46 protein-coding genes, 1 tRNA gene, 5 rRNA genes, 1 other RNA gene, 1 pseudogene and 1 other annotated feature (2 of these 55 cut by a window edge) are annotated in these 57671 nt (G+C 50.6%); of the genes and pseudogenes, 6 read left to right on the top strand and 48 right to left on the bottom strand.

Annotated features, from left to right (window positions below; all coding sequences use genetic code 11):
* Positions 1 to 2618 (top strand): annotated as a pseudogene (locus CW734_RS01480) (carbamoyl phosphate synthase large subunit); it begins 480 nt to the left of the window's first position.
* On the top strand, positions 2615 to 3565 hold the full coding sequence (argF, locus tag CW734_RS01475; protein WP_101189161.1) for an ornithine carbamoyltransferase: 951 nt from the start codon (positions 2615 to 2617) through the stop codon (positions 3563 to 3565). The pseudogene CW734_RS01480 and the gene argF overlap by 4 nt, the downstream one beginning before the upstream one ends.
* Positions 3566 to 4424: 859 nt before the next feature.
* On the opposite strand, the gene CW734_RS01470 is transcribed toward argF, so the two are convergent.
* The 19 genes from CW734_RS01470 to metG all read right to left on the bottom strand — a co-directional run bounded on the left by CW734_RS01470 (position 4425) and on the right by metG (position 24553).
* Entirely contained in the window at positions 4425 to 4715 is a 291-nt protein-coding gene (locus CW734_RS01470; RefSeq protein WP_058382220.1) for an RNA-binding S4 domain-containing protein, read from the bottom strand.
* Entirely contained in the window at positions 4702 to 6180 is a 1479-nt protein-coding gene (gene mazG / locus CW734_RS01465) for a bifunctional methyltransferase/pyrophosphohydrolase YabN (RefSeq protein ID WP_101189160.1), read from the bottom strand. Before mazG ends, CW734_RS01470 begins: the two co-directional genes overlap by 14 nt.
* A 3-nt stretch (positions 6181 to 6183) precedes the next feature.
* Complete coding sequence (locus tag CW734_RS19540) at positions 6184 to 6684, bottom strand: polysaccharide biosynthesis C-terminal domain-containing protein (RefSeq protein ID WP_332871011.1); 501 nt, start codon at positions 6682 to 6684, stop codon at positions 6184 to 6186.
* Positions 6663 to 7763, bottom strand: a complete 1101-nt coding sequence (locus CW734_RS01460) for an oligosaccharide flippase family protein (RefSeq protein ID WP_332871010.1) — start codon at positions 7761 to 7763, stop codon at positions 6663 to 6665. Before CW734_RS01460 ends, CW734_RS19540 begins: the two co-directional genes overlap by 22 nt.
* A gap of 16 nt (positions 7764 to 7779) precedes the next feature.
* Entirely contained in the window at positions 7780 to 11313 is a 3534-nt protein-coding gene (gene mfd / locus CW734_RS01455) for a transcription-repair coupling factor (protein ID WP_101189159.1), read from the bottom strand.
* A gap of 109 nt (positions 11314 to 11422) precedes the next feature.
* A complete protein-coding gene (gene pth / locus CW734_RS01450) occupies positions 11423 to 11983 on the bottom strand; it encodes an aminoacyl-tRNA hydrolase (RefSeq protein WP_101189158.1) in 561 nt (186 codons plus the stop codon).
* Positions 11984 to 12091: 108 nt separating this feature from the next.
* Complete coding sequence (locus CW734_RS01445) at positions 12092 to 12742, bottom strand: 50S ribosomal protein L25/general stress protein Ctc (RefSeq protein ID WP_101189157.1); 651 nt, start codon at positions 12740 to 12742, stop codon at positions 12092 to 12094.
* Positions 12743 to 12843: 101 nt separating this feature from the next.
* The gene (locus CW734_RS01440; RefSeq protein WP_058382226.1) at positions 12844 to 13806 is read right to left on the bottom strand and encodes a ribose-phosphate diphosphokinase; all 963 of its coding nucleotides are present in this window, start codon (positions 13804 to 13806) and stop codon (positions 12844 to 12846) included.
* Positions 13807 to 13823: 17 nt separating this feature from the next.
* A complete protein-coding gene (gene glmU / locus CW734_RS01435; RefSeq protein WP_101189156.1) occupies positions 13824 to 15194 on the bottom strand; it encodes a bifunctional UDP-N-acetylglucosamine diphosphorylase/glucosamine-1-phosphate N-acetyltransferase GlmU in 1371 nt (456 codons plus the stop codon).
* A gap of 300 nt (positions 15195 to 15494) precedes the next feature.
* Positions 15495 to 15779: a septation regulator SpoVG gene (gene spoVG, locus CW734_RS01430; RefSeq protein WP_101189155.1), complete on the bottom strand. Its 285-nt coding sequence runs from the start codon at positions 15777 to 15779 to the stop codon at positions 15495 to 15497.
* 148 nt (positions 15780 to 15927) lie between these two features.
* A complete protein-coding gene (locus CW734_RS01425) occupies positions 15928 to 16305 on the bottom strand; it encodes a RidA family protein (RefSeq protein ID WP_101189154.1) in 378 nt (125 codons plus the stop codon).
* Between the two features lies 1 nt (position 16306).
* Entirely contained in the window at positions 16307 to 17131 is an 825-nt protein-coding gene (gene purR / locus CW734_RS01420; RefSeq protein ID WP_101189153.1) for a pur operon repressor, read from the bottom strand.
* A gap of 57 nt (positions 17132 to 17188) precedes the next feature.
* Positions 17189 to 18052: a 4-(cytidine 5'-diphospho)-2-C-methyl-D-erythritol kinase gene (gene ispE, locus CW734_RS01415; protein WP_101189152.1), complete on the bottom strand. Its 864-nt coding sequence runs from the start codon at positions 18050 to 18052 to the stop codon at positions 17189 to 17191.
* 140 nt (positions 18053 to 18192) lie between these two features.
* Positions 18193 to 18456, bottom strand: a complete 264-nt coding sequence (gene veg / locus CW734_RS01410) for a biofilm formation stimulator Veg (RefSeq protein ID WP_058382232.1) — start codon at positions 18454 to 18456, stop codon at positions 18193 to 18195.
* Between the two features lie 161 nt (positions 18457 to 18617).
* A complete protein-coding gene (gene rsmA, locus CW734_RS01405; RefSeq protein ID WP_101189151.1) occupies positions 18618 to 19496 on the bottom strand; it encodes a 16S rRNA (adenine(1518)-N(6)/adenine(1519)-N(6))-dimethyltransferase RsmA in 879 nt (292 codons plus the stop codon).
* The gene (rnmV, locus tag CW734_RS01400) at positions 19493 to 20053 is read right to left on the bottom strand and encodes a ribonuclease M5 (protein WP_058382234.1); all 561 of its coding nucleotides are present in this window, start codon (positions 20051 to 20053) and stop codon (positions 19493 to 19495) included. Before rnmV ends, rsmA begins: the two co-directional genes overlap by 4 nt.
* A 115-nt stretch (positions 20054 to 20168) precedes the next feature.
* Positions 20169 to 21548 (bottom strand): resuscitation-promoting factor, encoded by a 1380-nt coding sequence (locus tag CW734_RS01395; protein WP_101189150.1) that lies wholly within the window; start codon positions 21546 to 21548, stop codon positions 20169 to 20171.
* Between the two features lie 86 nt (positions 21549 to 21634).
* Positions 21635 to 22402: a TatD family hydrolase gene (locus CW734_RS01390; protein WP_101189149.1), complete on the bottom strand. Its 768-nt coding sequence runs from the start codon at positions 22400 to 22402 to the stop codon at positions 21635 to 21637.
* A 189-nt stretch (positions 22403 to 22591) separates the two neighbouring features.
* Positions 22592 to 24553 (bottom strand): methionine--tRNA ligase, encoded by a 1962-nt coding sequence (gene metG / locus CW734_RS01385; protein WP_101189148.1) that lies wholly within the window; start codon positions 24551 to 24553, stop codon positions 22592 to 22594.
* Positions 24554 to 24862: 309 nt separating this feature from the next.
* Here metG and CW734_RS01380 point away from each other — a divergent pair, with 309 nt between their 5' ends.
* On the top strand, positions 24863 to 25141 hold the full coding sequence (locus CW734_RS01380) for a transition state genes transcriptional regulator AbrB (RefSeq protein ID WP_058382238.1): 279 nt from the start codon (positions 24863 to 24865) through the stop codon (positions 25139 to 25141).
* Positions 25142 to 25188: 47 nt separating this feature from the next.
* Here the strand turns inward: CW734_RS01380 and rsmI are convergent, their stop codons facing one another.
* The 18 genes from rsmI to ffs all read right to left on the bottom strand — a co-directional run bounded on the left by rsmI (position 25189) and on the right by ffs (position 44610).
* Positions 25189 to 26061: a 16S rRNA (cytidine(1402)-2'-O)-methyltransferase gene (gene rsmI, locus CW734_RS01375; protein ID WP_101189147.1), complete on the bottom strand. Its 873-nt coding sequence runs from the start codon at positions 26059 to 26061 to the stop codon at positions 25189 to 25191.
* On the bottom strand, positions 26058 to 26330 hold the full coding sequence (locus tag CW734_RS01370) for a GIY-YIG nuclease family protein (RefSeq protein ID WP_101189146.1): 273 nt from the start codon (positions 26328 to 26330) through the stop codon (positions 26058 to 26060). The genes rsmI and CW734_RS01370 overlap by 4 nt, the downstream gene beginning before the upstream one ends.
* Complete coding sequence (locus CW734_RS01365; protein ID WP_101189145.1) at positions 26314 to 27054, bottom strand: tRNA1(Val) (adenine(37)-N6)-methyltransferase; 741 nt, start codon at positions 27052 to 27054, stop codon at positions 26314 to 26316. The genes CW734_RS01370 and CW734_RS01365 overlap by 17 nt, the downstream gene beginning before the upstream one ends.
* Positions 27055 to 27417: 363 nt before the next feature.
* Positions 27418 to 27777 (bottom strand): DNA replication initiation control protein YabA, encoded by a 360-nt coding sequence (gene yabA, locus CW734_RS01360; RefSeq protein ID WP_058382242.1) that lies wholly within the window; start codon positions 27775 to 27777, stop codon positions 27418 to 27420.
* Between the two features lie 13 nt (positions 27778 to 27790).
* The gene (locus CW734_RS01355) at positions 27791 to 28603 is read right to left on the bottom strand and encodes a PSP1 domain-containing protein (protein ID WP_058382243.1); all 813 of its coding nucleotides are present in this window, start codon (positions 28601 to 28603) and stop codon (positions 27791 to 27793) included.
* Positions 28604 to 28607: 4 nt separating this feature from the next.
* Positions 28608 to 29600: a DNA polymerase III subunit delta' gene (gene holB / locus CW734_RS01350; RefSeq protein WP_101189144.1), complete on the bottom strand. Its 993-nt coding sequence runs from the start codon at positions 29598 to 29600 to the stop codon at positions 28608 to 28610.
* A gap of 79 nt (positions 29601 to 29679) precedes the next feature.
* The gene (locus CW734_RS01345; protein WP_058382245.1) at positions 29680 to 30009 is read right to left on the bottom strand and encodes a cyclic-di-AMP receptor; all 330 of its coding nucleotides are present in this window, start codon (positions 30007 to 30009) and stop codon (positions 29680 to 29682) included.
* Between the two features lie 173 nt (positions 30010 to 30182).
* Positions 30183 to 30815, bottom strand: a complete 633-nt coding sequence (gene tmk / locus CW734_RS01340; protein WP_101189143.1) for a dTMP kinase — start codon at positions 30813 to 30815, stop codon at positions 30183 to 30185.
* Between the two features lie 84 nt (positions 30816 to 30899).
* Positions 30900 to 33017 (bottom strand): RNA degradosome polyphosphate kinase, encoded by a 2118-nt coding sequence (locus tag CW734_RS01335; RefSeq protein ID WP_101189142.1) that lies wholly within the window; start codon positions 33015 to 33017, stop codon positions 30900 to 30902.
* A gap of 25 nt (positions 33018 to 33042) precedes the next feature.
* A complete protein-coding gene (gene ppx / locus CW734_RS01330) occupies positions 33043 to 34569 on the bottom strand; it encodes an exopolyphosphatase (protein WP_101189141.1) in 1527 nt (508 codons plus the stop codon).
* A gap of 62 nt (positions 34570 to 34631) precedes the next feature.
* A complete protein-coding gene (locus CW734_RS01325) occupies positions 34632 to 36050 on the bottom strand; it encodes an aminotransferase class I/II-fold pyridoxal phosphate-dependent enzyme (protein WP_101189140.1) in 1419 nt (472 codons plus the stop codon).
* A 143-nt stretch (positions 36051 to 36193) separates the two neighbouring features.
* A 5S ribosomal RNA gene (gene rrf / locus CW734_RS01320) occupies positions 36194 to 36306 on the bottom strand.
* 64 nt (positions 36307 to 36370) lie between these two features.
* Positions 36371 to 39295: ribosomal RNA gene (locus CW734_RS01315) — 23S ribosomal RNA — on the bottom strand.
* A gap of 184 nt (positions 39296 to 39479) precedes the next feature.
* Positions 39480 to 41021, bottom strand: a 16S ribosomal RNA gene (locus tag CW734_RS01310).
* Together the 16S, 23S and 5S rRNA genes form the textbook arrangement of a ribosomal RNA operon.
* 471 nt (positions 41022 to 41492) lie before the next feature.
* Positions 41493 to 42092, bottom strand: a complete 600-nt coding sequence (gene recR, locus CW734_RS01305) for a recombination mediator RecR (protein WP_058382249.1) — start codon at positions 42090 to 42092, stop codon at positions 41493 to 41495.
* A gap of 13 nt (positions 42093 to 42105) precedes the next feature.
* Positions 42106 to 42426 carry a YbaB/EbfC family nucleoid-associated protein gene (locus tag CW734_RS01300; RefSeq protein ID WP_058382250.1) on the bottom strand — a complete coding sequence of 107 codons (321 nt, stop codon included), beginning with the start codon at positions 42424 to 42426 and terminating at the stop codon, positions 42106 to 42108.
* Positions 42427 to 42455: 29 nt separating this feature from the next.
* A complete protein-coding gene (gene dnaX / locus CW734_RS01295; protein ID WP_101189139.1) occupies positions 42456 to 44192 on the bottom strand; it encodes a DNA polymerase III subunit gamma/tau in 1737 nt (578 codons plus the stop codon).
* Between the two features lie 152 nt (positions 44193 to 44344).
* An RNA gene (gene ffs, locus CW734_RS01290) (signal recognition particle sRNA large type) lies at positions 44345 to 44610 on the bottom strand.
* Positions 44611 to 44792: 182 nt separating this feature from the next.
* Between ffs and CW734_RS01285 the strand changes: the two genes are divergently transcribed.
* Positions 44793 to 44885, top strand: a tRNA-Ser gene (locus CW734_RS01285).
* Positions 44886 to 45063: 178 nt separating this feature from the next.
* Here the strand turns inward: CW734_RS01285 and CW734_RS01280 are convergent.
* Positions 45064 to 45738 carry a deoxynucleoside kinase gene (locus CW734_RS01280; protein WP_101189138.1) on the bottom strand — a complete coding sequence of 225 codons (675 nt, stop codon included), beginning with the start codon at positions 45736 to 45738 and terminating at the stop codon, positions 45064 to 45066.
* Entirely contained in the window at positions 45735 to 46373 is a 639-nt protein-coding gene (locus CW734_RS01275) for a deoxynucleoside kinase (RefSeq protein WP_058382253.1), read from the bottom strand. The genes CW734_RS01280 and CW734_RS01275 overlap by 4 nt, the downstream gene beginning before the upstream one ends.
* Before the next feature lie 163 nt (positions 46374 to 46536).
* Here CW734_RS01275 and tadA point away from each other — a divergent pair, with 163 nt between their 5' ends.
* Positions 46537 to 47028 (top strand): tRNA adenosine(34) deaminase TadA, encoded by a 492-nt coding sequence (tadA, locus tag CW734_RS01270; protein ID WP_101189137.1) that lies wholly within the window; start codon positions 46537 to 46539, stop codon positions 47026 to 47028.
* A gap of 14 nt (positions 47029 to 47042) precedes the next feature.
* On the opposite strand, the gene CW734_RS01265 is transcribed toward tadA, so the two are convergent.
* The 4 genes from CW734_RS01265 to pdxS all read right to left on the bottom strand — a co-directional run bounded on the left by CW734_RS01265 (position 47043) and on the right by pdxS (position 51034).
* Positions 47043 to 47900 (bottom strand): alpha/beta fold hydrolase, encoded by an 858-nt coding sequence (locus CW734_RS01265; protein WP_101189136.1) that lies wholly within the window; start codon positions 47898 to 47900, stop codon positions 47043 to 47045.
* Positions 47901 to 47983: 83 nt separating this feature from the next.
* Positions 47984 to 49258, bottom strand: a complete 1275-nt coding sequence (serS, locus tag CW734_RS01260; RefSeq protein WP_101189135.1) for a serine--tRNA ligase — start codon at positions 49256 to 49258, stop codon at positions 47984 to 47986.
* Between the two features lie 66 nt (positions 49259 to 49324).
* Positions 49325 to 49530: a binding site (T-box leader), on the bottom strand.
* Positions 49531 to 49541: 11 nt separating this feature from the next.
* Positions 49542 to 50147, bottom strand: coding sequence for a pyridoxal 5'-phosphate synthase glutaminase subunit PdxT (gene pdxT / locus CW734_RS01255; RefSeq protein ID WP_101189134.1), 606 nt, complete (start codon positions 50145 to 50147; stop codon positions 49542 to 49544).
* A gap of 2 nt (positions 50148 to 50149) precedes the next feature.
* Entirely contained in the window at positions 50150 to 51034 is an 885-nt protein-coding gene (gene pdxS / locus CW734_RS01250; RefSeq protein WP_058382257.1) for a pyridoxal 5'-phosphate synthase lyase subunit PdxS, read from the bottom strand.
* Between the two features lie 101 nt (positions 51035 to 51135).
* Between pdxS and pdxR the strand changes: the two genes are divergently transcribed.
* Positions 51136 to 52554, top strand: coding sequence for a MocR-like pyridoxine biosynthesis transcription factor PdxR (gene pdxR, locus CW734_RS01245; RefSeq protein ID WP_101189133.1), 1419 nt, complete (start codon positions 51136 to 51138; stop codon positions 52552 to 52554).
* A gap of 18 nt (positions 52555 to 52572) precedes the next feature.
* Here the strand turns inward: pdxR and CW734_RS01240 are convergent, their stop codons facing one another.
* The 5 genes from CW734_RS01240 to CW734_RS01220 all read right to left on the bottom strand — a co-directional run.
* The gene (locus CW734_RS01240; RefSeq protein WP_232787132.1) at positions 52573 to 53862 is read right to left on the bottom strand and encodes a D-alanyl-D-alanine carboxypeptidase family protein; all 1290 of its coding nucleotides are present in this window, start codon (positions 53860 to 53862) and stop codon (positions 52573 to 52575) included.
* A gap of 103 nt (positions 53863 to 53965) precedes the next feature.
* Positions 53966 to 55429, bottom strand: a complete 1464-nt coding sequence (gene guaB, locus CW734_RS01235; RefSeq protein WP_101189131.1) for an IMP dehydrogenase — start codon at positions 55427 to 55429, stop codon at positions 53966 to 53968.
* Positions 55430 to 55533: 104 nt separating this feature from the next.
* A complete protein-coding gene (locus CW734_RS01230; RefSeq protein ID WP_101189130.1) occupies positions 55534 to 56010 on the bottom strand; it encodes a glutathione peroxidase in 477 nt (158 codons plus the stop codon).
* Between the two features lie 122 nt (positions 56011 to 56132).
* Positions 56133 to 56246, bottom strand: a 5S ribosomal RNA gene (rrf, locus tag CW734_RS01225).
* A 65-nt stretch (positions 56247 to 56311) separates the two neighbouring features.
* A 23S ribosomal RNA gene (locus CW734_RS01220) occupies positions 56312 to 57671 on the bottom strand; it runs 1557 nt beyond the window's last position.

The raw sequence follows: 57671 nt of genomic DNA, 5'->3' as shown, positions 1-57671 counted from the left end.
GCACGGGCTATCCCGTAATCGTCCGCCCCGCCTATACGCTCGGCGGTTTCGGCGGCGGCATCGCAAGCGACGAAGCAACTTATATCAAGCTGGTCACGCAAGGCTTGTCGGCGAGCCCGATCAAGCAATGCCTCGTCGAGACGAGCATCGCCGGCTATAAGGAAATCGAGTATGAAGTGATGCGCGATGCAGCGGGCACATGCATCACGGTCTGCAATATGGAGAACTTGGATCCGGTCGGTGTGCATACCGGAGATTCGATCGTTGTCGCGCCGAGCCAAACTTTGAACGATCCGGATTTTCACATGTTGCGCACGTCTTGCATCAACATCATCGAAGCGCTCGGCATCATCGGCGCCTGCAATGTGCAGTTCGCCCTCCATCCGGAAACCTCCGATTATTTTTTAATTGAAGTCAACCCGCGCGTCAGCCGCTCATCCGCGCTCGCTTCCAAAGCGACCGGCTACCCGATCGCGAAGATCGCCGCCAAGCTCGCAATCGGCTATACGCTCGATGAATTGAAGAACCCGGTGACCGGCACGACCTACGCCAGCTTCGAGCCGGCACTCGATTACGTCGCCTTGAAAATCCCGCGCTGGCCGTTCGACCAATTCCCTTTAGCGGACCGCACGCTCGGCACGCAGATGAAGGCGACCGGCGAAGTGATGGCGATCGAACGCCGCATGGAAGCCGCTATGCAAAAAGCGCTGCGCTCGCTTGAACTTCCGATAGACGGGTTCCGCCTTCCCGCCATCTCCTCATTGCCGACGGGCGATTTACTGGAACTCGCAATGAAGCCGGACGACCGCCGTTTGTTCGTGCTGTTCGAATTGCTCATCCGCGGAAAAACCACTGATGAACTGCATGCCATCACCGGCATCACGCCTTATTTCTTATACGTTTTATCGAATATTGTTACAGAGTGGCAAGACCTCAAATCGATCAGCTGGAACAACGTAACCGCCGATCGCTTATTGCAGGCGAAAAAGCTCGGCTTTAGCGACCAGCAAATGGCCGATATTTGGAATGTGCCGGCAGCTGAAATTTGGGGACAACGCAGAAGCTATAAAATTGCGCCAGCTTACCGGATGATCGACACATGCGCCGCTGAGTTCCGTTCGAATACAAATTATTTCTATTCCACATGGGACAATGCCGCAGACGTCGACCGTTCAAAAGGCGCGAAAAAAGTCGCAGTCGTCGGATCCGGCCCAATCCGCATCGGGCAAGGCATCGAATTTGATTATTGCTGCGTGCACAGTGTTATGGCCGCACAGAAGCTTGGCTATGAAGCCGTCATGATCAACAACAACCCAGAAACCGTCAGCACCGATTACGAAGTGGCAGATGCACTTTATTTCGAACCGATCACGGCGGAAGATGTCTTGAACGTCCTGGAATTTGAGGGCATACACCAAGTCATCCTCCAGTTCGGCGGACAGACTTCGCTTAATTTGGCGAAAGCATTGGAAGAAGCGGGCATTACCGTGCTCGGCTCATCGGTCGATTTGCTGGACCAAATGGAAGACCGCGACCGCTTTTATGCCTTTCTCGAGTCGATCGGCTTGCCGACCATCCCCGGGACGACGGCGAATGCGCCGGAAGAAGTACTGCCGGCAGCAGAAAAGCTCGGCTTCCCGGTCTTGCTTCGCCCTTCTTATGTCATCGGTGGACGCGGCATGATCGTGCTTCACAACCAAGCGGAGCTTGATGCTTGGCTCGCGGGCGCGGACAAAGCGTTTCCAGTATTGGTCGACCATTTCGTCACCGGCAAAGAAGCCGAAGCCGATATTTTAACGGATGGCGACAATGTTTGGGTGTCGGCGATTTTCGAGCACATTGAAGGAACCGGCGTCCATTCCGGCGACAGCATCGCGAGCACACCGCCCGTAACGCTCACCGAAGGCCAGCAGCAAAAACTGGTGGATACCGCCCAGCATATTGCGAGACAACTTGACTACACCGGGCTTTTCAATATCCAATTCGTCTACGAAGAAGATCAATTATTCGTCATGGAAATTAATCCGCGGGCATCGCGCACGGCGCCAATCAGCTCGAAAGTGACGGATGTGCCGCTCGTTCAGCACGCTACCGCTTTATTGCTCGGTGTGCCGTACGATGAGCTCGGCATTGAAGACATGTATAACGGACAACCGGACTTTACCGTCAAAGCGCCGGTGTTCTCCCATATTAAATTGCCTGGCTTGTCCCCGGTCCTATCGCCCGAGATGATGTCGACCGGTGAAGTGATCGGTACAGCCAAGCTGTTTGAAGAAGCGCTCGAGAAAGCATTGACTGGCGCTTCCGTCCAGTTGGCGAAACTTGCAACAGGCTCAACGCTATTCGCCGCCCGGGACAGCGCCGATTATGAGCAACTCAATTCTTGGCGCGCACAAGGCTTCACGATCGTGACCGAAGACCAACTGTCTTTTAACGAGTGGTTATTATCGAAAGAGGCTGCCGCCTATATCGACTTTTCCGAAACACCTGACGCTGGCCGCATGGCGCAAGCGGCCATCCACCGCCTCCATGCCTGGTCACGCCCGGAAACTGCGGCCGCTTACGCCGCAAGCCAAAAAACCCAATCTGAACGCTTGAAAGGAGTGCTTGCCCAATGACGATGATCATGCCGCTTGCCCCAACTGTTGCCCAGGAAGATTTTCTCTCATTGAAAGACTATAGCACCGAGGAGATCATCGATTTGCTTAATTTAGCGATTGAATTAAAGAAACCGGAAAATAAACATCTGCCGCTCTTGAAAGGAAAAGTGCTCGGCATGATCTTCGAGAAATCGTCAACCCGCACGCGTGTTTCGTTTGAAGCCGGCATGCTGCAGCTTGGCGGGCACGCGATGTTCTTGAGTTCTCAGGATACTCAGCTCGGCCGCGGTGAAACGATTGCCGATACGGCCCGTGTGTTGTCGGGTTATTTGGACGGCTTGATGATCCGCACATTCCATCAGTCCGCTGTGGAAGAGCTCGCGCAGTTCAGCTCAATTCCCGTCATCAATGGCTTGACCGATGATTACCACCCATGCCAAGTGCTGGCCGATCTCATGACGCTGATCGAACATTTCGGCGAGTTGAAAGGCCGCAAGCTGGCGTATATCGGAGATGGCAATAATATGGCCAACTCCTTGATGATCGGCGCAGCAAAAGTCGGGCTCGACATCGCGATCGCCGCTCCGAAAGGCTATGAGCCGCAAGCGGAAATGGTTGAACTCGCACAAGCCATCGCAAAAGATACCGGTTCTGTGGTAACGGTGACCCATGATCCCATCGAAGCCGTGAAAAATAGCGACGCCATCTATACGGATGTTTGGGCGAGCATGGGCCAGGAAGCGGAAGCCATCAAGCGCCTGAATGATTTTGAAGGATTCCAAGTGAACGCAGACCTGGTTCAGCATGCGAAAGCTGATTACATTTTTATGCACTGCCTCCCTGCGCACCGCGAGGAAGAAGTGACGACCGATATTTTGGAAGGCCCCCATTCGGTCATTTTCCAGGAAGCCGAAAACCGCCTGCATGCCCAAAAAGCGGTGCTCGTGACGTTGATGGGCGATTGAATTTATTGATACGAATGAAGAGCCTTGCCTGTAACTGGCGAGGCTCTTTTTTGAGGTGGTCGAATTTTTAACGGAGTGGCGTTTTCATGTAAATAGGAGACAGCTGTGTTTTGTCATCACCTTGGTAGCCGCCGCCTCGCTTGGGGTTGAGCTCCCGCCATGAGCCAGGAAGAACGCCTGTCTCTTGGCTACGCTTCACCCTTAAGCGCGAGGGGCTTAGACATTTAGTTGAATCGAATGAGTCAGATAGATTCCGTTCTGGATGGTTCGTCCGCTTTTGGGTGAGTAGCTTAATTGGTCAAAAGAGTTGGGCCATGAAGCTTGTATGAGACGTGTTTCGCTCATTATTTTTTGCATCCCCTTGCCGTCGCCGCCTCGCTTGGGGTTGAGCTCCCGCCATGAGCCAGGAAGAACGCCTGTCTCTTGGCTTCCCTTCACCCTTAAGCGCGAGGGGCTTAGACATTTCGTTGAATCGAATGAGTCGGATGGATTCAGTTCTGGATGGTTCGTCCGCTTTTGAATACCTCACTTAGTTGGAAATGCATGTACTGAACAAATCCAGTGAACGAACCGTTTAAAATAAATCTGTAATTATTTCACTTATCGATTTGAGCGGATGACTCAATTAAATCCCCTTCTAAACTTAGAGATGGAGTGGAAGGGGCCGACGCCTGGGGGATTACGCGGGACTGGCGAAACCGATGCGGCTTGCCGCAAGGGTTCGACGCCCGCCCCCCGGCAAGCGTGCCCCTGTAACGCAATCTCCTCCTCACTATTTCATGCCGTATGTGGCCACACCCAGCTTCTCGCCTACATAAAAAGAACCCAACCGCTAACCGGCTGGGTTCTTTTTCATTCTTTATGCTTCGTCGTCCACAAAGCTCGGGTCCACTTTATCAAGCTTTTCTTCGTTCAGGATCGTGTACATTTCCGCAGTCTGTTCTTTGCGGACGTTTTCGCGCAATTGGTCGATGCGGGCAGTGACCACTTTTTGCCCGAAGCGGATCTGCAGTTCGTCGCCTTCTTTAACGACGCTGCTCGCTTTCGCTTTATTGCCATTGACCAAAATGCGCCCTTGATCGGCTACTTCTTTCGCCAAAGTGCGGCGCTTGATCAAACGGGATACTTTCAGGAATTTATCGAGTCTCATGATTTTCGTCCTCTCCGTGTCCAGCTTTCGCTGCGTGCGAGCGGCTGTCTAGCTGGTCTAGTGTGTAATCTGAAAACGTACGGCCGCCTTCTTTCGCGCGCTGCTCCACGTGCGAAAAGCGCGTGCGGAATTTGCGGTTCGCCTGGACCATCGCCTGTTCGGGCGACAAGCCGTAAAAACGCGCGATGTTGACGAGCGTGAACAACAAGTCGCCGAATTCATCGAGCTGCTGGTCTTTTGAACCATTCGCCACTTCGATCTTGAACTCCTGCAATTCCTCTTCGAACTTCGCCCACGCGCCGTCCGCGTCTTTCCAGGTAAAGCCCACTTTCGCTGCTTTCTTCTGGTAATTATACGAGGTCAAGAGAGACGAGCTGTAGCGGTCCTGGCCATCGAGCAGCGATTCGCCCGCTGGCTTTTCCTGGCGCTTGATCGCTTGCCAATTATCCACCACCTCATCCGCTGACGCTACATTCACGTCACCGAACACATGCGGATGGCGGCGGATCATTTTATCGCTGATGGCTTCTAGCACATCTTCGAGTTGGAAATAGCCGTTGTCCTGGCCGATTTGCGCGTGCAAGAACACTTGCAATAGCACATCGCCGAGTTCTTCCGCGATGGCTTCATCATCTTCCTCTTCGATCGCCTGCAGCAATTCGTGCGCTTCTTCGAGTAAATACGGGCGCAGCGATTCATGGGTCTGCTCACGGTCCCACGGGCAGCCTTCCGGACTGCGCAGTTTCGCGATGATGTCGCGGAAGGTCTGCCATTCTTTCAAACGCTGTGTCTGCTCCGTTGCAGGAGGCACGTAAACCGTCGTCAAATTATCGATTTCTGCCGCGTGGTCGAGTTCGTGAAGCGGCACCGTGCGCAAGCGCTCAGAAGCTGCACCTGCGGCTGTGACGATCGTTATCAGATAATCGTCCGGGTATTTCTCCATCAACGACAGTTTCACTTCGGATGCGCTGAACTGGTCATACACTTGCGCAATCAAAATGTGTTCGGTCATATTCAACCGGTCGCTGTCGAGGCCGATGCCGTCGACCAGCTGGAAGCCTTCGATCGGATCGATGCGCAACGCGCCGAATATGGCGTCCAAAAAGCTTTGCCCCCCGGCAATCGATAAAGTGCAGCGCCCTTGTTTTTCTGCTTCGATCAAAAATTGCACCGTCTGTTCCGCAACAAGCGGATGTCCCGGCACTGCGTAATAAACGGATGCGTTTTCCGCAAGTGCGATAAGCGTCTCGGCGATTTCCTTATAAACCGGCGCAAAATCGTCATGCTTTTCGTAAATTGCATCAAAGCTCTCGTAACGTAAGCCTTCTGTCTCCAGCTCTGTAACGACCGGATGATCCGCTGTCCGCAAGTAAAGCGGGTCCGCCTCTTTCAAAGTACGGTATACGCCGAGCGGCAATTGCAGAAGATCCCCGGCGCCAAGGCCGAGTATATGAATGGTATGCATTGTCTAACTCCTTTTCTTTCGTGGATTGAGCGCCAATTGCAACGCAGCGAGCCGGCGTCCGAATGGGATAATATACCATTCCCTTTCGGTGATGATCCGTGATTTTGACACCACCAGTAAAAACACGGCAGCGCCGAGCGGCACGGCGGTCAGTGTGATGAATACGGCTTCCCACCGGCCGGACCATGGCAATAGCGGCACGAGCACTACTACAAAGGCGTACACCGCGATCGTCATCGCCACGGACGCTGCTGTGAGCCAGCCGTAAAAACGGGCGTGAGCAAATTGCAGCGGCCAAAATTTCTTAAAATAACAGATGAGCGCTGCCGCAATAAAGGCCAAGCCAATATTGCCGGCAAGCGCTGCCCCGGTGATGCCGTACAATGGCACGAGCAATAAATTACCTGCCAGTTTCAGCATCAAGCCGATAAACAATAACAGCGCCGGCACGCGGATTTTTCCGAAGCCGTACAGAATCGCCGTCAGCACCAGCACAAGCGACATCGAAACGATTTGCCAATTAAAACGATGAGTGCAACAGATCCGTCCGGCGTCTTAAATAAAGCTTCATTGACATAAGGCATAACCAGCGTCAACCCGGCGGATGCGGCGACCGCAAACAACACGGACACGCGAAATGCGAGGCTTGCGTAAAGTGCCGGGCTGCGGCCGCTTTTTTCCTGCATCGTACGGGCAATAAGCGGCACGAGCGACAGCGTCAAAGAAGTCGCCAGCAAAATGCCGAACTGCACAAGCGGTTGCGCACGGTCGTAGATGCCTTTTTGCTCCATGGCGGCCTCTGCCCCGAGCGGCTGTTCGAGCAGACGATAGACAGTAAACGAATCGACCAGCTGAAACAGCACCAATAACAGCGAACTCATGCTGACGCTGAGGCTCGTAACGAGCAATTTCTTCGTCGTTCCACCGCGGAAAGTACCAATGGAGCGCTCTCTTTGACTCCGGTAAGAGCGCCATAATAACAGCACAGCCGCGAATGCGCCGGCACCGGCAGCGGCGATCGCCACTTGCCCTGCCGCATACAGCGACAAACCGGAGCTGACGGCAGCAAATGCACCGATCAGAATGACCGAGACGCGCACTGCCTGTTCTGCGACTTGGGCCGTGGCGACCGGCGCCATATTGCCAGTTGCCTGAAGTCGACCTTTCATAATGGCAAGCGGCGCCATGAAGACGACCGCAAACGCTCCTGCCCGCAGCAATCCCGAAAGCGCCGGATCGCCCATCCAGCCGGCGAGCACACCCGCGCCCAGGTAAAGTACGGCAAACGCTGAAGCTGAAATGATGGCGATGAGCCAAAACGCAGCGCGCAAAATGCCTGCGTGCTCTATGTCCTGATGCTCCGCCAATAATTTCGACACGGCGACTGCAAAGCCATAGGACGTCCAAATGCCGAAAATCGCCACGAATGGATACACTTGCTGATAAATATAAAAGCCCTCGTCGCCGACCAGGTTCTGAAATGGCACCCGGTAAACAGCGCTCAGCAGTTTGACGACAAACCCTGCGAGCGTAAGTAACGCAGCGCCTTTCAAGAAACTGGCCATCGAATGTTGCGCCGTCATCTGCCTGTCCCCCACATCAACCGACCGACGCCTCTTCCCTAACAGAGTCGGCTAAAATCTCCATCATGCCTTCAAGCACATCAAATGGATGGTGTTTGCCGGTCTTCTTGCCGTCTATATTCAAAACGAGTGCCTGGCCGTTCATCGTGAAGCCGACTGCACGCCCGTAGTTGCCGGATGCTTCGACGACTTTTCCGCCGTCCATCGCTTCCGTTCCGGCATCGCTCAATTTGATGGTGACGCGATCTCCTTGCTGTTTGATTGATTCGACACCGGCAGCACGCGCCCAGACTTTCATGCGGGCGATGCGCAGCAATTGCTCGGCTTCGATCGGCAAATCGCCGAAGCGGTCGATCAATTCATCCTGCAAGTCGATCATTTCTTCCGCAGTTTCCATGTTTTTGACACGCTTATACATTTGGATCTTCTGGTAACCGTCGGCAATATAACTGTCTGGAATATACGCGTCTTCCGTCAGCGAGATTTCCACTTCCGGCACGACTTCTTTCTTCATGCCGGTGCGGCGTTCTTCGATCGCTTCTTCGAGCATTTGCGAATACAAATCGAAACCGACCGAGTCGATAAAGCCGTGCTGCTGGGAGCCAAGCAAATTGCCCGCCCCGCGGATCGACAAATCGCGCATGGCAATTTTAAAGCCCGAGCCGAGTTCGGTGAATTCCTTGATGGCCATCAAGCGCTTTTCTGCGACATCGGTCAGCACTTTATCGCGCTGATACATGAAATAGGCATACGCCACACGGCTCGAGCGCCCGACGCGCCCGCGCAATTGATAGAGCTGCGACAAGCCCATGCGGTCGGCGTCATAGACGATGAGCGTATTGACGTTCGGGATGTCGATGCCGGTTTCGATGATCGTCGTCGTCACGAGGACATCGTATTCGCCATCGAGGAAGCCGAGAATGATCGATTCGAGTTCGGTCTCGGACATCTGCCCATGGGCATAGCCGACGCGCGCTTCCGGAACGAGCTGCTGGATCTCGTCCACTTTGCGGGTCATGTCGCTCACCCGGTTGTATAAATAAAACACTTGGCCGCCGCGCGCCATCTCGCGTTCAATCGCTTCGCGCACGAGCCCGCCATTATGTTCCATGACATAGCTCTGCACCGGGAACCGGTTGGCAGGAGGCGTCTCGATGACGGACAGGTCGCGCACGCCGATCATCGACATGTGCAAAGTACGCGGAATCGGCGTAGCCGTCAAGGTCAATACATCCACCGTCGATTTCAACTGCTTGATTTTCTCTTTATGGGTCACCCCGAAACGCTGCTCTTCATCGATGATCAACAAACCGAGATCTTTATACACGACATCTTTCGATAAGATGCGGTGCGTGCCGACGACGACATCGACCGAACCGTTCTTCAAGCCTTTAACCGTTTCGGTTTGCTGTTTTTTCGAACGGAAGCGGCTCATGAGGCCGACTTCGATCGGGTAATCCTTGAAACGCTCGCTCATCGTTTCAAAATGCTGCTGGGCGAGAATGGTGGTCGGCACGAGGAACGCCACTTGCTTGCCGTCTAACACCGCTTTGAACGCCGCGCGAATGGCGACTTCCGTTTTGCCGTAGCCGACATCGCCGCAGATCAAGCGGTCCATCGGGCGTTTTCTTTCCATGTCTTTTTTCACTTCGTCGATGGAGCGCAATTGGTCAGGCGTTTCCTCGTAAGGGAATTCCGTTTCGAATTGGCGCTGCATGTCCTGGTCTTCGCTGAACGTAAAACCTTCGAGCGCTTCGCGTTCGGCATATAGCTTGATCAAGTCATCGGCGATATCCTGTACGGCCGCCGATACTTTCGTGCGTGTCTTCTTCCATTCGACGCCGCCCATCTTATGGAGCTTCGGCTCTTTTTCTTCCGAGGCGATGTATTTTTGGACGAGGTCAATTTTGTCGACCGGCACGAATAATTTATCATCGCCTTTATAGACGATGTGGAGATAATCTTTATGGACGCCGCCGCTTTCCAATGTCTCAATGCCGACAAAGCGGCCGATGCCGTGGTGGATGTGGACGATGTAATCGCCCGGCTTGATCTCCGAATAGCTCTTGATGCGCTCGGCATTGGTCAATTTTTGTGCGCGGGTTTTTTTCCTCGGCTGCTTTTTGAACAATTCCGCATCCGTAATGACCGCCATGCGTTGCAGCGGCATTTCAAAGCCGCCGGACAATTCGCCGTCGACGAGATAGGTTTTGCCGTCTTGGACGATGGTTTTTTCGGTAATGATTTCCGCTTCCATCTCGTAATCGTCCAGCACGGAGCGCACTTTTTGCAGCCGTTCTTCACCGCTTGCCACGACGAAGACGCGGAACTTGCCGAGCGTCCAGCGTTCCATTTCAGCTTGCAATAAATTCATCTGCCCGTGGAACGATTGCATCGGCTTGCAGGAATAGGCGAGCGATTTCTTGATCGTGACGAGCGGGAAAGTCCGCGTAAAGAGCGACAGGAAATTGGCCGGCTGCTTGAGTTTCGACAATACCTCACGGAACGGGTACGCCAGCGCCACGTCATGGAGGAACTTTCCTTCTTCGAGGAGCGACACCGTCCACTCCGCTTCTTCACGCTCCAGCGTTTCGGTCATTTCTTGTATGCGTCCGAGCTCATCAAAAAACACGACGCCGTCTTCAGGGAAATAATCCCCGAGAAAAGCGGATTGCGAGTCGACCAAAGCTGCGTACTTCGCCAGCTGTTCCGGTTCGTCGCCGCTCCGCAATGTGTCGATATCATGCTGTACGTATTGCAGCATCAACTCTTTCGTATCGTCATCCTTGAGCTTCTTCAAGCTCGCGGTCAATTGGTCTTCGATCCGGTCTGCCAATACACGCTTCTGCCCTGCCGACAACACCAATTCAACAGCCGGCAAAATGCACAGCGACTCGATTTTCTCAAGCGAGCGCTGGTCTTCAGCAGAAAACATGCGGATGGAATCGACTTCCGTATCGAATAATTCAATGCGCACCGGATGCTCGAAATGCAGCGGATAGACATCGAGGATGCCGCCACGCAAAGCGAATTCGCCGGGTGAAGTGACCATCGTCGTGCGGGAATAGCCCATTGCAACAAGCTTCAATAGCCAGTTCTCCGTATCGAGCTCATCTCCGTCCGCAACGCGCAAAGTCGCCCCGTCCCATTGTGCAGGGGATGGCAATAATTTGCGCAAACCGGAAACCGGCGTGACGTAAATGCCTTTGCCGGTCGATTTCATATGGTCGAGCGTATCGATGCGGTGGGCCCGCAGTTCCGGACCGGAAAATGCGATATCGGCAGCGATCGTTTCTTCCGCCGGGTACAAACGCACGCGCTGCTCCCCCATCAGCCTGACCAAATCATCATAGACCCTTTGGGCATGCAGCAAATTCGGCGTCACGACGAGCAGTGGCTTGTCGAGTTCTTCATGGACCGTCTGGTAAAAAATCGGCCGCGCGCTGCCGGATAAGCCCGAGATCAGCTGGTGGTCCTGGCCTTTTTTCAGTTCTTTGATAAACGATTGAGTATGGGAATCCCCTAAAAATGTCTGCAAAATGTGCTTCATGAAGATTCCTCCTTCCTGTCCAAAATAAAGCCGTTTGATGGCTATATTACCCTTTTAAAAACGATAGGAAACGGGAAAAAGCCTTGGACGCACGCATGCGCCAAAGCGATTAACCGTTGTATTCGTTCATGACTTCGATGAATGGTTTCGACAGCCAGTAATTGCACGCATCCGCACTTTTTTTGACCGCCTCTTGCATCAATGGCTTTTCTTCAGCACTGAACTTAGCGAGTACATAATCCGGCACTTTCATCCCTGCAGGCGGGCGGCTGATGCCGATGCGCATGCGGTTGAACTGCTGGGTGCCGAGATGCTGGATCAGTGATTTGATACCGTTATGGCCACCCGCGCTGCCTTTTTGGCGCAAGCGGAGCTGGCCTGTCGGCAAATCCAGATCATCGTAGATGACAACGATGTCTTCCATATCGACATTGTAATAATCCATCAAGGGGCCGATGCATTCGCCGGATAAATTCATATAGGTCAGCGGCTTGACGAGCATCACTTTGCCTTCTGGACGGTGGACGACGGAATACATTCCCTTGAACTTGGACTGCGTGAGCGGGGCGTTCCACTCGCTCGCCAACCGGTCGATCACATGAAAGCCGATATTGTGGCGAGTTTCTTCATATGCTTTTCCTGGATTCCCCAGGCCGATGATCATTTTCATAGCAAACTCCTTTTATCTCTTCACTGCCTTTTATTTTACCATAATCCGCGCGCGTACAATAAAAACAGGGACTGCCTATCGGCAGTCCCTGTTTGGGCATTACAGGAATTATTCTTTTTCTTCGCCGGCTGCTTCTTCTTCGTTGTCGCCGATCACTTCAGGCTCTTCGCCTTCGTCTGTTGTTTCAAGCTCTTCTAGCTCTTCTTCTGTACGTGGTGCTGTAACAGAGATCAACAGGAAGTCATCGTCGTTCAAGATTTCAAAGCTGAACTTGTCGCGGATGTCGCTGACCGACACAGAGTCGCCGATTGCGAGCTCGCTGATGTCGATATCGACAGAATCCGGAATATCGCTCGGCTTGACGCGAATATGAACTTCGCGGTTCGGCTGCGTGACGACGCCGCCTTCTTTTTCGCCTGGTGATTCGCCGATCACGTGAACAGTTGCATCAACATCGATTTCTTCAGACATATTGATCGCCAAGAAGTCGACGTGCTTAAAGCTGCCTTTCAATGAATCCATTTGGTAATCGCTCAATACGACGTTCGTGCTCTTGCCACCGATTTCCAAGCTGATGACGCCGTTACGCCCAGATTCACGCAAAGTTTTGATCAAGTCGATTTCGGATACGGCAATCGGTGTCGTTTCCATTTTGTAGCCGTATACGACGCCCGGCACGTGGCCTTCGCCGCGCAAATCGGTCAATGCCGAATGCGGTTTTCCTGTTTCTCGTTTCGCTGCTGTCATTTTGATAGCCATATAATTTCAACCTCCAGTTATATTAAACACATAGTTTATAACTACCCTGTTCATATCAAGCTGAAACCTGGAAGACTCTGGCATATGCCAGCCCAGCGCCATCAATCAAATAAAGTGCTGACTGATTTCTGTTCGTGTACACGGATGATGGTTTCAGCAAGAAGCGGTGCAACCGTCAATTGTTTGATCTTGTCGATTTTTTTCTCATCTGCAAGAGCGATCGAGTTGGTTACGACCAATTCCTTGATGACGGAATCCTGAATGCGCTGGACGGCCGGGCCGGAAAGTACCGGATGCGTACAGCAAGCGTAAACTTCTTTCGCTCCGCTTTCGATCAATGCGCTCGCCGCAATCGAAATCGTTCCGGCTGTGTCGATGATGTCGTCGATGATGATCGCTGTTTTGCCTTCGACGTTCCCGACGATGTTCATCACTTCGGCAACGTTCGGGCGCGGGCGGCGCTTATCGATGATCGCAATCGGCGCTTTCAGGCGGTCCGCCATTTTACGGGCACGCGTTACGCCGCCGTGGTCAGGCGACACGATGATCGCGTTCTCGAGATCGATGTTCGGATCGTTCAGGAAATGATCGGATAGGAGTGGCACAGCTACCAGATGGTCAATCAAAATATCAAAGAACCCTTGGATTTGCGGAGCGTGAAGATCCAAGACGACAACACGGGTCGCGCCGGCTGTCTCAAGCAGGTTAGCGACGAGTTTTGCCGTGATCGGCTCGCGTGAACGTGCTTTACGGTCCTGGCGTGCATAGCCGTAGTATGGGATGACTACGTTTACGGTACGCGCAGATGCACGCTTGACGGCATCGATCATGATCAATAGCTCCATCAAGTTTTCGTTGACCGGCTGTGAAGTCGATTGGACGATGAACACATCGCAGCCACGGATGCTTTCTTCGATGTTAATCTGGATTTCTCCGTCGCTAAAATGTGTTACCGAGCTTTTGCCAAGCGGCAAGCCCACTTGCTCAGCAATTTGCTCAGCCAGTTCTTTGTTCGAGTTCAACGAAAAGATTTTCAACTTCGAGTTAGTATTTTGAATGCCCATTGGGGGGAACCCTCCTATTATTTGCGGTTTAGTTTGCTTGCGTAGCCTTCTTTATTTTCCTGGCGCGCCCGGCCGATCGCCAAGGCATCACTAGGCACATCTTTCGAGATGGTCGACCCTGCCGCTACATAAGAGCCTTTGCCGATGGTTACCGGTGCAATCAAATTCGAGTTGCAGCCGATGAACGAATCATCTTCAATGGTCGTGAGGTGCTTGTTCTTGCCATCGTAATTGACGGTGATCGTGCCACAGCCGATATTGACGCCGCTGCCGACAAGCGCATCTCCGATATAGCTCAAATGGGACACTTTGCTGCCTGTGCCAAGCTCGGCTTTTTTCACTTCCACGAAATTGCCGATCTTCACTTCATTTCCGAGCGCGGATTGCGGGCGGATATGAGCGAATGGCCCGACAGCCGTATCGTTGCCGATCGTGCTGTCATATACTTCGGAGCTGCGGATTTCCGTGCGGTCGCCGATGGTGCTGCTGACGATGCGCGTATTCGACGTGATGACGCAATCTTCCCCGATGACCGTGTCTCCTTCGATGGTGACATTCGGATGGATGATGGTATCGGCCCCGATTTTCGCCTGTGCACTGATATACGCGGTCGCTGGGTCGATAATCGATACGCCAGCGCGCATATGCTGTTCAGCGATTCGGCGGCGTAGGAACGTCTCCGCTTGGCTCAGCGCGACGCGATCATTGACACCGAGCGTCTCTTCAAAGCTGTCAGTTGCGTAGGCCGCAACGATTTCGCCTTGTTTCTGCAAGATCTCGATGACGTCCGGCAAATAATATTCGCCTTGTACATTATCATTCGAAACGTTTTTCAACGCGTCGAACAAAGCTTCGTTATCAAAACAATAGGTTCCGGTGTTGATTTCTTTCACGGCTTGCTCATCAGCCGATGCGTCTTTTTGCTCGACGATCTTCTCGACGCTTTCAGAAGCGTCCCGGATGATGCGGCCGTAGCCTGTCGGGTCTTCAGCGATAGCCGTCAGGATGGTCGCTTTAGCGCCGGTTTCTTTATGATGGTCGATGAGTGACTGCATCGTTTCCGCACGGATCAAGGGCGTATCGCCGCACACGACGATCGTCGTCCCGGCTTTCCCTTCGATCAGCGGCGCTGCTTGCTGCACGGCGTGGGCTGTGCCGAGCTGCTCTTCCTGGAGTGCATATTCGCTCATGTCCCCCAGCTGATCTTTTACTTTTTCCGCTCCGTGCCCGACGATCGTGACAATTTTCTCGACGCCAAGGCGGTGGATATTCCCCGTTACATGCTCTACCATCGGCATGCCGCACACCGGGTGAAGTACTTTATACAATTTCGATTTCATGCGCGTGCCTTGCCCGGCCGCCAAAATTACCGCATATGTATGGTCCATCGGTCGAATCCCTCCGTTTCCTGTATTTAAATTGATTAACTGAAAAATGATTGTCTGGCGAAAGGGCTACCTGGTCTAGACAAAAAAATGCCACTTTCACGTTTCCTTATTGACTATAGCTGAAAAACCCTTGATTTTCAAGGTTACAGGACATGACAATCCCATGACAAAGCCCGAAGCGAGCGCAATTGCGCGCTTTTTTCGCCTTCTGAACAAAACTGGTGCGAGAGGGATTTCTTGCCGATGGGATTTTGCCCATAAAAAAGAACCTTCTCTAGAAGTGGAAGGTTCTTCGGCGTATCAGATGCCGGCATTCTCAAGAACTGCCTGCTCTTCACTTTGTGCATATGCTTCGAGCACGGCTTCTTGCAATTTATTGCGCGTGCCGGAATTGATCGGATGTGCAATGTCGCGGAACTCCCCGTCCGGCGTCCGCTTGCTTGGCATCGCGACAAATAATCCGTCGTTGCCGTCGATGACGCGGATGTCATGCACTACGAATTCATTGTCGAGCGTGATTGAAGCGATTGCCCGCATGCGTCCGTCAGTCTGGACTCGGCGCAACCTTACATCAGTTACTTCCATTCTCAAATCTCCCCTTCTCTTGCTGTAATTTTTTGGCGCTTTTGTTTGTATTCGGGAACGAGGACTAAATTCCTTCAAAAATTACAGAATTTATTAGAAAATTTACTTAATAAATGAAAATAAAACAAAAACCACCCAAAAGGTGGTTTTATTGTGCAACTTTCGAAATGACTTCAATTTCCACTTTCACATCTTTTGGCAGGCGTGCCACTTCGACTGTGGAGCGTGCCGGCTTGTGATCGCCGAAATAAGACGCATAAATAGAGTTAAGTTCCGCAAAATCATTCATGTCTTTAATGAAGACCGTCGTCTTGATGACGTGCTGAAGCGACGATCCTGCTTCCTCTAAAACGGCCTGAAGATTGGCGAACACTTGATGCGTTTGTTCCGCAATGCCGCCTTGTGCGAGCTCTCCGTCCGCTTTCAACGGGATCTGCCCCGAGCTATAGAACATATCACCTGAAATGACGCCTTGGGAATACGGCCCGATTGCCGCTGCTGCTTTGTCTGTCGCTACGTATTTCATGTTAATCCGCTCCTTCAAAATAATTTCCGGCTCTTAATGTAATGGTCCGGTCTTTTTCACTGACTTCGTCCAATTTGACGAGGGAGAGATATTTTTCCACGAGGCGCTCATCTGCGTGCTCCGCTTCCACGAGCACTGCAACGCCTGCTAATGTGCAATCGAATTCTTCGAGCAAGTTCTTCATGCCGTTCATCGTGCCGCCGACTTTCATGAAGTCGTCGGTGATGAGCACGCGTTGTCCGCTCTTCATGCTGCGCTTCGACAACACCATCGTCTGGATGCGCCGCGTGGAGCCCGAGACGTAATTGATGCTGACCGTGGAGCCCTCCGTCACTTTGCTGTCGCGGCGTACGATGACGACTGGCACATTCAAGTGGCGCGCGATCGCCTGGGCAATCGGGATGCCTTTTGTCGCGACTGTCATGATGGCATCGATTTTCTCGCCTGCAAATGCACTGGCGAACACTTTGCCGACGCGGTTCATCATTTGGGGGTTGCCGAGCACATCGGTCATGTACAAATAACCGCCCGGCAGCAGCCGGTCCGATTGGCTCAAGTCGGTAATCAGTTCATCCATGACCTGGCGAATCTCGGCATCTTTCATCTTCGGCACGTATTTGACGCCACCGGAAGCCCCCGGCACGGTCATCAATAGGCCGATGCCTTTTTCCTCAAAAGTTTCCTTGACGATGCCTAAGTCCTCGCTGATCGACGATTTCGCTGACTGATACAGATCCGAGAAATATGTCAACGGAATCAATTGATGCGGATGTTCCAATAGATAATGCGTCATGTCGACCAAGCGTTCACTGCGCTTCCATTTCACTACTACCCTCTCCTAAACACGAATATTCTAATGAAAACTTACCATAAATATACGTATTTAAGCAAGAGGCTCCCGGTCACCGAGCAAGCGCACCGCGTAAACTTCGGAACAAAAGCCGCGCAAGCCGTTATAGATACGCGGGATCCGCGCTTCCTGGTTGACCAAGCCGAAAACGGTCGGGCCGCTGCCGCTCATGAGCACCGCGTCGGCACCGAATTTGATCATTTGTTCTTTGATCTGCCCGACTTCGGGATGCATATTCATCGTCACGCTCTCGAGCGCATTGCCGAGATTATCGCACATCGCTTCGTAATCGCCTTCACGCAGTGCCGCGATCATCGCTCGCGTATCTGGATGATCCGCTTTGTCCGGATCGAAGGCCCCGTAGACATCCGCTGTCGAGACGCCGAGCGATGGTTTGGCGAGAATGACCCAGCAATGCGGAGGCGCCGGCAGTTCTTCGATGACCTCGCCGCGCCCTGTCGCAAGCGCTGTGCCGCCGTATACGCAAAACGACACGTCAGAGCCGATTTTCGCGCCCAACTCCGCCAGTTCATCGAGCGACAGATTCAATTGCCATAGCTGGTTGAGCCCTTTCAATGTGGCCGCTGCATCGCTGCTGCCGCCAGCAAGTCCCGCAGCCACCGGAATCTGCTTATCGAGCGAGATGATGACGCCTGTCTTGATATTGAATGTATCTTTGATCAATTGCGCAGCCTGGTACGCCAGATTGCGCGAGTCATTCGGCACAAAACGGTCCGCTGACTGGATATGTATGCCTTTCGCTGTCCCTTGCAGGCCGATCCGGTCCGCCAAGTCGACGGTGGTCATGATCATTTCGATTTCGTGGTAATTGTCCGGACGCTTGTACAAGACATCCAGTGTCAAATTAATTTTGGCAGGCGCTTTTATATAGAGCATTCCACTGCCTCCTTTTCTGTTCTGATGAAAACTATTTTAACACAGACGCATGGCTTCCGAAGAACCGGAACAATAGAAAAAACCCGCTTCCGGCGAAATCACCGAAGCGGGTTGTAAAGTAAGTATGAAATAGAGTTCAATTATTTAACGACAAGTGCGTCTTCTGTTCCTTCAAAGACAGTGATTTCCACTGCTTCAGTTAAGATGTCCGCGTAGCTATAAGATACACGTTCAAATGCATGTTCATCTTGATCTAGTTCAATCACGAACACGGAGTGATAGGTTTCACGCAGAATTCCGGCACGTTCTACCGTCTTTTTGCGACCTCCGTTTGCTTTTAACAGCAACCTTTTCCCTAAATGCAGGTCTAATGACTTTTTAATCTCCGCCAAAGTTTTGGGCATTTTGTCTACACCTCACTATAGTCTAAAGTCTAGCACAAAATGACCGCGGAGTCAAATAAATTTTTAATTTTACCAATGCTTTTCAGGAATTGCAATAGTTATTTATCCGAAATATTCTACTTCCGAAAAAAACTGTGCCAAAACTGTTACAGTTTCACGGTTTAATGAAAATGCGGATATAATTTATCGGAAAGCAGCCCAAATTCCTTGATGCTGAGCGTTTCTCCACGCCGCGTCGGGTCGATGCCGGCTTCTTCAAGCGCCTGCAAAATGAAGTCTTTTTTCGCTTTCCCGTTTGGCATGGCGCTTTGCAGGTTGTTGAGAATCGTTTTGCGGCGCTGGACGAATGACCCGCGTGTCACCGAGAAGAAAAAGTCTTCATCGATGACGTTGACGATCGGTTCCGGCCGTTTGATCATGCGGATGACCGCGGAGTCGACATTCGGCTGGGGCATGAACACCGACTTCGGCACCGTCATGGCGTAGTCGGCTTCCGTATAATACTGGATGGCGATCGACAAGGAGCCGTATGCTTTCGTGCCGGGTTTCGCCGTGATGCGTTCCGCCACTTCTTTTTGCAGCATAACGACCATGCCGCGGATCGGCAACTTCTCGAGCAGTAATTTAAGGATAATCGGCGTCGTCACGTAATAAGGCAAGTTGGCGACGACCATGATATCGTCAAAACCGGCCAGTTCTTCTTGTATCGCTCTTTCAACGTCCGCTTTCAAAATATCGGAATGGATCACTTTGACATTATCATAAGGCGACAAGGTGTCTGCGAGCACCGGCAATAGCCGCTGGTCGATTTCAAACGCCAAGACTTTTCCTGCGTCTCTCGCCAAATGCTCGGTTAATGCACCGATACCGGGGCCGATTTCAATGGCGGCCGAGTCTTTTGTGAGGCCCGCCTGCGAGACGATTTTGCGTAAAATATTCGGGTCGATCAAAAAGTTCTGGCCGAGGCTTTTCTTGAACGTTAGGCCGTGTTTGGCCATGATCTCTTGCGTACGGATCGGTGTTGCTATATCTTTGGTCATGTTCTGTCCTCCTGGGTTAACGCTTGCACTGCGTCGATAAACTGCTGTTTGGTGATGCCGAACACATGCAGGCGCTTGTGCAGCTGCTTGCCGTTCGTATAGCCGATGTTGAGCGCTTCCCCAAGCTCGGTCCTGCGGGCTTTCGCGGACGGATGGGCGATGAGCCGTGCGTCGATCAAATCCTCTAAGGTGATCTCCACCGGCCGCTCTGCCGTCAGCGGCGTATAGACCGCTTCGAGCGCTTGACGGATGTCTTCATCACTGGCATGTTCAATGCCAAGCCCTTTGCCATTTTTGGCGATGGTCTTTTCTTTCGCCAAAAAGGCGTGCTTGGCATGCGGCACGTGTTCTTCAATAATAGCACGAATCCGCCTGCCCGGATAATCGGGATCGGTGAAAACGATGACGCCCCGCTTCTCCTGGGCATGCATAATCCGTCGCAAAGTCTCGTTTGAGATGGCGGAACCGTTCGTTTCGATCGTATCGGCGCCCACAGCCCGCTTAATCGCCACTGTATCATCTTTTCCTTCGACTACAATCACTTCTTGTATCTTCATAGTCTATCCCTCGTTTCTGCAGATCTCATCCATTTTACCGCGCTTCCGGCAAACATGTAAAAAGCTTTCCCGACATTCCGGGAAAGCTTTTCCTTCTATATAATACTGTATTCGATTAGTTGAGGATTTTAACTTTCACTTGCTTGCGCCCGAATGCGATGGCATCGGAACGGTTCGGCATGAACAAATCGATCTTGTTGCCTTTGATCGCTCCGCCTGTATCGCCTGCGATCGCATTGCCGTAGCCTTCTACCCAGACTTTTGAACCGAGTGGAATGACGCTTGGGTCAACTGCGATCACTTTAAGGCCCGGGTTCGCTTTCAAGTTGATGCCCGTTGCCGTGATGCCGGAGCAGCCTGTGCAGCTAGCCGTGTAAGCTGTTGCAGAGACATAGAATTCCTTGCCGCCTGCAGGTTCAGAAGCGGCTTCTTTTTTCGCTGGCTGTGGTGCAGCTTTCGCTTTTTCAGGAGCCTTTTCAGGAGCTTTCGCTACCGCTTTTGGAGCTGCAGCTTTCTTCGCCGGTGCCGAAGCTTTTTTCACTGGCGCAGCTTCTTTTTTCGCTGATGCCTGTTTAGGCGCAACTGTTTCTTTTTTCGCTGTGCCGCGCGAAACGCTCGCTACGACTGTTTTCGTGCCGACAGCCAAGATCTGCTGTTTCGGTTCTTTGACGACTTTTTCTTTTTTCAATTCACGTTTTACTTCTTTGCCGTTTTCTTTCACGACTTCGTAAGTTTTCTTAACCAATCCGTTCTGCCCTTTTTGGACAAGTTTTTCGCTGCCTTTCAAAAGGGAAGAATCTTTTCTCGTTTCCACTGCATACTTCACAGCGTCTTCCACTACATCGGTGACTTTTTCTACACGCACGACCTCGACTTTCGAGTTTGGAAGAACGAGTTCGTCCATATCCTGTTCTACGCGGTCAAGTTTGCTTAGCTCAATACTATGCTGTTTTAAAAAGTCAGCGACCGTAGTCGAAGTGGACCAGACTTTTTTGTCTTTTCCGCCATCCACGATGGTTACTTCATACGCTTTTTCTACATCGATCATTGTATCTTCATCGACGGTTTCATCTAATGCAGGGCTAACTTTGTCATGCTTTGTCACTTCAATTTCCGCTTTTTCCAAAATAGCGGACACGGTGTTCTCAGTCGTCCACGCTGAACGGGTTTCTCCATCAACGGTCACTGCGTATTGTTCTGCTTCATCCCATTCGATCGCGGTGTCGCCTTCGATCTTCGTATCGGCTGATTGGCTAAGGAAATCGTCTTTCCCGACTTCAATCGCCTGCTCGTCCAATACATCGCCAACCGTTTCTGCGTGCGTGCGGATTTCTTCCGTTTCACCGTTCGCTGTAATCGTCACCGTATTTTTCGTGCCTTCAAAAATCGCAAAAGCCAATACAGCTGCGAACAACAGAACCGTTGCGATGCTGATCGCTACCGACTTTCCTTTGAATGATTTATTGTCATTGGTATTATTTGCTTCTTTTGTCAAAAATAACTCCTCCTTTGTACATCTGAGTGATTATATGTTCGTCCCACTTCCGTGTCAACGCACATGTTTTTTTAATTAACCAGCATTTATGAAAATTTATAGAAGCGTTTCGCATTTTCCGTTGTTGCTTCAGCTACCGTTTCGACTGGCAGCTCTTTCAAGCGGGCGATCTCTTCGGCCACAAGCGTTACGTACGAAGGTTCGTTGCGCTTGCCGCGATAAGGATGCGGTGCGAGATAAGGGGCATCGGTTTCAATCATTAAATGCTCAAGCGGAATTTCAGCGGCTACTTCTTTCGGCTTTTTGGCATTTTTGAATGTTACCGGCCCACCAAGTGAAATCATGAAATTCATCTTGATGCTCTCTTGCGCTGTTTCGACGCTGCCGCCGAAGCAATGCATGACGCCTCCGACTTCCTGTGCGTCTTCTTCGCGCAATATCGTCAGCACGTCTTCTGTCGCTTCCCGGTTATGGATAATGATCGGCAAACCGACGCGTTTCGCGAGTTGGATCTGTTTGCGGAATACTTGTTGTTGGATTTCTCTCGGGGATTTGTCCCAATGGTAATCGAGGCCCGTTTCGCCGATGCCGACCACTTTTTCGTGTGCGGCCAATTGTTCGATCCATTCGAGGTCTTCGTCCGTGCAATCGATCGCATCGACAGGATGCCAGCCGACGACGGCATAGATAAAGTCATATTGCTCAGCCAATTCAATGGCGCGTTTGATCGTTTTCCGGTCGAAACCGATGACGACCATTTTCTCCACCTTGCTGTTTAGCGCGCGATCAATGACTTCCTGTAAATCTTCGTCGTATTGATCGGCGTTTAAATGAACATGGGTATCGATATACATCTTCATCAGTCTCCTTCACATAGATTACATTGTACGGGTTGAGGCCATTTCTTTCTTCACAGCCATATTACATTTGGATTACAAAACATGATGTTTTGAAGTCATTTCGTCATTTTAACTGTTTTATAGTCATTAAGTCCTCAAACGCAAAAACAGCCTACTCAACTGAGCAGGCTGTCACATGAATATTTACTTGACTTGAGTGCCGTTCGGTAACTTTTGGTCTACGGAAGCGATGGTCAAGTAACCATTTTGCTGTCCGGCAAGAATCATGCCTTGCGATAATTCACCGCGCAGCTTGACCGGTTTCAAGTTGGCGACAATGATGACTTTTTGGCCGACCAGTTCATCCGGCTTGTAATGTTCGGCGATGCCGGAGACGACTTGGCGCGTTTCATAGCCCATGTCCACTTGAAGCTTCAACAGCTTATCGGTCTTCTTCACCGGTTCACATGCCGTAACCGTCGCCACGCGTAAATCCACTTTCATGAAATCATCAATCGTAATCTCAGGGGTGTCCGGCTTTTCAGGAACGGTTTGGGCAGGCTCTTCTTTCGGCGCTGCCCCTCCGCGCATTTGGTCGCGAATATAGGCCACTTCCGGCTCCACTTCGAGACGCGGGAAAATCGGCGTGCCTTTTTTCACGACGGTCGTACCTGCAGGAATCGCGCCGAATGACTCTAATGTCTGCCATTCAAGGAATTCCGGCGTCAGCCCGAGCTGCTCGATAATTTGCTTCGGTGCATTCGGCAAGAACGGCTGCAGCATAACGGCCGTCATGCGCAAGCTCTCGGCGAGATGCGCCATGACCGACGCGAGTTGCGTGCGGTCGCCATCCTCTTTTGCCAATACCCACGGCTGCGTTTCATCGATATATTTATTCGTGCGGGAAATCAATGTCCACACTTCGCTTAACACAAGGCTGAACTGCATTTTTTCCATATGTTCTTCGTAGACAGCGACTGTGTTTTTCGCGATGGTCTGCAAAGTCTCATCGAAATCGGTCTTGAAGCCGTCGACTTGCGGCACTTCGCCGTCGAAATATTTATTGATCATCGAAACGGTGCGGTTCAATAGATTCCCGAGGTCGTTCGCCAAGTCATAATTGGTGCGCTCGACGAAGGATTCCGGAGAGAACACGCCATCGGATCCGAATGGTAGCTCGCGTAATAGGAAATAACGCGCCGCATCCAGCCCGTAACGCTCCACGAGCATTTCCGGATAGACGACATTGCCTTTCGATTTCGACATTTTGCCGTCTTTCATCATGATGAAGCCGTGTGCGAATACTTTCTTCGGCAACGGCAAGTCAAGCGCCATGAGGAAGATCGGCCAATAGATCGTATGGAAGCGCACGATGTCTTTTCCGACGACGTGGACATCCGCCGGCCAGTATTTATTGAAACTGGAATCGTCATTCGAGCCGTAGCCAAGTGAGGTGATGTAATTCGACAACGCATCGACCCATACATAGATGACATGCTTCGGATCTCCAGGAACCGGGATGCCCCAGTCGAATGAAGTCCGGGAAACAGACAAATCTTCAAGGCCCGGCTTGATGAAATTATTGACCATTTCATTTTTGCGCGATTCCGGTTCGATGAACTCAACATGCTTATCGTAATAATCAAGCAAGCGGTCTGCGTACTTTTTCATATTGAAGAAATACGATTCTTCTTTCACTTTATGCACCGGGCGTCCGCAATCCGGGCAATTGCCGTCTTCGAGCTGCGATTCCGTGAAGAAGGATTCGCAAGGCGTGCAATACCAGCCTTCGTATTCCCCTTTGTAAATATCGCCATTGTCGAGGAAGGTTTGGAAAATTTTCTCCACACCTTCCTTGTGGCGGGCTTCAGTCGTACGGATAAAATCGTCATAGCTGATGTCCATGACTTCCCATACTTTTTTCGCCGCTTCTGCCATGTCATCGACAAAGACTTGCGGTTCTTTGCCGGCTTCGCGGGCTTTTTCTTCAATTTTCTGGCCGTGTTCGTCCATGCCCGTCAAAAAACGGACATCGAAGCCACGCAGGCGTTTATAGCGCGCCATTGCATCGGATGCAACGGTCGTGTAAGCCGTTCCGATATGGAATTTTCCGCTCGGATAGTAAATGGGAGTCGTCAGGTAAAATGTCTTGTTCTTGGCAGTCACGAAAAATTCCTCCAGTTTTTTTGTATATCCTTTATTTTAACGAAGTCGCGAATTTTGTACAATGTTTCCTCCCGCAATGAAAAGCCGAGTCCCAAAATTGGTGCTTCTTCCCAAAATAGGGTGGCAGGAAAATAATTGGCAAAAAAGTAACGAAATAATGGGTATTTGCCTCAATAACCCAAAATTTATTATGAAATCCATAGTTTTTTATTGACCTAATTGACATTACTTGGTATGATTTATGACAAGAAGTGGTAAATGTCGAATTTTGACGAATTCTGCCGCTAAAATTGAAAGGGGCTAATGATTATGAAATCGACTGGTATTGTACGTAAAGTGGACGAATTGGGCCGCGTAGTTATTCCGATTGAATTGCGTCGTACGCTTGGAATTGCAGAGAAAGACGCGTTGGAGATTTATGTCGACGACGACAAAATTATCTTGAAAAAATATATGCCAAATATGACATGTGCGGTAACTGGTGAAGTTTCCGATGAGAACATGCAATTGGTTGGCGGCAAATTGATCCTCAGCCCAGAAGGCGCGGAACAGCTTGTCAAAGAAATCCAAAGCAATTTGAAGAAATAAAAAACCGGCGTGCTTATGCACACCGGCTTTTTTTTATGGGGTTCGTTTCAATCTTTATGGAATGCTTCGTATACATCCCGCTTCGGAAGGCCGCGCGCTTTCGCCGCTTCCTTGATCGCTTCTTTTGAAGAAATTTGCTTTTGTTCCATTAACTGAGTGACATGCTGCGCGTATGTCAGTTCTTTCCACCACTCATTCACTTCCAGTACATCAGGCTCCAAATTGCCTTCAACCACCAAGCAGAATTCGCCGCGGATTTCATTCGACTCCGACCAAGCAACGGCTTCTTCTAAGCTCCCACGCAGGAATTCCTCGAATTTTTTGGTCACTTCCCTAGCCAACACTATCCGCCGATCGCCGCCGAACACGGCCATCAAACTTTTTAAACTATCTTTCAAACGATGAGGCGCTTCATAAAACAGCAGCGTTTCTTCTTTCTGGCTCAATTTTTCAAGTTCCGTGAGACGCGCTTTCTTATTGCGCGATAGAAACCCGTAAAACAAAAACGGCTGCGGCGTGATGCCAGAAGCAATCAATGCGCTGAGTGCCGCATTCGCACCCGGCACCGGCACGACCGGATAACCTGCCTCGACCGCTTTTTTCACGATGTCTTCCCCGGGGTCGGAAATGCACGGCATGCCGGCATCACTGACCAGTGCCACCGATTTGCCTTCCCCCAAATAGCGCAGGATCTTCTCTCCCCCGCTGTCCTGGTTGTGTTCATGATAGCTGACTAACGGGGTATCGATAGAAAAATAATTGCATAACTTCTTGGTGTTGCGCGTATCTTCCGCCGCAATGACGTCCACTTCTTTTAATAGCCGCAACGCGCGCACCGTCATATCTTCCAAGTTGCCGATCGGTGTCGCCACTAAATAAAGCGTCGTTTGTTCGCCGCTGAAACTTTTCTGTGATTTCATGTCCGTTCCGCCTTTCCATCCCGAATATAGGCGATTTTTTCCGCCTTGCTCAATTGTTTGAAGGCGTATTCCGCTTTCATCGCTTCCGGTTTCGTACTGAATGACTCATGGTGGATGAGCGTCAGCGGGCCGCGGGAACGTGTATATTTCGCACCTTTTCCGCTTTCATGCTTCGCTAAGCGCTTTTTTAAATCATTTGTATATCCCGCATAATACGACCCATCCCCGCATTCAAGCACGTAGAAATAATGCTCATTGTTCGGTTCCATACAATAAACCCCGCACTTCTTCCGTGTATTTCCCGTCTTCTCCGTAAACGATCAACGGCGGCAATACTTTCAAATCAGGCTTGCCATCCTTGATGCCTTCAATCAATAAAGTATTCGCTTCTTTTCCAGCCTTCGGGTAGACAAGGCGGATGCGTTTTGGCTCCAACCGGTTGTTGCGCATCGCCGCCATGATGTCGATCAAGCGGCCTGCGCGGTGGACAAACGCCGCCTTGCCGCCTTGCTTCAACAGCTGGCTCGCAGACCGCACCGCTTCGTCCAATGTCAGGTGCAGTTCGTGACGCGCAATCGCCATATGCTCACTCAGATTTTTATCGCTCATGTCATGCGCCGGGAAATACGGCGGATTGCAGGTGACCGTATCGAATTTCTCGTAGCCAAGTTGCGCAGGGATTTCTTTCACGTCGCCTTCGATAATGTCGATCTGTCCGTCGAGGCCATTGAATTCAATGCTGCGGCGCGCCATCCCAGCTAGACGGGGCTGCAATTCGACGCCTGTGATGCTGGATTCGGTGCGGGCGCTCAAGAACAGTGGAATCGCTCCATTGCCCGTACACAAATCGACAATTCGTCCCCGTTTCTTCGGCACATAGGCAAAACGCGCCAATAGCACCGCATCCAAGGAAAAGGAAAACACCGAAGGGCTCTGGATAATGCGCAAGTTTTCCGCTAGCAAATAATCCAGCCGTTCGTCATCTGTTAACATATCGTTCACTCCTGCCATAATAAAAGGCTGCCGCCACACGGAGTGTCGGAAGCCTGTTGGTTCTATTTTCGGATTGTGTCTGCCTTGCCAGAACGGCCGTTTCGGCTTTTCTCCTTTATGTCTAGGCTTCGACAGCCAGACCCTCGAGGTCACAAGCCAGTTTGCTTATGCGGCAAAGTACGCCGCTTCAGCAAACCACCTTGTGCTTGTCGGGTCTAAACGGCTGTCTACGCTTTTCTTATTGTCTAGCTCGAACGCCTAGCTCCTCGGGTCATAAGCCCATTTCCCTGTGCGGCAAAAAGCGCCGCTTCGGGAACTTGTCTTATGCCTGTCGGACCTGAACAGGGGCCTCGCTTTTCTTTGTTAGTTTTGCTTATTCAGGAAAGATAAACAAAACAAGCAGTCGTCGCCTTTTCTGGAGCTGCCGAAATGGACGTTGCAGACGTGGTAGCCTTCGTGGTACAGGCGCGCCAAGTTGTCGTAGCCTTCACCGATGTCCATGACGGCTTTTTTCAATTTCACCGGGTCGACTTTTTCCGGTTCCGGCACTTTTTCGTTCAGTTCATCGAGGCGGGCTCGCAAATGGTGATTTTCCAATTGCAGCGCATGATGCTCTTCCATCGTCCGCGCTACTACTGTTTTCAAATCACGGAACTGCTCTTGCATCGATTCCAATTGCTGTTCAAAATCCATGACCGTATCCAAAAAGTTCTTTTCTTTCACTGATACCACCACCTCACGCTCTCGTCCCTTGGTTCATAATTTCATCCAATGTATATTCCAGCGTCTGGTCTTGTTCTGCCAGGCGGATTTTCAACACTCTCTCAAGCAAGTTCAAGCTGACGACGCGGCCATTGCCATCTGGCGTCTCGACGCGCGCGCCGATATCCGGCATTTCCTTTTTCGCCTGTTCGTATTCGTCGTTCTCGTATTTCAGGCAGCACATCAAACGGCCGCACAGCCCTGAGATTTTTGACGGATTCAGCGACAAGTTCTGGTCTTTCGCCATCTTGATCGACACCGGCTCGAAATCGCCGAGGAAAGTCGAACAACACAGCATACGCCCGCAAGGCCCGATGCCGCCGAGCATTTTCGCCTCGTCGCGAACGCCGATCTGGCGCAGTTCGATACGCGTGCGGAAAATCGACGCCAAGTCTTTCACCAAATTACGGAAATCGACGCGGCCTTCTGCGGTGAAATAGAAAATGACTTTATTGCGGTCGAATGTATATTCCACATCGACTAGCTTCATGTCTAAACGGTGCGACTCGATTTTTTCCGTCCCGACTTCAAACGCGCGCTCTGCTTCCGAGCGGTTTTCATCCACTTGCAGGCGGTCGCGTTCAGTTGCGACACGCACCACTTGCTTAAGCGGCAGGACGACATCGTTCTCGCCGACTTCCTTCACAGGGACGACCACCTTGCCGTATTCGATGCCCCGTGCTGTTTCCACAATGACATAATCGTCTTTTTCGATCAGTGCTTCGCCTGGATCGAAATAATATATTTTACCCGCTTTCTTGAAGCGGACTCCTATTACTTTATACAATTTTTTACCCCTCCTGCAGATTTAGCATTAATTGCTCCATCAACAGTGTCCGGTTCATATTGCGCGGCAATTGCTGTTTGGCTTGTAGCACTGCCTGCAGCTGCCTGGACAATACATCGAACGAACGTTGAAGCGCCATCTGCTTCCAAGTTTCTTCCATGTCCGGATATGTGCGTGCAGTTTCAAGACCCGCTTTCACTGTCGCGATGTCCCGATATGCAAATAATAACATGTCGAGCCCTCTTTCGGCATCTTCTTTCTCTTTGAACAAGGGCAGCCAATCAGATTGGATCAAAAGTAATGCCTCGTGGACATTCCCCCCTACCGTCTCGACCAGCTTCAACACCAATTTCCGCTCGTCGGCAAACTGCTCTTCTTCGCTCAGCCGCTTCGCTTCCTGCTCGCTTTGCGTCAGCATGCTCACCGTCGCAGCCATCGACCCCGTCATGCCATCCGCCATCAATCGCTCCAGCAGCTTCGGCCGTGACAGCGGCTGAAATGACAATAGCTGGCAACGGGAACGGATCGTGCTCATGATGGCATTCAAGCGCTCCGTCAATAATAGCGCGGTCACATTCGCTTCCGGTTCTTCCAAAAACTTCAGCAAGGCATTGGCAGACGAATTATTCATCCGGTCTGCCTGCTCGATCACGTAGATTTTGCGCCCGCTGTTCAGCGCCGTCTTGTTCATCGTATAGATCAAGTCGCGGATCTGGTCGATTTTGATGTTCTGGCCATCCGGTTCTATGAATAAAATATTCGGGTGATTGCCGCTTTCATACAATTTGCAGCTGCGGCATGTTTCACATGGAACATTATCAATCGGTGTTTCACATAATAATAATTTGACAAAAAAATGCGTCAGTTCCTTTTTCCCAGAACCCGATGGCCCTTCGAGTAGATACGCATGGGCCAGACGGTCATTGGCATACGCCCCTTGCAGCCGTTTCAACACAACCGGCTGCATCTCGTGCAATTCTTCTATGGTCTTGTGCATGATTCCACCTTCAAACTTTGTAAAAAATCCCGTGTTCCAGATGGATCACGGGTAGAGCGGACGACACAGCAGCTGCTGCTTAAAATTGCTGGAACTGTTCGATCGGCAAGACGAAAATCGTTGCCCCTCCCACTTCCACTTCGACCGGATACGGTATATAGGAATCCGCATTTCCGCCCATCGGGGAAACCGGCGCCACCATCTGTTCGCGCGCGCGGCAATTGTCGCGGATCAAATCCATCAATTTCGGGACACGGCTATCATCGACCCCGATTAAAAAGGTGGTATTTCCTGAGCGCAAGAACCCTCCCGTACTGGCAAGCTTGGTAGCCCGGAAATCATTTTTCGTCAACGCATTGGATAAGCGGTTACTGTCTTGATCCTGTACCACTGCAACGACGAGTTTCATCAGCACTCACTCCTTTTTTTGTTGCTTCTCTATGTATTAGTATAACACGAACGTCGAACGTCCCGTCACATCTTTCCTTTAAGCGATGCGAAAAATTCGTGACCATATGCATATGGCCTTTGATGCCATTCATGAAAAAACAGCCCTTAACGAACAGGGCTGCCGGCAATCCATTATTGTTTTTCAGCCAAGAAGCGCTGCAATGCTTCATACGCATCCGCCACCACTTCATCCAAGCTGTTTTCCGCATTGATCAACTGCATGCGTTCCGGATAGCGGCCGAGCAATAGCAAATAGCCTTCTCTCACTTTGTAATGAAACGCCAGTGACTCCTCGTCCAGGCGATTGAATTCACGGCCTTGATCAAGGTCGATGCGCGCAAGCCCGGTTTTCGGATTAACATCAAAATACAAAGTCAATTCAGGCATATGCCCTTCGATAGCGAATTCATTGATCGCCAGCACATCGTCTAAGCCAAGCCCGCGTGCATGGCCCTGGTAAGCCAGGCTGCTGTCGACAAAACGGTCGCATAATACGATTTTTCCTGCCTGAAGCGCCGGCAGCACTCGCTCCACCAAATGTTGGCGCCTCGCCGCTGCGTACAATAGCGCTTCGGTCCGGGCATCCATCGCCGTATGTGTCCGGTCCAGGATGACTTCGCGTATTTTCTCCGCGATTTCAATACCCCCCGGCTCACGCGTCGTCACTACTTCAAACCCATCAGCCACCAGTCGTTCTGCCAGCTTCGCCAGCGCCGTTGTCTTGCCCGATCCTTCGCCGCCTTCTAGCGTAATAAAATAACTCATATTTTCACCTGTTCCCTTGTCTTTTAACTAAAACCTTACCCACTATAACGCAAAAACGAGCTGTTTCACAACTTCCTTTTGACCTTATTCCTCGTCTTCCGCCACTTGGTATGCGCGCTCGAACAGTTCCATTTGGCTATCGATCACCGCTTGCCCTTCGATTCTCCGGACATAGCCATAATTGCCTTCCTCGTCCTGTTCGCGGGCTTTGACATTGTCTCTCAACCCGAGCTCAAGAATGTCCCACACCTGCCCTTTCACCCGCTTATCGAGAATCGGGAAAAGGATTTCAATGCGGTTGTTCAGGTTTCTAGTCATCATATCCGCAGAGGACAAAAAGGTTTTTTCTTTGCCGTTCTGATGGAAATAATACACACGGCTATGTTCGAGCAGCCGTCCGACAATGCTGCGCACGCGAATATTGTCGCTTACTCCCGGGATCCCCGGCCGCAAGCAGCAAATTCCCCGGACGATCAAATCGATTTTCACCCCGGCACGCGATGCCTCATACAGCTTGATGATGATGCTCTTATCGGTCAAAGAGTTCATTTTTGCCACAATATGGCCATTGCCGTACTTCTTCTCGTAACGGATCTCGGAATCGATCAAATGAAGAATGTCTTTCCTGATCGAAAACGGCGCCACCGATAGATAATGGAATTCTGGCTTTTCCGTGTAACCGCTCAAGTAATTGAAGAAATTCGTCGCATCGATGCCGATTTCCTTTTTCGAGGTGAACAGGCTCATATCTGTATAGATTTTTGCTGTCTGGTCGTTGTAATTGCCGGTCCCAAGGTGGACAAAACGCTCGATGCGCCCTTGTTTTTTCCGCACCACAAGAGTGATCTTGCTATGGGTCTTTAAATGGGTCATCCCGTAAATGACGTGGCAGCCGGCTTTTTCCAGCTCTTTCGCCCAGTGCACATTATTTTCCTCATCGAAACGCGCCTTTAATTCGACAAGCACGGTCACTTGCTTGCCGTTTTCCGCTGCCCGCTTCAAGGCATTGATTACCGGGGAATCCCCACTGACACGGTACAAAGTCTGTTTGATCGCGAGCACATCAGGGTCATCCGCCGCTTCCGAAATAAACTCGACGACCGGCTCGAACGATTCATAAGGATGATGCAAAAAAACATCTTCATCGGCGATTTTCGCAAAAATCGCCTTGCCGTTCTCCATCCCTACCGGCAATTGCGAAATCTTGCCCTCATAGACCAAATGCTCCCATATTGGGGCCATCTTTTTGTAAAAACCGAAAAACACGGTCAAGTCCAGAAATCCATCAATTTCATAGACGTCTTTCGGATGCACTTCCAACTCATCCATCAAATAGTCCAAAATAACGGGATCCAATCCGTCTTTTTGCACTTCGAGCCTAACGGCAGCGCCCCATTTGCGCTTTCTCAACTCTTCTTCAATTTCTTTGAGCAAGTCGCGCGCGCCTTCTTCATGTATTGTCATATCCGCATTGCGTGTAATACGGAACACAGTCGTCGATTTGACTTCATAGCCGTGAAACAGTTTGCCGATAAAGAAACCGATGACGTCTTCGAGCATCAATAACTTACGCAATCCGCCGTTTTCCGGCAATTGGACAAACCGCTCAAGCATCGCAGGCAATTGCACGATGGCTGTTCGCGTCCGTTGTTCAGAATCCGCTTCTTTTGCAGTGTCTTCCAAGACCACCGCCAAATTGATACTTTTATTCAACAGCATCGGAAACGGGCGGTAGGCATCGATCGCCATCGGGGTCAGCACAGGAAAAATATGCTCATCAAAATAAACCTCCAAAGCCTCTTGCTGCGAATCGCTCAATTCCCTTACTTTCAGGAAATGGACATGCTCTCTCTGAAGCTTGGGATACAATATTTTACGCAGGGTGTCATATTGCAAATTCACCAATTGATGATTCTTCAAGGCAATTTCATGCAATTGCTGCTTTGGCGTCATCCCGGCTTTGTTCTCAGGCTTATTAAAACCCACCTTCACTTGGTCTTGCAATCCCGCTACACGGACCATGAAAAACTCATCCAAGTTGGAACTGAAAATCGCCAGGAACTTAAGCTTTTCGAGCAGTGGATTGCGCGGGTCGAGCGCTTCTTGCAACACCCGTTCATTGAATGCCAGCCAACTCAGCTCGCGGTTATTATAATAAGAAGGATTGTTCAACTGGATCATGTCTTCCTTTTTCTTTGCCACGGCAAAACTCCCCCTCAGGTTTCATTCATTCATGAAAGTGGACGGTGATGGTTTTCTTTAATAGCTTCTCCAAATGCTTTTTCTGCTTCTCGACCTGGTATTGCTCCGGTTTCCAGTCTTCCCGGCATTGGATAGAGAAAATGAGCTCTTCTTTTTGGGATTCCAGCTGTATATCTTCGACAATATCGCGTTTTGTCGCATTCAAACTATAAGCGAATTTGATGACCGCGCCGATGATATTGAATTTATCCAGCTCTTCTTCCGTAAACCAGTCTTCATAAAGCGCTGCATTGCGCTTGAACAGGTTCTTGTTTTTATAAGAAGCAAGCAAGGCTACAATGATGCGCTCTTTGTGCAGCAGCCCATCGATGGTCCGGTTCGCCAATAGATAGAAGGTATGCTGATTGCTCGATTCAGAGTCGATATACGAACCGAGATTGTACATGGAACTGCCCAGACGGACCCAATGATAGTCCCTCTCTGTCAATTCGAGAAGCCCTTGCTCTTCCAATTCCCGCACAATCATCAGCGAGCTATTGGTTACATGGATGGCATGCGTCAAATTGATGTCGTAGTCGATCGCCAAATCGTAGAAACTTTCCTCAATGACGTTCGGAAACACCGGCATCTCGAAATCTTTGGTCATTTCTTCATAAAATACGCCATCCCGAAGCCCTTTTCGGCTCAAAGCAAACAGTTCCGCATCAATCAATTCCATCAGGCAATTAACCACTTCCACCGCTGGAATGATGATATCCGCCCGGTCGCGCGACAAGCCTTCCACCCGTTGCAAATCGTCAAACGCCATCGATCCCAGCCACTTATTCGTTTCTTCCACTTCTTTCCGCTTCATGGTGTACTCATGGACACCCGAAAGCGGATAATCGATTTTTTCCTGGTGAATCTGCGCCAAGTTCCGCGCACTGCCCCCGATTCCGATCAACGGCAAGTTCTTCCCTTCGATCCAATCGAGTGTCAAAAACTGATTTTCAAGAAACTCCCGCAGCGCCTTCAATTCACTGTTTTTCGGTGTATCTCCTTCGATAAACTGCTTCTTCAGCGATAAGGCACCGAACGGAAAACTGTGGAAATGAATGAGTTCACGGCCTTCGAATAAAGTCAGTTCCGTACTGCCACCGCCGATATCGACCGTAATGCCGCTTTTGTACGACATCGAATTGACCACGGCCAAATAACCGTAATGCGCTTCTTCGTATTCCGATAGGATACGCATCGTAAAATCCGTCTCCTCGCCGACGCGCTGAATAATGGCTTCCTGGTTCTTGGCCTGCCGCACAGCAGCCGTCGCAACGCATTTAATCGCTTCGAGCTGATGGTGGCGTGTGACTTCCTGAAAGCTCTTTAAAGTATCAATCAATACTTGTATGCCTTCTTCGGAGAGCGTATTATCGTCCGTTAAATAATTGCGAAGACGGGCAACCGCCTTAACGTTCTCACTTTCCGAGAAACGCCCGCTCTTATCCCGCGTATAAATAACCAACCGGATGGTATTCGAGCCAATATCGATAATTGCGTACTTTTCTTGTTCCATTATATTACCCCCACATTCGCTTTCGCATATGCTATTGTATACCACCCAAGCGTTCGTTCTACTCACCACGGGATAACTGAAACCAGTTTTTCCGACAAGCGATGTTCGCCTTGTATCTCCGCACCAGCCCCTAGATAATCCGAAAGCTCCTCCACTTTTTCGACAGTCCACTTCTCCCCTGCCGTTACAAGCGGAATGCCGGGCGGATAAGGCGTCACCATAGCCGACGATATCCTCCCGATCGCCCTTGTGTAAGGCACCCATTCCTGCACCGATAAATCCACTTCCTCGAACGACAGCTCAGGCACTGTCACCGGTTTGGGATAGCCAGGACGGAAGTTCGGAGCAAGCTTCTCCAACAGCCGCATACTTTGCACAGCTTCTTTGATGCGGCTACGTATTTCTGCATACGGATAAGCATGCCAAGGTTTTGACAGCGGCAAGATCAACAGCACCTGGAAAAGGTCCGCCAATTCCACATAAATACCCGCTTTTTCCAATGCTTGTTTCAGCTGAAAGCCCCCTCTATTTTCAACCCGCAGTAACAACTTCAGCGGATCATCCGTCTCCACTACTTCGAGGGTGGGAATCCGCCTGATGCTGGAAATGAAATAAAGACGTTTCTCGAGAAAATCACGCTTATCCGGAATGGAATAATTTTGGATATATGCCCTCGCATCGTCAAGAGAAGCCATAATGGGATAGGAAGGGCTGCTCGATTGAAAAATCCGCAAATACTTCCTGATCATTCTTTCCTCCACCAGTTCTCCTGCTATATGAAGATACGAGCCCATCGTCATAGCCGGCAAAGTTTTATGCGCAGACTGAACCACCACATCGGCTCCATATACCAATGCACTTACAGGGAACGGCTCACCCGCTGCTAAATGCGCCCCATGCGCTTCATCGACCAGCACGGGGATATTACGTTCATGGCAAAATTCAATAATTGCCTCTAGCTCAGCAGAAGCCACGCCGTAATAACTCGGATATGTCAAAACGACCGCTTTCGCTTCCGGATATTCATCTACGGCAGCCACTATCGAAGAAAGCGCAACAGCTGCAGCGCTTTTTGATGGCTCATCCCATTCAGGCGCTACGTAAACTGGTTTTACATGGGCAAGTTCAAGCGCATGGAAGATCGATTTATGCGAGTTGCGCTGCACAATCACCAGGTCTCCTTCTCCGCAAACCGCATGGATCATCGCAAGATTTCCTGCAGTTGAACCGTTCACTAGAAAATAGCTTTTTTTCGAACCGTATGCTTCTGCCAGCAAATCTTCCGCTTCCTTGATTGCCGCATTAGGGGCATGTAAATCGTCAAGGCCCTCCAACTCTGTCATATCATACGCAAGTGCCGCTTTTAATTCTTTCGGTAAACCCGATAGCAGGCCGTTTTTATGGCCAGGAACATGAAACGAAATCGGTCGTCTTCTCTGGAATTCCAATAATGCATCCACCACTGGACGTCTTTGAGTCATAATCTTTGCATCCTCACGTTTTCATTCATAGTTTATTCCATTATACCGGACGCCACATCTTTTCGAAAAGCTGGGCTGTGTTTTTACAAAAACAATACAAAAAAGACCGCTACCGGAATAAACCGGTAACGGCCTTTCTACTTGCCCAGCGACGTCCTACTCTCACAGGGGAAACCCCAACTACCATCGGCGCAAAGAGCTTAACTTCCGTGTTCGGGATGGGAACGGGTGTGGCCTCTTTGCCATCATCACTGGACTATGTTGAGCTTGTTCGCTCAAAACTGGATAAATCGACATTGGGAAACTTGCGTTTCAGTTTGTTGGTTAAGTCCTCGATCGATTAGTATTCGTCAGCTGCACGTGTCGCCACGCTTCCACCCCGAACCTATCTACCTCATCGTCTTTGGGGATCTTACTTGCTTGCGCAATGGGAAATCTCATCTTGAGGGGGCTTCGTGCTTAGATGCTTTCAGCACTTATCCCGGCCACACATAGCTACCCAGCGATGCTCTTGGCAGAACAACTGGTACACCAGCGGTGTGTCCATCCCGGTCCTCTCGTACTAAGGACAGCTCCTCTCAAATTTCCTGCGCCCGCGACGGATAGGGACCGAACTGTCTCACGACGTTCTGAACCCAGCTCGCGTACCGCTTTAATGGGCGAACAGCCCAACCCTTGGGACCGACTACAGCCCCAGGATGCGATGAGCCGACATCGAGGTGCCAAACCTCCCCGTCGATGTGGACTCTTGGGAGATAAGCCTGTTATCCCCGGGGTAGCTTTTATCCGTTGAGCGATGGCCCTTCCATGCGGAACCACCGGATCACTAAGTCCGTCTTTCGACCCTGCTCGACCTGTCCGTCTCGCAGTCAAGCTCCTTGTGCCTTTACACTCTGCGAATGATTTCCAACCATTCTGAGGGAACCTTTGAGCGCCTCCGTTACTCTTTAGGAGGCGACCGCCCCAGTCAAACTGCCCGCCTGACACTGTCTCCCAAGCCGCTAAGGCTTGTGGGTTAAAGTTCAATACAACCAGGGTAGTATCCCACCGACGCCTCCCCGAAGCTGGCGCTCCGGGTTCTCTGGCTCCTACCTATCCTGTACAAGTTGCACCAAAATTCAATATCAGGCTACAGTAAAGCTCCACGGGGTCTTTCCGTCCTGTCGCGGGTAACCTGCATCTTCACAGGTACTATAATTTCACCGAGTCTCTCGTTGAGACAGTGCCCAGATCGTTACGCCTTTCGTGCGGGTCGGAACTTACCCGACAAGGAATTTCGCTACCTTAGGACCGTTATAGTTACGGCCGCCGTTTACTGGGGCTTCGGTTCGCACCTTCGCTTGCGCTAAGCACTCCCCTTAACCTTCCAGCACCGGGCAGGCGTCAGCCCCTATACGTCACCTTACGGTTTTGCAGAGACCTGTGTTTTGCTAAACAGTCGCCTGGGCCTATTCACTGCGGCTCTCTCGGGCTATTCACCCTACCAGAGCACCCCTTCTCCCGAAGTTACGGGGTCATTTTGCCGAGTTCCTTAACGAGAGTTCACTCGCTCACCTTAGAATTCTCTTCTCGCCTACCTGTGTCGGTTTGCGGTACGGGCACCTCCCGCCTCGCTAGAGGCTTTTCTTGGCAGTGTGAAATCAGGGACTCTGAGGTAAACCTCTTGCCATCACTGCTTGATGTTATATAGAAACAGGATTTGCCTCGTTTCTCATCTCACAACTTGGACGTGCACAACCAACGGCACGCTCACCTTATCCTTCTGCGTCCCCATTACTCAAACGGCGGGAGGTGGTACAGGAATATCAACCTGTTGTCCATCGTCTACGCCTATCGGCCTCGACTTAGGTCCCGACTAACCCTGAGCGGACGAGCCTTCCTCAGGAAACCTTAGGCATTCGGTGGACGGGATTCTCACCCGTCTTTCGTTACTCATACCGGCATTCTCACTTCTAAGCGCTCCACCAGTCCTTCCGGTCTGACTTCAACGCCCTTAGAACGCTCTCCTACCACGGACATCTACGATGTCCATCCACAGCTTCGGTAATCCGTTTAGCCCCGGTACATTTTCGGCGCAGTGTCACTCGACCAGTGAGCTATTACGCACTCTTTAAATGATGGCTGCTTCTAAGCCAACATCCTGGTTGTCTAAGCAACGCCACATCCTTTTCCACTTAACGGATATTGGGGACCTTAGCTGGTGGTCTGGGCTGTTTCCCTCTTGACTACGGATCTTATCACTCGCAGTCTGACTCCCAAGCATAAATCACTGGCATTCGGAGTTTGTCTGAATTCGGTAACCCGGGATGGGCCCCTAGTCCAAACAGTGCCTCTACCTCCAGGATTCTCTATCTTGAGGCTAGCCCTAAAGCTATTTCGGAAGAACCAGCTATCTCCAGGTTCGATTGGAATTTCTCCGCTACCCACACCTCATCCCCGCACTTTTCAACGTGCGTGGGTTCGGGCCTCCAGTAAGTGTTACCTTACCTTCACCCTGGACATGGGTAGATCACCTGGTTTCGGGTCTACAACTGCATACTCATTCGCCCTATTCAGACTCGCTTTCGCTGCGGCTCCGGCTTCTCACCTTAACCTTGCATGCAATCGTAACTCGCCGGTTCATTCTACAAAGGCACGCTATCACCCATTAACGGGCTCTAACTACTTGTAGGCACACGGTTTCAGGATCTATTTCACTCCCCTTCCGGGGTGCTTTTCACCTTTCCCTCACGGTACTGGTTCACTATCGGTCACTAGGGAGTATTTAGCCTTGGGAGATGGTCCTCCCGGATTCCGACGGAATTTCTCGTGTTCCGCCGTACTCAGGATCCATCTGACTCTGGAGGAATGAACTTTCAGCTACGGGGCTATTACCCCCTGTCTTGCGGACCGTTCCAGGTCGCTTCGCTTAATCCATTCCTTTGTAACTCCGTATAGAGTGTCCTACAACCCCAGAAGGCAAGCCTTCTGGTTTGGGCTGATCCCGTTTCGCTCGCCGCTACTTGGGGAATCGCATTTGCTTTCTCTTCCTTCAGGTACTTAGATGTTTCAGTTCCCTGAGTCTGCCTTCTCATGTGCTATGTATTCACACATGGATACTGCTCCATTACGAACAGTGGGTTTCCCCATTCGAAATCCCCGGATCACAGCTCACTTACAGCTCCCCGAGGCATATCGGTGTTAGTGCCGTCCTTCTTCGGCTCCTAGTGCCAAGGCATCCACCGTGCGCCCTTATTAACTTAACCACTGAGGGTCAATTAAAAGTTGATCGCGAAGCGATCACGCTACTTGATGCTTGTTTCTTAATCAATGTCGATCTATCCAGTTTTCAAAGAACAAGTTTGAAAGTCAATCCTTGCGGAGTGAACCTTCAAAACTGAACGCAAAACGTCAACCCGATCCGAAGATCGGTTCCGATATATTCCTTAGAAAGGAGGTGATCCAGCCGCACCTTCCGATACGGCTACCTTGTTACGACTTCACCCCAATCATCTGTCCCACCTTCGGCGGCTGGCTCCCGTAAGGGTTACCCCACCGACTTCGGGTGTTACAAACTCTCGTGGTGTGACGGGCGGTGTGTACAAGGCCCGGGAACGTATTCACCGCGGCATGCTGATCCGCGATTACTAGCGATTCCGGCTTCATGCAGGCGAGTTGCAGCCTGCAATCCGAACTGAGAACGGTTTTCTGGGATTGGCTCCCCTCGCGGGTTTGCAGCCCTTTGTACCGTCCATTGTAGCACGTGTAGCCCAGGTCATAAGGGGCATGATGATTTGACGTCATCCCCACCTTCCTCCGGTTTGTCACCGGCAGTCACCTTAGAGTGCCCAACTGAATGCTGGCAACTAAGATCAAGGGTTGCGCTCGTTGCGGGACTTAACCCAACATCTCACGACACGAGCTGACGACAACCATGCACCACCTGTCACCGCTGTCCCCGAAGGGAAAGCCTAGTCTCCTAGGCGGTCAGCGGGATGTCAAGACCTGGTAAGGTTCTTCGCGTTGCTTCGAATTAAACCACATGCTCCACCGCTTGTGCGGGCCCCGTCAATTCCTTTGAGTTTCAGCCTTGCGGCCGTACTCCCCAGGCGGAGTGCTTAATGCGTTAGCTGCAGCACTAAGGGCGGAAACCCCTAACACTTAGCACTCATCGTTTACGGCGTGGACTACCAGGGTATCTAATCCTGTTTGCTCCCCACGCTTTCGCGCCTCAGCGTCAGTTACAGACCAGAAAGTCGCCTTCGCCACTGGTGTTCCTCCACATCTCTACGCATTTCACCGCTACACGTGGAATTCCACTTTCCTCTTCTGCACTCAAGTCCCCAGTTTCCAATGACCCTCCACGGTTGAGCCGTGGGCTTTCACATCAGACTTAAAGGACCGCCTGCGCGCTTTACGCCCAATAATTCCGGACAACGCTTGCCACCTACGTATTACCGCGGCTGCTGGCACGTAGTTAGCCGTGGCTTTCTGGTGAGGTACCGTCAAGGTACCAGTAGTTACTTGGTACTTGTTCTTCCCTCACAACAGAGTTTTACGATCCGAAAACCTTCTTCACTCACGCGGCGTTGCTCCGTCAGACTTTCGTCCATTGCGGAAGATTCCCTACTGCTGCCTCCCGTAGGAGTCTGGGCCGTGTCTCAGTCCCAGTGTGGCCGATCACCCTCTCAGGTCGGCTACGCATCGTGGCCTTGGTGAGCCGTTACCTCACCAACTAGCTAATGCGCCGCGGGCCCATCCTGCAGTGACAGCCGAAACCGTCTTTCCGTGCCGCCTCATGAGAGGCCGCAAACTATTCGGTATTAGCACCGGTTTCCCGGAGTTATCCCGATCTGCAGGGCAGGTTGCCCACGTGTTACTCACCCGTCCGCCGCTAAGATCATGGAGCAAGCTCCATGATCTCCGCTCGACTTGCATGTATTAGGCACGCCGCCAGCGTTCGTCCTGAGCCAGGATCAAACTCTCCATTATAGAGTAGTATTGATTGCTCAATAGTTGCTGGCGTATCGCCGTCTAAAGACGCGCGATTCGCTTTGATCTGCATACGCTGATCAGTAATTAAGTCACGAACACCGAAGTTCGGAATGACTGATTGTCCGATCGCCCAAGGGCGACCATCGCAAAAAGCGTTCGCGCCAAGGCGCTCGTGACGTCTTTCGTTGACGTTTTGCTGTTCAGTTTTCAAGGTTCATGTTTGCTGTCGTTCCTGACGACTCTTACTATATTAAAGCACGTCCTTTAGAAAGTCAATGCTTTTGGCAAATTAAATTATATTTAAAACCTTTATCGATTTCACTATTCTTTACATACAAAAAGAAGTTGTTCAACCCTCTGAAACAGATGGATTAAACAACTTCCTTCTATATAAGCTTCTATTTGAACCGAACGGAATAATTATACAAATATCATTATTTATCAGAATATTTACCATTTATCGAGAGCTCAGGAAAGTTCGCGTCGTCCTTCGAGTGCTTTGGATAGCGTCACTTCATCCGCATACTCCAAATCGCCTCCAACCGGAAGCCCATGGGCAATGCGTGTCGTCCGGATGCCGGAAGGCCTTACCAGCCGGGAAATATACATCGCGGTCGCTTCCCCTTCGATCGTCGGGTTCGTCGCCAAAATCAGTTCTTTTACTTGCTCGTCTTGAAGACGTGTCAAAAGGGACGGTACGTTGATATCTTCCGGACCAATGCCATCCATTGGCGAGATAGCGCCTTGCAGCACGTGATAAAGTCCCGTGTAATCGCGCATCTTTTCCATCGCGATGACGTCTTTCGGATCCTGGACCACACAGATCATCGACCGGTCGCGGCTTGTGTCCTGGCAAATCTGGCACGGGTCGACATCCGTGATATGGCCGCAAACTGAACAAAAGCTCAAATTACGTTTGGCGTCGACCAATGCTTTCGCAAAATCAAGCACCGTGTCTTCTTTCATTCCGAGCACAAAAAATGCCAGCCGGGCCGCTGTTTTCGGCCCGATCCCTGGCAACTTCATGAAACTCTCCATCAATTTGGAAATAGGTTCCGGGTAGTGCATTATCGCTTACCTCCTAGAACATGCCGGGGATATTCAAGCCTTTCGTGAATTTACCCATTGTAGAATTCGCATGCTCATCCGCTTTTTTAAACGCTTCGTTTGTTGCGACGATCAATGTATCTTGCAGCATTTCCACATCTTCCGGGTCTACGACTGCCGGGTCCAATGCGATATCAAGAACTTCCTTATGGCCGGAAACTGTTACTTTAACCATTCCGCCGCCTGCTGTTCCTTCAAATTTCAATGTGCCGAGCTCTTCTTGAGCCTCCGCCATTTGTTTTTGCATTTTCTGCATTTGTTTCATCATGCCTTGCATATTTCCTCCACCACGCATAATTGGTTCCTCCTCAAATTTTGTATTCGTTAATCATCATGGACTTCGACAAAATCTTTGCCGAAGAGCCGCTCCGCCTCAGAGACGAATGGATCTTCTTCAGGGCTTGCGCCGTCACCGGAAAATGGATTCTCTTCCTGCCCTTCCGGTTCCTGCGCGTCGCCTTCATTTTTCAAGCCGCCGTTGCGGATAAACTCTTCACGGATTTTCAGCCAATTGGCGTCCGGCACATAAACCGGCGTGTAAGCCTTGCCCGTATACTGCTCAAGCAATTGACTGAACGCAGCGGCAAAAGTCTGATTTTCAGAAGCCATCTGGCAATGAATATCATACTTGAATTTTAACACAAAAGCATCTGGGGATGCCGCTACCGGCTCGGCATCGTTGAGCAATGCCGAATGCGAGCGCTGCAATTGCCCCATCACGGTCGCCCAATTGGTTTTGATCGCCTGGATATCTGGTTTCGTCGCATTCTTCAGCACTTCCTGAATGCGGCCGGTTGGGATTTTAAAGGCGCTTTGTGAACGCTGGCGCTTTTTCTGTTCGGCTTGAGGCGCCGCATTATTCGAGCCGCCGCCTTCTTTCATTTGTTGTTGCAATTCGCGCACCAATTGCTCGAGGCTCGCGACTTTCGCTTCAAGTTCAGGTAACGGCGCCCCTGCACCTATGGTTTGGACCGGTGCATCTGCTTGCACCATTTTTAGCAGCGCTGTTTCCATATAGATTTTCGTATGATTCGAGAAGCGCATCTCTTGCTGGGTCTTTGTTAAAATATCGATCCAGTTATAGAGCGTCGACGCTTCAAACTGTTCCGCCAGCTCTTCGAAACGCGGTTCGAAGGCGGCAAGCTCCAGCATATCGCGCAACCCCGGCGCCGTCTGGATCAGCAATAGGTCACGGAAGAAGGTAATGAAATCCTCCACTAAGCGCACCGGGTCTTTGCCGTCACGCACCAATTGCTCGAGCAAGGTCAACGCTTGGCCGACGTCTTTTTTCAATAGCGCTTCGGCAATGCCGTAAAACATGTCCTGGCTGATGGAGCCAGTGACTAAAAGCGCATCTTCAATGGTCATTTCATCTCCGCTGAACGATACCACCTGGTCAAGCAGGCTGAGCGCATCGCGCATGCCGCCCGCTGCTGCCTGGGCAATGATCTTCAGCACTTGTTCATTATAAGGAATCTTGGCATCTTCCAAGACGGTGATCATCCGCGCGACAATGTCCGCTTGCGTATGTGATTTAAAATCAAACCGCTGGCAGCGCGAAATAATCGTCAGCGGCAATTTATGCGGCTCTGTTGTCGCCAAAATGAAGACGACATGTTCCGGCGGTTCTTCCAATGTTTTCAATAACGCATTGAATGCGCTGTTCGATAACATATGCACTTCATCAATGATATATACTTTGAAACGGGAATTGGCTGGAGAAAAACGTACTTTCTCGATAATTTCCCGCATTTCCTCGACCCGTGAATTGGAAGCCGCATCGAATTCGATGACATCTGTATTCGAGCCTTCGTCGATGCTCCGGCAAGAAGAACATTCATTGCACGGTTCCGCTGCTGGGGCTTGTTCGCAATTCAGCGCCTTGGCGAAAATCTTCGCCGCACTTGTCTTCCCGGTTCCCCGAGGGCCTGAGAATAGATACGCGTGGGTCGTTTTATCATAAAGGAGAGCATTCTGAAGGGTTTGTTTGACATGCGTCTGGCCGGTCATTTCCGAGAAAGTCCGCGGTCTGTACACACGGTAAAAAGCTTGATACGCCACCTTGTTCTCCCCTTTTAAAAAGTCTTTGTTCCGTCCTATCATTATACCATAAAAGGGCCTTGTTCCCGAATCATTTCACCGGGCGCCACACATTCCGGACAGAAAAAAACCTGCCCGCAAACTGCGGACAGGTTTGGATCATTTAGGTTAAGCCGTGCACCTTTCTTCGACTGCTGTACACAAGCGTTACTCATGTCGTTGGCTCGATCTAGGCAACCCCGCGGCACATAGAAAGTACCACTTAATGCTGCTTCCTTCCGGACCTGACATGGTTCATGGGTTTCCATTGCGCAGGACCCAGATGTCAACACTACGTGCATGAGGCAGACCTTGCATACAAACAGCCTCAGAAAGGAATTCAGTCCTGCTAGAGCGGATTGCAGGTTACAGGACACCGCTACCTTCCCACCTAGCACGGCATTTACTAGTATACGGAGTGCTGGAGGAAAAATCAAACATAAAGTTAACGACGCCATAAAACAGGAGGCTATTATCTACCTGAAGCACCCTTTATATCGCTCTCGGTAAAAAACATAATTTTTTCTTTCAAAACTGTTGACGGGTTTTTAAATCCGTGATAAATTATATCTTGTCCAACACGGAGGAATACCCAAGTTTGGCTGAAGGGATCGGTCTTGAAAACCGACAGGGGAGTCAAATCCCGCGGGGGTTCGAATCCCTCTTCCTCCTCCATTTTTTGAATAACTACGCGCATGTAGATATGAGGTTGATTCGTTGTGTAAGCAACGAATTTTTCTTCCCATCGATATGTCTGAATATTACGATATAGCCCACAGGATCCTTCCTGTGGGTTTTTTATTGGTTTATTTCCTGGGAAATAAAAAAGGCGGAGACAATTGTCTCCGCTTTTTTAGCGTTTCAACACAGCGGTCTGCTGCATGAACTTGCCGATGCGTTCCACGATTTGCTCCGAGCAATCCGGGTCATTCATTAAGTCGTAATCGTTGATGTTGAGGCGCAGCACCGGGCAGGCATTGAATGAGTCGATCCAGCGTTCGTAGCGTTCGTGCATTTCGAGCCAGTATTCAACCGGCGTCTGCTGTTCCATCGCACGGCCGCGTTCTTGGATGCGTCCAAGAATGTCTTCAATCGACCCTTCGAGGTAAATCAACAAATCCGGATGCGGGAAATAGGGTGTCATGACCATCGCATCGAATAGGTTGGTATAGGTCTCGTAATCCACTGCATTCATTGTGCCTTTTTCCTGGTGCATTTTCGCGAAAATGCCAGTATCTTCGTAAATCGAGCGGTCTTGAATAAAGCCGCCGCCATATTCGAACATCCGCTTTTGCTCTTTGAAGCGCTCTGCAAGGAAATACACTTGCAGATGGAAGCTCCATTTCTCGAAATCATCGTAAAACAAATCAAGATACGGGTTGCCATCCACGTTTTCAAAAGAGGTACGGAATTGCAATGAGTCCGCAAGTGCTTTAGTCATTGTCGATTTGCCGACGCCGACCGTTCCTGCGATGGTGATGACAGCATCTTTTGGGATGCCATACTTGTCTCGTAAATTTTCATTCATATTGATAAGCTCCTTTTTTCAAGCGTGCCTTCCACATGAGTGAGAATCACTTCGAGGTCGGAACGGTTTTGCACAAAATCAAGTTCGTCTCCGTTAAAGCGCAGTACCGGAATTTCCGGATGCTCGCGCTCGAAACGTTCGATGAATTCATGGTAGTCTGCAGACAATTGCTCCATGTAATCAGGCGTGATCATCTGTTCGAATTCACGGCCGCGCAATTTGATGCGCTTCATCAAGGTATCCAGGCTCGCGTGCAAATAAATGACCATGTTCGGCTTCGGCATATCGGCCGTCAGGATTTTATAGATCGCTTCGTATTTGGCGTATTCTTCTTCAGGCAGCGTGCGTTTGGCGAAGATCAAGTTTTTGAAGATATGATAATCCGCAACGACCGGCTCCTGGTTGGAGATGAATTTCTTTTGGATATCGCTCAATTGCTTATAGCGATTGCATAGGAAGAACATTTCCGTCTGGAAGCTCCACTCCTCGATATCTTCGTAAAATTTATTCAAAAACGGATTTTCATCCACGATTTCCTTCAGCAGTTGAAACTGGTGTTGCTCCGAAAGTGCTTTCGTCAGCGAGGTTTTCCCCACTCCGATCGGACCTTCTACGGTGATAAATGGCACCGGCACAAGAAGTCCCCCTTCTTCGATTCAAGTAAAATGCAATGCCATTTATTTTACCATATCCCTAAAGGTAAAAGTAGAGCCAAATGGCGTTCCAAATTGTGTACGGCTTTGTAGTTCTTTGTCAGGATGAAAAGATGATACACTGAATGTCGAGGAGCGATGAATCATGAACGGAATGGAAAAAGACCATTATTTTATGGGGCTGGCGATTGAAGAAGCCCAAAAAGCAGCCCAAAAAGGCGAGGTACCGATCGGCGCCGTTATCATACAAGGCGACCGCGTCATCGCGCGTGCCCATAATTTGCGTGAAACAACGCGCAATGCGGTGACACACGCCGAATTGCTCGCAATCCAGCAAGCCTGTGAAGCACTCGACAATTGGCGCCTTGAAGACACAAAGCTTTACGTAACGTTAGAGCCTTGCCCGATGTGCGCCGGCGCCATTCTGCAATCGCGCATCCCGCATATTGTCTACGGCGCGCGCGATAGCAAGGCAGGCTGCGTCGATTCGCTGTACCGTCTGCTGAACGACGAGCGCTTCAACCACCAATGCGAAGTGACGGAAAACGTCATGGCGGATGAGTGCGGCGGCCTGCTCACCCAGTTTTTCCGCGATTTGCGCGCACGCAATAAAAATAAACGGAAAACCCAAGCGTAGGGTTTTCCGTTTTTCTATGCCAAAAATTCCTTGATCAAACGATTCACAATCTCCGGCTGCTCATGATGCACCCAATGCGTCGCCTCGCCGACCCAGACAAGTTCGGCGTTCTCACAGAACTTTAAGCTTTCAGTTGCGAGCATCGGCGACAGGAACTGGTCGCCGAGACCCCAGATGATGCGCACCGGCATACGCAGCGGGGCTTTTGGCATTTGCAGGAGGCTGCCTTTTCGGATCGCCCGGTACCAATTGAGCATGCCCGTCAAAGCGCCTGGCTGGCTCCACGCATCTTTGTACCGTTCAAGTTCTTGGTCTGTGAATGCATCCGGCCTTGCAGTCCCTTTCATCGCCTGTTTCATCGATTCAAAATCGTTTGCAGCCATCAGCTTCTCCGGCACTTCCGGGAGCTGGAAAAACGCCATGTATGAACTTTTCAGCCATTGCAGCGGGTTTTTCATGAAAACACGTGGCATGGCTGTCGGATGGGGAATGTTGATAGCGATCAGCTTTTTAACATATTCCGGCTTGCTTGCTGCCAAATGCCAGGCGACCGCCCCTCCCCAATCATGGCCGATCACAATCGCCGAAGTTTCCCCGAATGCTTCAATCAAACCGGCAATATCATCGCTTAGCTTATTAATCGTGTAGTCTTCTATTTGTTCCGGCTTATCGCTCAAATGATAGCCGCGCTGATCCGGTACGACGACTCGATAACCCGAGGCGGCCAATTCTTCCATTTGGTGATGGAAGCCATAGGAAAATTCCGGAAATCCGTGAAGCAATACCACAAGTTCCCCATCTTCCGGTCCTGCTACCGCTGCGTGCAGGCGAATGCCATTGGTTTCAATCAAGTGAAATTCCACTTCTTGCATTTGAACCGCTCCTTTCACGTTTCTTATTGTTTACCCGTTTACTGCAAAAAAAAAAGACCCGAAATCCATTCGGGTCTTTTCGTTCAGCGGATCGTCGTTTTTCCGCCCATATAAGGTTGCAAGACTTCAGGAATGGCAACAGAGCCATCTTCCTGCTGGTAGTTCTCAAGCAATGCCGCCACAGTCCGCCCGACAGCGAGTCCGCTGCCGTTTAGCGTATGGACGAATTCCGGCTTGCCTTTCGCTTCGCGGCGGAACTTGATGTTCGCGCGGCGCGCCTGGAAATCTTCAAAGTTTGAGCAAGAAGAAATTTCACGGTACGTCTCCTGCGTCGGAATCCATACTTCAATATCGTACTTCTTCGCTGCAGTAAAGCCAAGGTCTGCCGTGCACATCTTCAAGACGCGGTATGGAAGGCCCAACAGCTGCAACACTTTTTCTGCATGGCCCGTCAGTTTCTCAAGCTCGTCATAAGAATCTTCCGGTTTCACAAAGCGCACCAGCTCAACTTTATTGAATTGATGCTGACGGATCAAGCCACGCGTATCGCGTCCTGCAGAACCCGCTTCAGAGCGGAAATTCGCGCTGTAAGAAGCGAAAGCTTGCGGCAGCATATCCGCCGTTAAAATATCATCACGGTAGAAGTTCGTCACCGGCACTTCAGAAGTCGGGATGAGGAAATAATCTTCCTTCTCGATCAAGAACGCATCTTCCTCGAATTTCGGCAATTGCCCGGTGCCCGTCAAGCTTTCGCGGTTGACCATATATGGCGGCAGCATTTCCTCGTAGCCATGCTCCTCCTGGTGAAGGTCCATCATGAAATTGATGAGTGCACGCTCAAGGCGTGCGCCAAGCCCGCGGTAGAACACGAAACGGCTGCCCGTCACTTTCGCGGCACGCTCGAAATCGACGATGTTCAAATCGGTCGCGATGTCCCAATGCGGCTTCGCTTCAAAGCCAAACTCCGGCTTGTCGCCCCATGTACGGATTTCTTCATTATCGTCTTCAGAATCGCCGAACGGCACGCTGTCGTGCGGAATGTTCGGCACGCGCATCATGATGTAGTCAAGTTTTTCTTCCACTTCGCGCAGCTCATCGTCGATCGCTTTGATCTGGTCGCCGACTTCGCGTGTTTTCGCGATCGCCTCGTCCGCATTTTCCTTGTTGCGCTTCATGACAGCGATCTGCTGGGACGCTTCGTTGCGCTCCGCTTTCAATTTCTCGGTCTGGACGATCAGTTCACGACGCTTCTGGTCGAGCGCCCCGAAATCATCGAGTACGGAAATGTCTTCCCCGCGCTTTCCGAGCTTCGTTTTCACTTGTTCAAAATTTTCCCGTACAAAACGGATATCCAACATAGAAATTCCTCCTTAAGTATTCGTCAAATAAGAAAAAACAACGCAAAAATAGCCCTCATCCCTTGGTAAAGGGACGAGAGCTACCCGCGTTGCCACCCTGATTGATCGGCAAAAAAGCCAATCCTCTTCATCACATAACGGCATTAAAACCGGCACTGGCTCATCACCATGCAACTCCGGGGTGGATTCAAACGCGTTTGACGCCGGTTCACACCAACCACCGGCTCTCTTACAGAAAAACTGCGCTTTACTATTCCCATCAACGTTTCTTCTTTGAAATTATTCATATTTTACTATAGTGCGCTTCGGTTGGCAAGAGTTCCCTGTTTTCGACCATGTCCAAAAACAATTGCATCAGCCGGTGGTCTCCGGTCAGTTCCGGATGGAATGAACAGCCAAGGAACGGCCCGCTCCGCGCCAACACAATGCGCCCCTCGTATTCACACAAGACTTCCACATCCACACCAGCACGCACGATATGCGGGGCACGGATAAATACTGCCGGAAACGGCGCGTCAATTCCCACAATATCCAGATCTGCTTCAAAACTGTCCACTTGCCTGCCGAAGGAGTTGCGCGCCACGGTCATGTCCATGACGCCGAGATGCGCAGCTTCCTGCCCATCAATTTCTTTTGCCAGTAGCACGAGCCCTGCACAAGTGCCGAACATCGGCTTATCAGCCTGAGCAAATTGTTTCAATGGCTCCAGCAACTCCGCACGGTCGATCAAGCGGCGCATCGCCGTGCTTTCGCCTCCTGGCAGCACCAAGCCATCAAGTTCTTCCAACTCGGCTGCTTTCTTCACCACAACAGCCTCCGCGCCGCATGCCTGAATCGCCTGTACATGTTCACGCACCGCTCCTTGCAGTGCCAATACCCCGATTTTCATCGTTACCAGCTTCTTTCCTGCATGCGGTCCGCCGCACCGATTGTCGCCATTTCCAAGCCTTTCATTGCCGGCCCAAGATCTTTCGACAATTTCGCGATCAACGCATAATCCTGATAATGAGCCGTCGCTTCGACGATGGCACGCGCAAAACGCTCTGGCTGGTCGGACTTAAAGATGCCGGATCCGACAAAAACGCCATCCGCCCCAAGTTCCATCATGAGCGCTGCATCCGCTGGTGTCGCGATGCCCCCTGCTGCAAAGTTGACGACCGGCAAACGGCCGAGCAATTTCACTTCTTTCAGAAACTCATAAGACGCACCTAAGTCTCTCGCGGCTGTCATTAATTCGTCTTCGCCCATTGCAACGATATTGCGCACTTCGGCATTTACTTGGCGCAAATGGCGCACCGCTTCGACGATATTCCCTGTGCCAGGCTCGCCTTTCGTGCGCAGCATCGATGCCCCTTCTCCGATGCGTCGTGCCGCTTCCCCGATATTTCGGCAGCCGCAGACGAACGGCACCGTGTAATCATTTTTCAGCAAGTGAAATTCCTCATCCGCCGGTGTCAGCACTTCGCTTTCGTCGATATAGTCGACGCCCATCGCTTCTAGCACGCGCGCTTCTGTAATATGGCCGATGCGTGCTTTCGCCATGACCGGAATCGACACCGCATTCATCACTTCTTCGGTGATGCGCGGGTCCGCCATGCGGGCCACGCCACCTTCTTTGCGGATATCGGATGGGACGCGCTCGAGCGCCATAACAGCCGTCGCCCCTGCCGCTTCTGCAATTTTCGCTTGTTCTGCATTGACCACGTCCATAATGACGCCGCCTTTTTGCATTTCTGCCATACCACGCTTCACTCGATCTGTGCCTTTTTCACTCATCTGAAAATTCCTCCCTTTGTTGGTTGTTTCCAGTATAATAAACTGTGACCATATAAAAGACTCAGTTTACGTTAAATTAAAAGGTCAGTTGAGGAACCTCAATGGATATGCTCATGTTTCAATTGCAAAAACAATCAACCATCCCGCTATACAAGCAGCTTTATAGAGAAATCCGTACCGCCATCACGGCCGGAAAAATCGCGGTCGGCACCAAGCTCCCGAGCAAGCGCAAACTGGCGGATTATCTGCAGATCAGCCAGACGACTGTCGAACTCGCCTATTCCCAATTAGTCGCAGAAGGCTTTATTGAACCACGCCCGCGCAAAGGCTTTTTCACGATGCCGGTGGAAGAACTGGCTTATTTGGATCTGCCTCAAGAAGAAACAGCTATCCGCGATGTACCAAAACCCACTTATGTATATGACTTTAACCCAGCGCGCATCGATACCCGTTCATTCCCATTCCCGACATGGCGCAAAACGGCACGCGAAGTAATCGATGAAGAAAACCATGAACTCCTGCTCGCTGGCCATCCGCAGGGAGACGAGTCGCTGCGCGCTGAAATCGCCCGTTATTTATATCAATCCCGCGGTGTCGTGTGCGAACCGGAACAAATCATCGTCGGCTCCGGGACCGAACAATTGATGCCGCTGTTGATCCGTCTGTTCGATAAAAACTTGAGCTTCGGCTTTGAAAATCCGGGATACGCCTTAACCCATAGCATTTTCGAACATGATGACAGACATGCCTTTCCTATTGCCGTCGATGAAGATGGCATCGATGTGCAGGAACTCGACAAAACCGGCGTCGACATCGCCTACGTTACTCCGTCCCACCAGTTCCCGACAGGCTCGATCTTAAGCGCCACACGCCGCGCACAGCTATTGAACTGGGCAGCCACAAGTCCCGAACGCTACATCATCGAAGACGATTACGACAGCGAATTCCGCTACACGAGCCAGCCGATTCCTGCCCTGCAAAGCATGGACGTCGGCGGACGGGTCATCTATATTAGTACCTTTTCGAAATCCATCATGCCGTCATTGCGCATCGCCTATCTCGTGTTGCCGCCGAGGCTGTTGAACGCCTACCGCAAAACCTTTTTGCATTACACCTCGACCGTGCCGCGCATCGACCAGCAAATCGTCGCGACATTCATGCAGAAAGGCCATTTTTCGCGCCATTTAAACCGCATGCGCAAACTGTACCGGAAAAAGCTCGAATGCTTGACCCAAGCACTTGTCCCTTACCAACCAATAGTGACTGTTTCTGGTGAGCAAGCGGGCATGCACGTCGTTTTGACCGTCGATACCGAACGCACAGAACAAACCTTAGTTTCCTTGGCTAGCGAAGCAGGAATTCGTGTATTCGCGATGCAGAATTACGACCTGCTCAAGCAAAAATCCGCTTTGCCAAAAATTGTCCTCGGTTTCGGAGGCCTAGATGAAAGCGAAATCCAGCAGGGCATCGGCCAATTGATGACCTGCTGGAACATACCAAAAAACCAGCTCACTCCCTAAAGGATGAGCTGGTTTTTCTTAAAATAGGCCTTTAATGAAATCCACCGCGCCTTTCATGGACAGCGCAAACCAATTGGCGCGCTCGACCGTTTCTGTCGCGGCTACATCCGCAGCGGGCTTTTCATCTTTCAGATATTCTACTTCATTGCCTTCAGAATCCAAAACCCTTACCTTACCTACAAGTTGCCCTTCCTCTACAGCTGCCTCAATCGGGGCTCCTTCTGTCAATTCAAGCTCGGTCCGGTATGCCTCTTGCTGAGCAGACGGGACCATCAAACGGACCGGTTCGTTAACCGCTATCGCTACTTGCTCTTTTTCACCTTTTGCGACAGGAAGGGATTCCTGCCCCATAAATTGTTGGCCAGCTCTCATGATTTCCGTTTCTTGAAATTCAAAGCCGTGATCCAATAATGCACGCGTCGCATCAAAACGAGCCTGATAGGAACCTTCCCCTTTCGCATCGACCGCTTTCATGACTACCGCAATCAACCGGGCCCCGTCACGTTTGGCAGTCCCTGCAAAAGAATGGCCAGCAAAATCCGTCGTACCGGTCTTCAATCCATCCATTCCTTCATATTCATGGTCCATGCCAGGAAGCATCGTATTCCAATTGACCATGCGAATTTGGTCAGGCGTACCTTCGCGAAACATCAATTCCGGAATTTTAGCAGTATCAAGAATTGCTGGATAATCATCCAGCAAGGCTTTAGTCAACACAGCAACTGAACGGGCAGACATCGTATTTTCTTCGTCTTCTCCCGTCCCCTCAGGATGCATACCCAAAAGAAATGAATTATTAAGCCCTGTAGAATTGACGAAGTGCGCGTCTTCAATGCCCATTTCCTTCGCCTTATCATTCATCATCTGAACAAACTCTTTCTCAGTACCCGCAATCGTTTCTGCAATGCCAATCGTCGCCGCATTCGCCGAATAAATCGCCATTGCTTCATATAACTCCTTCATCGTATAGGAACCATCCCGGCGCAGCGGCACATTGCTCAAGCGCAAATCCTGCGAAATCCGGTGGCTATAATCCGTCACTTCATATTCATCGTCCCAGCTGACGACACCTTCCTCGATCGCTTCAAACAAGAGGTATTCACTCATCATTTTGCTCATAGAAGCGATACCAAGGACGGCTTCATCATTTTGCCCGTATAAAATTTGTCCGGTCTCTGCATCTACAACAATCGCCGCATCCGCCAATACAGGAACAGTTTCTTCCGCCTGCACGCGATTCGGCATCACGATCATGAGAGTCACAGCCATTATCGTTAATACTTGAACCCATTTCACAATACTTTTCACTCGCTTGTCCTCCATCATTTCATTCCTTTTGCTATTTTATCATATTCTTTGGAAGCGAAACGAAAAAACACCTCCCCAGGAATCCCCAGGGAGGTGTCTCATCTTACATCGAGTAATTCGGTGATTCTTTTGTAATTTGTACGTCATGCGGATGGCTCTCGATCAACCCAGCACCCGTCATGCGGATAAATTGTGCGTCTTCACGAAGTGACCGCAAATCTTTTGTTCCGCAATAACCCATACCTGCACGGATGCCTCCAAGCAATTGGTGGATCGTATCTGTAAGAGGCCCTTTATAAGGCAAACGCCCTTCAATTCCTTCCGGCACCAATTTTTTCGCTTCATCTTGGAAATAACGGTCTTTCGATCCTTTTTCCATTGAAGCAATTGATCCCATGCCGCGGTATGTCTTAAAGCGGCGCCCTTGGAAGATTTCTGTGTCTCCTGGGCTTTCTGTTGTTCCTGCGAGCAAGCTGCCCAGCATAACAACATGTCCGCCTGCAGCCAGCGCTTTGATAATATCGCCTGAGAACTTAATGCCGCCATCTGCGATAATCGCCTTGCCATGTTTGCGGGCTTCAGTAGCACAATCGTAAACAGCCGTAATTTGTGGAACTCCTACACCGGCAACAACGCGTGTTGTACAAATAGAGCCTGGTCCGATACCAACTTTAACGATGTCAGCACCTGCTTCAATCAAAGCTTTCGTTCCGCTCGCTGTGGCCACGTTCCCTGCCACAATGGTCAGTTCAGGATACGCCTCGCGGATCTGGCTGACCATGTTCAATACGCCTGCTGAATGACCGTGAGCTGTATCGATGACCACAACATCAACATGGGCTTTTACCAATTGTTCGACGCGTTTCATCGTATCCGACGTAACGCCAACAGCAGCACCAGCAAGTAAACGTCCCTGCTCGTCTTTTGCAGCAATCGGGAACTCGATCACTTTCTCGATGTCCTTGATGGTAATAAGGCCTTTTAGCATGCCATTCTGATCCACAATCGGCAACTTCTCAATTTTGTATTGCTGAAGAATTTTTTCAGCATCTTCTAGAGTCGTCCCGACCGGAGCCGTTACCAACTTCTCTTTCGTCATGACATCTTTAATCTCCAAAGAGTAGTCCTGGATAAAGCGGAGGTCGCGGTTAGTGATGATACCTACTAAAGTAAGATCTTCTTCACTTTGAACAATCGGTACGCCCGAAATACGGTATTTGCCCATCAAATGTTCAGCATCGTAAACCTGGTGCTGAGGAGTCAGGTAGAAAGGATCTGTAATAACGCCATTTTCCGAACGTTTGACAGTCACTACTTGTTCAGCCTGCTCTTCGATGCTCATGTTTTTATGAATGACCCCAAGACCGCCTTGGCGCGCCATTGAAATAGCCATTTTTGCTTCCGTCACCGTGTCCATTCCGGCACTGATAATTGGAATGTTCAACTTGATTTTCGGCGTCAGCTCCACTGACAAATCAATATCCTTCGGCAACACTTCTGAATGAGCTGGCACTAGCAATACATCATCGAAGGTTAACCCTTCTTTAAGAAATTTCGATTCCCACATAATTGACACGCCTCCTGCTTCCTTTTGAATATTATTGTAAGGTTATCAGCGGTTTCAGGGGGTGTCAAGAAACTGATAAAAGTAAAACTATTCCGACTAATGGATCATAAAATTTTCTGTATATCTTTCTCCATTTGCTCCGGCTCAACCTGTGGTTCGTAACGTTGAACAATATTTCCTTGGCGATCAATAAGAAACTTAGTAAAGTTCCATTTAATCTCTCCACTTACTTCGCTTGTGCCCCAAGAAGTCAAATACTTAAAAAGTGGATCAGCGAACTCACCATTTACGTCTATTTTAGAAAAAACGGGAAAGCTCACTCCGTAATTCTTACGACAAAACTCCAGTGTTTCCTCTTGTGTGTGGAATTCCTGATCGTTGAATTGCCCGCTGGGGAACCCGAGAATTTCTAAGCCTTGATCTTTATATTTTTCATACAAATGTTGTAAGCCTTCAAATTGCGGAGTTAGTCCACATTTGCTTGCTGTATTGACAATCACCAATGGTTTTCCTTTAAAATTTTCTAGCTGTTCCATGTTGCCATCTGCTTGCTTTACTTCGTAAGTATATAAGTTACTCATCTTCATTCCACCTTTCCTTTTCTTCAGCCTACCTTTGAAAAACTATCTTCACAAGAAATAAGAAATATTTTCATACAAAAAAAGACCTCTACCGGAATGAACCGGTAACGGCCTTTCTACTTGCCCAGCGACGTCCTACTCTCACAGGGGAAACCCCAACTACCATCGGCGCAAAAGAGCTTAACTTCCGTGTTCGGGATGGGAACGGGTGTGGCCTCTTTGCCATCATCACTGGACTCTGTTGAGCTTGTTCACTCAAAACTGGATAAATCGACATTGGGGAAACGTGCGTTTCAGTTTGTTGGTTAAGTCCTCGATCGATTAGTATTCGTCAGCTGCACGTGTCGCCACGCTTCCACCCCGAACCTATCTACCTCATCGTCTTTGAGGGATCTTACTTGCTTGCGCAATGGGAAATCTCATCTTGAGGGGGCTTCGTGCTTAGATGCTTTCAGCACTTATCCCGGCCACACATAGCTACCCAGCGATGCTCTTGGCAGAACAACTGGTACACCAGCGGTGTGTCCATCCCGGTCCTCTCGTACTAAGGACAGCTCCTCTCAAATTTCCTGCGCCCGCGACGGATAGGGACCGAACTGTCTCACGACGTTCTGAACCCAGCTCGCGTACCGCTTTAATGGGCGAACAGCCCAACCCTTGGGACCGACTACAGCCCCAGGATGCGATGAGCCGACATCGAGGTGCCAAACCTCCCCGTCGATGTGGACTCTTGGGGAGATAAGCCTGTTATCCCCGGGGTAGCTTTTATCCGTTGAGCGATGGCCCTTCCATGCGGAACCACCGGATCACTAAGTCCGTCTTTCGACCCTGCTCGACCTGTCCGTCTCGCAGTCAAGCTCCCTTGTGCCTTTACACTCTGCGAATGATTTCCAACCATTCTGAGGGAACCTTTGAGCGCCTCCGTTACTCTTTAGGAGGCGACCGCCCCAGTCAAACTGCCCGCCTGACACTGTCTCCCAAGCCGCTAAGGCTTGTGGGTTAAAGTTCAATACAACCAGGGTAGTATCCCACCGACGCCTCCCCGAAGCTGGCGCCCGGGTTCTCTGGCTCCTACCTATCCTGTACAAGTTGCACCAAAATTCAATATCAGGCTACAGTAAAGCTCCACGGGGTCTTTCCGTCCTGTCGCGGGTAACCTGCATCTTCACAGGTACTATAATTTCACCGAGTCTCTCGTTGAGACAGTGCCCAGATCGTTACGCCTTTCGTGCGGGTCGGAACTTACCCGACAAGGAATTTCCTGCCACCTTAGGACCGTTATAGTTACGGCCGCCGTTTACTGGGGCTTCGGTTCGCACCTTCGCTTGCGCTAAGCACTCCCCTTAACCTTCCAGCACCGGGCAGGCGTCAGCCCCATACGTCACCTTACGGTTTTGCAGAGACCTGTGTTTTGCTAAACAGTCGCCTGGGCCTATTCACTGCGGCTCTCTCGGGCTATTCACCCTACCAGAGCACCCCTTCTCCCGAAGTTACGGGGTCATTTTGCCGAGTTCCTTAACGAGAGTTCACTCGCTCACCTTAGAATTCTCTTCTCGCCTACCTGTGTCGGTTTGCGGTATGGGCACCTCCCGCCTCGCTAGAGGCTTTTCTTGGCAGTGTGAAATCAGGGACTCTGAGGTAAACCTCTTGCCATCACTGCT

This window comes from Planococcus sp. MB-3u-03 (assembly GCF_002833405.1).
GTDB lineage: Bacteria > Bacillota > Bacilli > Bacillales_A > Planococcaceae > Planococcus.
Note: the sequence above shows the minus strand (reverse complement) of the source record. Positions and strands in the feature narration are given on the sequence as shown.

Bases quoted from the DNA above. Each gene is read 5' to 3' on its own strand.
- argF (WP_101189161.1), top strand. From the start codon at position 2,615: ATGACGATGATCATGCCGCTTGCCCCAACTGTTGCCCAGGAAGATTTT.
- CW734_RS01470 (WP_058382220.1), bottom strand. From the start codon at position 4,715: ATGAGACTCGATAAATTCCTGAAAGTATCCCGTTTGATCAAGCGCCGC.
- mazG (WP_101189160.1), bottom strand. From the start codon at position 6,180: ATGCATACCATTCATATACTCGGCCTTGGCGCCGGGGATCTTCTGCAA.
- CW734_RS19540 (WP_332871011.1), bottom strand. From the start codon at position 6,684: ATGTCGCTTGTGCTGGTGCTGACGGCGATTCTGTACGGCTTCGGAAAA.
- CW734_RS01460 (WP_332871010.1), bottom strand. From the start codon at position 7,763: ATGACGGCGCAACATTCGATGGCCAGTTTCTTGAAAGGCGCTGCGTTA.
- mfd (WP_101189159.1), bottom strand. From the start codon at position 11,313: ATGAAGCACATTTTGCAGACATTTTTAGGGGATTCCCATACTCAATCG.
- pth (WP_101189158.1), bottom strand. From the start codon at position 11,983: ATGAAAATGATCATCGGCCTGGGGAATCCAGGAAAAGCATATGAAGAA.
- CW734_RS01445 (WP_101189157.1), bottom strand. From the start codon at position 12,742: ATGGCTATCAAAATGACAGCAGCGAAACGAGAAACAGGAAAACCGCAT.
- CW734_RS01440 (WP_058382226.1), bottom strand. From the start codon at position 13,806: ATGGGCATTCAAAATACTAACTCGAAGTTGAAAATCTTTTCGTTGAAC.
- glmU (WP_101189156.1), bottom strand. From the start codon at position 15,194: ATGGACCATACATATGCGGTAATTTTGGCGGCCGGGCAAGGCACGCGC.
- spoVG (WP_101189155.1), bottom strand. From the start codon at position 15,779: ATGGAAGTAACTGATGTAAGGTTGCGCCGAGTCCAGACTGACGGACGC.
- CW734_RS01425 (WP_101189154.1), bottom strand. From the start codon at position 16,305: ATGAAATACGTAGCGACAGACAAAGCAGCAGCGGCAATCGGGCCGTAT.
- ispE (WP_101189152.1), bottom strand. From the start codon at position 18,052: ATGCTCTATATAAAAGCGCCTGCCAAAATTAATTTGACACTGGATGTC.
- veg (WP_058382232.1), bottom strand. From the start codon at position 18,456: ATGCCCAAAACTTTGGCGGAGATTAAAAAGTCATTAGACCTGCATTTA.
- rsmA (WP_101189151.1), bottom strand. From the start codon at position 19,496: ATGACCAAAGATATAGCAACACCGATCCGTACGCAAGAGATCATGGCC.
- rnmV (WP_058382234.1), bottom strand. From the start codon at position 20,053: ATGAAGATACAAGAAGTGATTGTAGTCGAAGGAAAAGATGATACAGTG.
- CW734_RS01390 (WP_101189149.1), bottom strand. From the start codon at position 22,402: ATGTATATCGATACCCATGTTCATTTAAACGCCGATCAATACGACGAA.
- CW734_RS01380 (WP_058382238.1), top strand. From the start codon at position 24,863: ATGAAATCGACTGGTATTGTACGTAAAGTGGACGAATTGGGCCGCGTA.
- rsmI (WP_101189147.1), bottom strand. From the start codon at position 26,061: ATGAAATCACAGAAAAGTTTCAGCGGCGAACAAACGACGCTTTATTTA.
- CW734_RS01370 (WP_101189146.1), bottom strand. From the start codon at position 26,330: ATGGAACCGAACAATGAGCATTATTTCTACGTGCTTGAATGCGGGGAT.
- CW734_RS01365 (WP_101189145.1), bottom strand. From the start codon at position 27,054: ATGTTAACAGATGACGAACGGCTGGATTATTTGCTAGCGGAAAACTTG.
- holB (WP_101189144.1), bottom strand. From the start codon at position 29,600: ATGCACAAGACCATAGAAGAATTGCACGAGATGCAGCCGGTTGTGTTG.
- CW734_RS01345 (WP_058382245.1), bottom strand. From the start codon at position 30,009: ATGAAACTCGTCGTTGCAGTGGTACAGGATCAAGACAGTAACCGCTTA.
- tmk (WP_101189143.1), bottom strand. From the start codon at position 30,815: ATGAGTTATTTTATTACGCTAGAAGGCGGCGAAGGATCGGGCAAGACA.
- ppx (WP_101189141.1), bottom strand. From the start codon at position 34,569: ATGGAACAAGAAAAGTACGCAATTATCGATATTGGCTCGAATACCATC.
- CW734_RS01325 (WP_101189140.1), bottom strand. From the start codon at position 36,050: ATGACTCAAAGACGTCCAGTGGTGGATGCATTATTGGAATTCCAGAGA.
- recR (WP_058382249.1), bottom strand. From the start codon at position 42,092: ATGCACTACCCGGAACCTATTTCCAAATTGATGGAGAGTTTCATGAAG.
- CW734_RS01300 (WP_058382250.1), bottom strand. From the start codon at position 42,426: ATGCGTGGTGGAGGAAATATGCAAGGCATGATGAAACAAATGCAGAAA.
- CW734_RS01280 (WP_101189138.1), bottom strand. From the start codon at position 45,738: ATGAATGAAAATTTACGAGACAAGTATGGCATCCCAAAAGATGCTGTC.
- tadA (WP_101189137.1), top strand. From the start codon at position 46,537: ATGAACGGAATGGAAAAAGACCATTATTTTATGGGGCTGGCGATTGAA.
- CW734_RS01265 (WP_101189136.1), bottom strand. From the start codon at position 47,900: ATGCAAGAAGTGGAATTTCACTTGATTGAAACCAATGGCATTCGCCTG.
- serS (WP_101189135.1), bottom strand. From the start codon at position 49,258: ATGTTGGATATCCGTTTTGTACGGGAAAATTTTGAACAAGTGAAAACG.
- pdxT (WP_101189134.1), bottom strand. From the start codon at position 50,147: ATGAAAATCGGGGTATTGGCACTGCAAGGAGCGGTGCGTGAACATGTA.
- pdxS (WP_058382257.1), bottom strand. From the start codon at position 51,034: ATGAGTGAAAAAGGCACAGATCGAGTGAAGCGTGGTATGGCAGAAATG.
- pdxR (WP_101189133.1), top strand. From the start codon at position 51,136: ATGGATATGCTCATGTTTCAATTGCAAAAACAATCAACCATCCCGCTA.
- guaB (WP_101189131.1), bottom strand. From the start codon at position 55,429: ATGTGGGAATCGAAATTTCTTAAAGAAGGGTTAACCTTCGATGATGTA.
- CW734_RS01230 (WP_101189130.1), bottom strand. From the start codon at position 56,010: ATGAGTAACTTATATACTTACGAAGTAAAGCAAGCAGATGGCAACATG.